The following is a 57,671-nucleotide window of genomic DNA, read 5'->3' on the forward strand; positions in this document are numbered from 1 at the left end:
GGTCGTGGTCCGCTCCAGCGGGGGCACGGGTGCGGCGGGGCGTCCCGCCGACGGGTACGACGAGGAGCGTCTCACCGTCCACGGCCCCTACGACCGTCGCTCCGGGTACGACGCCACCCTCGAACTCCTGCGCCGCGAACCGGAGGTGACGGCGATCGTCGCGGCCAACGACACGGTGGCGCTGGGCGCGTGCGCGGCCGTCCGGGACCGGGGGCTGCGCATCCCCGAGGACATCTCGGTGGCAGGCTTCGACGACCTGCCGTTCTCGGTGGACGCGGTCCCGGCGCTGACGACCGTACGGCTGCCGCTCTTCGAGGCGGGCGCCCGCGCGGGCCGGCTCGCGATGGGCAAGGAGAGCCCGCCGCCCGGGGGCATCGCGACGATCGCGGCGGAGCTGATGGTGCGGGGGTCGACGGCACCGCCCCGGACCTGATCAGCAGCCCGTGCGCCGGGCCCGGGCGGGGGTACGCCGGGCCCGTTCTGCCCGCCCGGCGAGGGTGCGCCAGGGCCCGTTCCCCCCTCCGGAGGGGGGTGGGCCGAACCCGTACCGCCCGTGGCGGGGATGCGCCGAGTCCGTTCCGCACCCCGGACAGGGGCGTGCCGAACCCGTACCGCCCGCCCGGCGGGGATGCGCCGAGTCCGTTCCGCCCTCCGGACGCGGGTGCGCCGGGGCCCGTTCGGCCTGCCCGGCAGGGAGTTCACCGGGCCCGTACCGCCCTCCGGACGGGGTTCGCCAGGCCCCTGCCGCCCACCCGGCGGGGGCGAGCCGGGGCCCGTTCCGGTTCCTGTTCGGGATCGTGGGCAGAAAGATGGGGGCGTTGCCCCCATGTCCGCCGGAGGCATCGCCGGAAGTATGGGGCGTGGCGGACCGGTGGTGCCGGCGCCGGACCGAGGAGGTGCGATGGCGGAGATCCATGCGGGTGGCGGCGGACGGCTGGGCGTCTCTTCCGCGTCACGCCCGGCTGCGGCAGCGGGTTCCTCCGCCGATGCGGTCGGCCTGCTGGAGACCGGCCGGCCGACGGCGGACGCGGCTTCCCGTGCCGCTGGTCCGTGGTGGCGTCCGGCGCTGACCGGCGAGGCACCGGCCGGTGGGGCGATGCGCGGCGATGCGTTGCGCGGTGCTGCGCCGACCGGTGATGCGCCGACCGGTGACGCGCTTGCCGAACACGCCCCGGACTGGGCGGTGTTCGTCCAGGACGCGATTGCCGAAGCGCCCGAGCGGGCGGCGATCGACGACCGGGAGGACCTGCCGGGGCTGCGTGGATTCGAGCGGGTTCTCGCCCCGTTCACCGGCTGCGCGGCGCGGCGGATGCGGGACGGTCTGCCGGGCCGGCTGAGCCGGTACGTCGATCTGGATGCCGTGCAGGACGACTTCGAGCGGCATCTGTCCCGGCGGCTCGCACGGCTCGCCGCCCGGACCCTGGTCCTGGAGCTGCACACCGCGCGACGGGACGGGCGGCTGGCCGGAGACGGTCCAGAGAGCCGGTTCACCGACTTCCTGCGGCTGACCGGCGCCCGGTCCGGACTGGCCGCGCTCTGCACCACGTACCCCGTACTGGCCCGGATCCTGGCACGTACCGCGCTCGACGCCGCCGCCGCGCTGGCCGAGATGCTGGTCCGGTTCGCCGCGGACCGACCGGTACTGCCCGGCCTCCACAAGTCCTGGGACGAAGAGGCCGCAGACGACGAAGCCCGGGGCGAAGAGGCACGGGGCGAAGAGGCCGGGGACGACGAAGTCCGAGGCGACGAAGCCCGGGACGAACAGGCCCGAGGCGGTCTGCTGGTGGGGGTCGAGCCCGGTGCCGGGGACGGACACCGGGGCGGGCGGACCGTGATGCTGCTCCGGTTCGAGGACGGCACCCGGCTGGTCTACAAACCGCGCCCGCTCGCCGCGCACCAGCACTTCAACGAACTGGTCCAGTGGTTCAACGCGCTGCCCGGCACTCCAGGACTCCGTACGCTCGCCCTGCTGGACCGGGGGCCGTACGGCTGGGTGGAGTTCGTCGCGGAACGGCCCTGCCGCTCGGGCCGCCAGGTCGAGACCTTCTACCGGCGCCAGGGCGCGCTGCTGGCCCTGCTGCACGCGCTGGACGGCACCGACCTGCACCACGAGAACCTGATCGCGGACGGGGAGTACCCGGTACTCGTCGACGTGGAGACGCTGTTCCACCCGCCGCTGCCCACCGCGGGTTCGGACGATCCGGCGGCCCGTGCCCTGCACGACTCGGTGCACCGGGTGGGACTGCTGCCGCAGCTGCTCGTCGGGGACGAGTCGGCACTCGACATGTCCGGGATCGGCGGTGGGCAGGCGGCCGACTCCCCGGTGCGCGGCGTGGACTGGGCGGACGCGGGGACCGACCGGATGCGGCTGGTGCGCCGGGCGGCCCGGTTCGGCGGTTCGGCGAACCGGCCCCGGCTGACCGGAACGCCCGCCGACCCGTCCGCCTTCACCCGGGCACTGTGCGCCGGATTCCGCGCCGGCTACACCGCGATCAAGGAAGCCCGCACCGAACTCCTGCGTCCCGGCAGCCTGTTGGACCGGTTCGCACGCGCCGAGGTACGGGTCGTGGTGCGGCCCACCTGGATCTACGCCTCGCTCCTGGACGAGTCCACGCACCCGGACCTGATGAAGGACGCCGCCGAACGGCACGAGGTGCTCGCGCTGCTGGACACCGACACCCTGGGATCCGCCTCGCTGCCCGGCCTGCTGGACGAGGAGATCGCCCAGCTCTGGTCGGGCGACGTGCCGCTGTTCACCGCCCTGCCCGAACGCACCGACCTATGGAGCGGGACCGGCCGGATGCTGCCCGGCACGCTCGCCCGGACCGGGCTGTCCCTGGTCCGCGCGAAGCTGGCGGCCATGGGCGCGGTGGACCGCAAGGACCAGGAACGGATCATCCGCGCCGCGATGGCGACCACCTCGCGCGGGCCCGCCCACCAACCCCGGCCGGGCCCGCGCCGGGTCCGTACGGCCGCGACCGCGCCGGATCCGGACCAGCTGCTCGCGGCGGCCCGGTCGGTCGGCGACGCGCTGGTGTCCCAGGCCTACTCCGGGCCCACCCGGCTCAACTGGATCGGCCTGGAGCTGCTCGACGAACGCTACTGGCGGCTGGGCCCGATGGCCGCCGATCTGGCGGGCGGCTACACCGGTACGGCGTGCTTCCTCGCCCAGCTCGCCTCGCTCACCGGGGCGGACCGGTACGCCGCGGCCGCCCGCGACGCGCTGGTACCCCTCGCCGGGCTGCTGGACTCGCTGCACTCGCGCCCGGACGACCTGGGCCCGGTGGGCTCGGGTGCGTTCGCCGGGATCGGCGGGATCGCGTACGCGCTGACCCAGGTCGCGGACGCGCTGGACGACCCGCGCCTCGGTGGACTGGTGCTGCCCGCCCTGCGGTTGACCGGTGCGGCGGCCGTCGGCGAGAGCGAGTACGGGGTGCGCGGGGGTACGGCCGGCGGACTGGCCGGTCTGCTCGCCGGGTACCGGGTCACCGGGCGGGCCGATGTGTGGCGTACGGCGGAACGCTGCGCCGGGCTGCTGCGCGAGGCACCGCTGCCGGACACATCGGGGTTCGCCGACGGATCCGCCGGGATCGGCTGGGCGCTGCTGCGCTTCGCCGAGGCGGGTGGCGGCGAGCCGTACCGCGCCTCGGGGCTCGCCGCGCTGCGGGCCGCGACCGGCTCCGTGGACCGCGACATCTCCTGGTGCCGGGGCAGGACGGGCGTGGCACTGGCCGTGCTGGACAGCCCGGCGGCGCGGGCCGACCCGCTGCTGTCCGCCTGGGCGCACGAGGCGGCGGCGGACATCGCACAGGCCGAACCGCCGCCGGACGACAGCCTGTGCCACGGCGAGCTCGGCGTCCTCGAACTGCTGCGCCGGGGCGAGCCGCCAGGTGTCCGCACCCGCTGGGTGGAGCGGGCCGGGGCGCTGCTCGCGGCTGCCGACCGGGCGAAGCCGCGCTGCGGAACGCCCGGCCAGGTGTCGCATCCGGGGCTGCTGACCGGTCTCGCGGGGATCGGGCACGGGCTGCTGCGGGCCGGATTCCCCGACCGGGTGCCGTCGATGCTGCTGCTCGCCGGGCCCACCGTGTCGGCGGCGCCCGGCTGAGCGGTCACGGGACGGGGCGGACGGGGCCGGGGCCGTGGCGAAGGCGGGCGAACGCGCCCCGAGCCGGCGTCCACGCTCGGCTCACACCGCACCGCCCGCTCCGCACCGGACCCGCCCCCTCCCCGCACCTTCGTCTCCTGCATGCAACTCCCGTACCGAAGACCGCACTTCCTCACCTCTCAGGTACCACCGCATACGTACACAGCTCGTCGCTCGACTCACGCAATGACAACCTCCCACGAGAAGAGGCAGACCATGCAGACCACCGAGGCCACCGCCTTCCACGCCGCCGAGGCCACCGCCTTCCACGCCGCCGAGTTCGACGAGTTCGCGGAGTTCACTCGGTTCGCGGACGAGCACCCCGTCGGCAGGATCTCCCTGGGTGCGAGCGGCAGGCTGGGGCTGCGCAGCAGAATCCTCGGCGCCGCCGACAGCATCGGCGGCGACTGCACCGGAGACCTGCCGTGGACCACGATGACCTGGTCCTGAGTCAATTCCTTTCCGGATCAAGGGATTTGCTGCACTGACTGCTGGGTAGTGCCTCAAGTAGCCTGCGTCCATGCGTGCCACTTCGTCAGTGATTGTCGGGCGTGTCGCTGAGACCGGTCTGCTGAGCGATGCCCTGGACGCCGCGTCGCGGTGTTCGGGGCGTGCGGTCTTCTTCGTCGGCGACGCGGGCATCGGTAAATCCCGGCTGGCCGGTGAGTGCGCCTACCGGGCGTACGAGCGGGGCATGCCGGTGCTTCGCGGCAGGGCCACCTCGACCGGGCTCGTGGTGCCGTTCCGCCCGCTGATCGAGGCGCTGTCCTCGCGGTTCCGGGCGGCCGGTACGCCCACCGACCCGGAGCTGGACCCGTACCGTCCGGCGCTGGCCCGGCTGGTGCCGGAGTGGCGCCGGGGTTCCTCCCCCGGCTATCCGGAGACCGTGGTCGAGCTGGCCGAGGCGCTGCTGCGGCTGCTTTCGGTGCTCGGCCAGGAGCACGGCTGCGTGATCCTGCTGGAGGACCTGCACGACTCCGACACCGAGACGATCGCGGTGGTGGAGTACGTCATCGACAACGTGGCGGACCTGCCGGTGCTGCTGCTGGGAACGTTGCGCCCGGAGCCCGGTGTCGCACTCGACCTGGTGCGCTCGGCGGAACGGCGGCAGGTCGCCACGGTGCGCGAACTGGCGCCGCTCGGGGACGCGGACGTGCGGGAGATGACCGCCTCCTGCCTGGAGGCCGCCGCCCCGGACGAGGTGCCGCAGGCCACCCACGAACGGCTGGTCGGCCGGGCGGGCGGCAATCCGTACCTGGTCGAGGTACTGCTCGCCGATCTGCTCGACTCCGGCCAGCTGCGCCGGGCCGGCGGCCGCTGGGAGGAGCACGTCAACCCGGACGCGTCGGTGCCGACCGGGGTGGTGCGCAGCTGGTCGCGGCGGCTCGACCGGTTCGACGAGCCGGTGCGTGAACTGCTCCTGTGCGCGGCCACGCTGGGCAACCGGTTCTCGGTCACCGTGCTCCAGACGGTCACCGGGTTCGACGACCGTACGCTCTTCAGTCATCTGCGCTCCGCCGTGGAGGCGAACATCATCGCCCCCGACGGGGCGGACCCCGACCGCTACACCTTCCGGCACGCGCTGACCGCCGAGGCGCTGGTGGCCTCGCTGGCACCGGCGGAGCGGGCCGCGACGGCCCGCCGCGCGGCGCTCTCCCTGGCCGCCGCCGAACACCAACTGGGCGATGAGCAGCGGCAGTTGATGGCAACGCTGCAACTGGCCGGGGGCGACCGGCACGGCGCGGCCCGCCAGTTCGCCGACGTCGGCCGCCGGATGCTGGCCGCGGGCGCGTCCGGTTCGGCGGTCATCCTGCTGGAACGGGCCCGCTCGCTCGCCCACGAGCGCGATCTGCGGGGCATCACGGAGTCGCTCGCCGTCTCCCACGCCGAGGCCGGTGAGCTGGACACGGCGCTGGCGCTGACCGCGGAGCTCCCCCCGGTCCCGTCGCGCTCGGACGCCTCCGAGGAGCGCGGGGAGACCCATATCCGGATCGCCTGGGCGGCCGTGATGGCGGAGCGCGTGGACGAGGCGGCCGGGCAGATCCGGACCGCGCGGAACGTGCTCGGTACGGCCGTCCGACCCGAGCAGGAAGCGGCGCTCGACGTGGTGCACGGTCATCTGGCGCTGCTGCCCGGCCAGGAGGGCCACGGGCGGCAGGAGTCCGCGCAGGACGCCGCGCGCCGGGCCGCCGCCGTGGCGGAGGAACGCAATCTCCCCGTGGTCGCCTGCCAGGCCTGGCAGTTACTGGCGCTGCTCTCCCGGGAGCGTGGCTTCGACGAGGCCGACGCGTGCCTGGAACGGATGCTCGCGGTCTCCGAGCAGCACGCCCTGCCGGTGTGGCGGGTGGAGGCGCTGGTCCGGCTCGGCGCCAACACGTTCATGCGCACCGGTGACCCGGCCGGGCTGGAGACGGCGCGGACCGCCGCCCAGTCGCTGGGCGCGCTGGTGCCGACGCAGACCGTGGACGGGCTGCTGGCCATGAACGCGGTGATGCGCAGCGAGTGGGACGGGGCGCACGAGATCATCGAGCGGTCGCTGGCCGCCAGCGCGCGGGTCCGCAATCTGGGGGCGCACCGCTATCTGCTGCTGGCCTCGGCGACGCTCGCCGCGCACCGGGGCCGAAGACGGGACCTGGACCGGGCCATGGTCCGGTTCCGCCGGGCGGGCGGCGAGGAGTCCTTACTCGTCCCGCTGCAACTGGGGCTCTGCCGGGCCTTCGCGGCGCTGCTGGAGGAGGACCGCGAGGGCGCGCTGGCCGACCTGGACACCTCGCTGGTCTGGGAGCGCGAGCACCCCAGCTTCTTCTACCTGAGCGGGCGCTACGGTCTGCGTCCGCTGCTGCGGATACTCGACGGCCGGGACGGCCGGGCGGAGCTCGACGCGGTCCTGCAGAGCCCCGGCGCGGACCTGGCGTGGAACCAGTTGTTCCTGCGACTGGCCGATGCCGTGCTGCACGGCCGCGCGGGCGATGCGGACCGGGCCGCCCGGTCGGTCGGGGCGGCCGTCGCCGACGCCGCCGCCTTCCCGCTCGCCCGCCATCTGGGGCTGCGGCTGGTCGCCGGCGCGGCGCTCGCCGAGCAGTGGGGCGAGCCGGTGAGCTGGCTGCGGGCGTCGGAGGAGTACTTCTACGGGGCGGGCATCCAGCCGGTCGCCGCCGCGTGCCGGGCGGCGCTGCGGCAGGCGGGCGCCAGTGTCGGGCAGCACCGGGGCGGCTGGGACCGCATCCCGGCCCAGCTGCGGACGAGCGGGGTGACACCGCGTGAGTACGAGGTCTTCGTGCTGCTGACGGAGCGGCCGGGCAATCAGCAGATCGCCCGGCGGCTGTCCATATCGCCGCGCACGGTGGAGAAGCACATGGCGAGTCTGCTGAGCAAGACGGGGCGTGCGGACCGTGCGGCACTGTGCGAGTTCTCCGCCGAATGCGCGGCCGAACGCGACTGACCGGGGGGTGGGCACCCCCGTCCGGCCTCCGCCCCGTCGGCCCCGCGCGGTCTTCGGCGCCGGACCGGCGGGTTCGGCCCTCCCGCCCGCCGAGGAGGCCGACGAACCGGGCTTCCGGGCGGTCTCGGGCCGGGGCGAGAAGTTCCTGACGGCCGCCGGTTCCCGGCCGGTCGCGGGACGGCGGGCCGGGGAACCGGATCTGCTCGCCGCGTTCGCCCGGCAGACCGGCGCGGCGTCGCGGCGGGCGGCGTATGCCCCGCCCGGCGCCGGCGCACCGCGGACCGGGCGGCCGGCCGGCCCCGGCGGCGGGCGGGCGCGCCGAGGCTGCTGGATAGTCTGGGGCAGCCGCTCCGGGAGCCCTGCTGAGGCCGGGCCGGAAGGGCGGCCGGACGACGACGGAAGGACCACGCACGTGAAGCTCGCTTTCTCGACCCTCGGAGTCCCGGGGATGCCGGTCGCCGATGTCGTCCGGCTCGCCGCCGGGCACGGCTACCAGGGGGTGGAGCTGCGCGCCCATCCCGAGGAGCCGGTGCACCCGGGCCTCTCCGCGCCCGAACGGGCCGCGGTCGTCCAGGAGTTCAAGGCGGGCGGCGTCGAGATCCTGACCGTCGCCGGCTACGTCCGGGCCGCCGCCGAGGGCGACGACGCGCCGGTGCTGGACGAGCTGGCCGGGCTGGTGGACCTGGCGCACGACCTGGGCGCGCAGAACGTCCGGGTCTTCCCGGGCGGCGGCGGCCAGGACCCCGCCACGGCCGACGCGACCGCCGCCCGCCGACTGGCCGCCGCCGCCCCGCACGCCGCCGACCGGGGCGTGCGCATCCTGCTGGAGACCCACGACTCGCACCGGGCCGGTGCCGATGTGGCCCGGGTCGTCGGGACGGTCGGGCACCGGCAGATCGGCGCGCTCTGGGACATCATGCACACCTGGCTGGCGGGCGAGGACCCGGCCGCCAGCCATGCGGTGCTGGCCCCGCACCTGGGCTACGTACAGGTGAAGGACATCGCGTCGGCCGAGGACTCCGCGCCATTGGCCCTGGGCGCCGGGGTGCTGCCGCTGGGGGCCTGCCTGGACACGCTGGACCCGGACAGCTGGGTCTGCTGGGAGTACGAGAAGCGCTGGCACCCGGACGCACCGGAACTGCCGGGGCTGCTGGCCGCCGGGCGGGATCACCTGCTGCGGCTGGGGGCACGCGGACGGTAGGCGGCGCCCCCTGCCCGGAGGTGGCGCGGCCCGCGCGGTTCGGGCGGGCCGCGCCATCTCAGGAACGGGTTCGGGCGGCCCGCGCCATCTCAGGAACGGGTTCGGGCGGCCCGCGCCACCTCAGGACCGGGTTCAGCCGGTCCACGCCACCTCAGGACCGGGTTCAGCCGGTCCGTGCCACCTCCGGCCCGGGCTGCGGGGATTGCGGTGCCGCGGCGCGTGGCCGCCGCGCACCCGCCAGCGATGTGAGCGCCACTCCCCCGACCAGCAGCGCCGCAGCGCACCACCGCAGTGGGCTCACCGACTCGTCCAGCAGCAGGGCGGCCGAGGACATCCCGAAGACCGGGACGAGCAGGGTGAAGGGGGCCACCGAGGAGGCCGGGTGGTGGCGCAGCAGGAAGCCCCAGGCACCGAAGCCGAAGACGGTGGTGATCCAGGCGACGTAGACGATGATCCCGGCGCCGCTCCAGTCGAGCCCGGCCAGTGCCCGGGTGTCGCGGTCCCAGCCCTCGAAGAGGAGCGAGAGGCCGAGCAGCGGAAGTACGGGCACGGTCGAGACCCAGACCATGAAGTTGAGCGAGTCGGGCGGGGCGGCCTTGCGGGTCAGCACGTTGGACACGCCCCAGCAGGCCGCCGCCGCGATCACCAGGACGAAGGCGAGCACGGGCCCGCCCGCCCCTTCGTCGACCGCGGCGACCCCGATGCCCGCGAGCGCCACCGCCATCCCCAGCACCCGTGTCCTGCCGGGCCGTTCACCGAGCGCGAGGGCGGCGAACAGGGCGGTGAAGACCGCCTGGACCTGGAGCACGAGGGAGGAGAGACCGGCGGGCATCCCCCGGTCCATGCCGATGAAGAGCAGGCCGAACTTCGCCACCCCCAGGACCAGCCCGACGCCCACGATCCACTTCCAGGCGACCTTGGGCCGGCCGACGAAGAAGACCGCGGGCAGCGCGGCGACCAGGAAGCGCAGGGCCGAGAAGAGCAGCGGCGGGAAGTGTCCGAGGCCGATCTCGATGACGACGAAATTGACACCCCAGACGGCTGCCACCAGGGCGGCCAGGGCGATGTGGAGGGGACGCATCCACCGAGGATCACCCGCACCGACCATGTAGCACCAGCGCGGACTTCTTCATGGTGGAATTGAGTATCGCTAATGAATCACCCATGACGCACCCCTGAGGGGAACGGGAGGTCCGGTGCTCGATCTGGCCCGGCTGCGCGCCCTGCACGCCGTCTCCGTCCACGGCTCCGTCGCGGGCGCCGCCGCCGCGCTCGGCTACACCCCGTCGGCGGTCTCGCAGCAGATCACCAAGCTGGAGCGGGAGACCCGTACGACGCTGCTCGAACGGCGCGGGCGCGGGGTCGCGCTGACCGAGGAGGCGCTCCATCTGGCCGCGACGGCCCAGCAGCTGCTGGCGATCGTGGAGCGCGCGGAGACCACGCTGGAGGAGCGCAGAGGGCTGCCGACCGGGCGGCTGTCGATCGGCGCGTTCGCGTCCGCGGCGCGCGGGCTGCTGCCCGGGGTGCTGGCGGGGCTGGACCGGGAGCACCCGGCGCTGGAGGTCCGGATGACCGAGGTCGATCCGCATCTCTCGGTCGACCTGGTGGCCAAGGGGGTGATCGATCTGGCGGTGGCGCACGACTGGGACATCGCCCCGCTGCCCGCCCCGGAGGGCGTGGCGCAGGCGGTGATCGGGGACGACCGCTGCGATCTGCTGGTGCCCGAGGGGCACCGTCTCGCCGGGCGGGACGCGGTGCGGCGCGAGGAACTGGCGAAGGAGCGGTGGATCTGCCAGCCGCCGGGGACGGTCTGCCACGACTGGCTCGTGCGGACGCTGCGGGCGGCGGGTTACGAGCCGGACATCCGGCACCAGGCGGAGGAGAACCACACCCAGCTGGCCCTGCTCGCGGCCGGCCTCGGGGTCGCGATGATCCCGCGCCTGGGGCGGGGGGCGCTGCCGCCGGGAGTGGTGACCGTGCGGCTGGATCCCGTACCGGTGCGTCGGCTGTACGCGCTGTGGCGCACCGAGGCGGCCCGGCGGCCGGCGATCACGGCGGCGGTGTCCGCGTTGCGGGCCCACGGGGCAGCGGTGGGGCTGAGCTGAGCACGGCCCCCGCTCGCCGGGCGGGGAGGGTGTCCGCTGCCACGCCGCACGGGCTCAAATCGGTCCGGACCCTTGACCGGAAGTTATTTTCTGGATATCCGTGCTCCTTGGAAGTTTCTTTCACCAGTTCTCACCACCTCTCGTCCCCGAGTACGGCCGAAGGAGCTCACGTGCACCACCGCACCTCCAGACGCACCCTCCTCACCGCCACCGCCGCGACGGCAGTCGCCGCCGTCACGGGCGCGGGCCTCGCCCCCTGCGCCCTCGCCGCCCAGCGGTCCGCGAGCAGCGGACAGCACCAGTCAGCCGCCACGACCAGGCGCCTCAAGCGGATCATCTCCGGGATGTCCCTGGAGGAGAAGGTCGGGCAGCTCTTCGTGATGCGGGTGTACGGGCACTCCGCCACCGACCCCGACCAGGCCGACATCGACGCCAACCTGGCCGAGATCGGGGTCCGCAGTGCCGCCGAGATGATCGCCAAGTACCACGTCGGCGGGATCATCTACTTCACCTGGGCGCACAACACCCGCGACCCGCACCAGATCGCCGAACTCTCCAACGGCATCCAGCGCGCCGGCCTGGCCGGCCCCACTCCCCTGCCGCTCCTCGTCTCCACCGACCAGGAGCACGGCATCGTCTGCCGGGTCGGCGAGCCGGCCACCCTGATGCCGGGCGCGATGGCGCTGGGCGCGGGCGGTTCGCGCTCCGACGCCCGCCGGGCCGGGCAGATCGCGGGCGCCGAACTGGCCGCGATCGGCATCAACCAGAACTACGCCCCGGACGCGGACGTCAACGTCAACCCGGCCAACCCGGTGATCGGCGTACGCTCCTTCGGCTCCGACCCGCAGTCCGTGGCCGCCATGGTCGCCGCGCAGGTGAAGGGGTACCAGAGCAGCGGGATCGCCTCGACGGCCAAGCACTTCCCGGGCCACGGCGACACCAGCACCGACAGCCACACCGGACTGCCCGTCATCACCCACACCCGGGAGCAGTGGGCGGAGCTGGACGAGCCGCCGTTCCGGGCCGCGATCGCCGCAGGCATCGACTCGATCATGACCGCGCACATCGTGGTCCCGGCCCTGGACCCGGCCGAGGATCCGGCGACGCTGTCCCGCCCGATCCTCACCGGCATCCTGCGCGAGGAGCTGGGCTACGACGGTGTCGTGGTGACCGACTCGCTCGGCATGGAGGGGGTGCGGACGAAGTACGGCGACGAGCGCGTGCCGGTGCTCGCCCTCCAGGCAGGTGTCGACCAGCTGCTGAACCCGCCGGACCTGGACGTCTCCTGGAACGCCGTGCTGGAGGCCGTGAAGAGCGGTGAGATCAGCGAGGCCCGGATTGATGAATCGATCCTGCGCATTCTGCGGCTGAAGGCGAAGCTCGGGCTGTTCGACGACCCGTTCGTCAGCCGCTCGGGGGTGGACCGCACCGTCGGCACCCGCTCGCACCTCGCCACCGCCGACCGGATCGCCGAGCGCACCACCACGCTGCTCGCCAACGACGGCGCGCTGCTGCCGCTCTCCCGCCGCTCGCACCGCAACCTGCTGGTGGTCGGCGCCGATCCCGCCTCCCCGTCCGGCACCACCGGACCGCCGACCACCACCCTGGCCACGGCGTTCGGCGAACTCGGGTACGCGGCGACCGCGCTGTCCACCGGCACCGCCCCCACCGCGGCGAAGATCGCCGAGGCGGTGGCCGCCGCACAGGGCAAGGACGCGGTGGTGGTGGCGACGTACAACGTCTCGGCGACCGGCTCGCAGCGCACCCTGGTGAGCGCGCTGGCGGCGACCGGCGTCCCGGTGATCACGGTGGCGATCCGCAATCCGTACGACATCGCCCAGCTGGCCGGGACCGGGTTCGCGGCCAACCTGGCCACGTACTCCTGGACCGATGTCGAACTGCGTGCCGCCGCCCGGGTGATCGCGGGCCGTGCCGAACCGCGGGGCACCCTGCCGGTCCCGGTGCAGCGCGCGGACGACCCGGCCGTGGTGCTGCACCCGGTGGGTTACGGGCTGAGGTACTGACGGAACGGGGAGGGGCCGTGCCATTCGCCGGAGGCGCGATGCGCGGCCCCTCCCCGTCACGGGCGGCTGCCGGGCCCTACGGCCGCAGCCTGCGCTCGTTCATCACGTCCTGCCGGTCGAGCCGTGCGTCGAACTTCGCGAGCGGCTTCGCCTTCGACGGGTCGTCCCGCACGGCGGCCGGGGCGACGCCCGCCCAGCGCAGGATGGCCGCGGTGGCCTTCGCGCTGTCGTTCTCGGCGAGCCCGGCCACGCTGGCGCCGTGGTTGCCGCCGGGCTCCGTCATGACGTAGCTGTCACGGGAGCCCGCGCCGACCCGGAAGCGCTCCGCGCCCCAGGGGTCGTTCTCCCCGTACACGTACAGCATCCGGTCGGCGTGGTGCTTCACCCAGTTGTCGATGTCGCGCATCACCGACGGCTGGAACTTCATCGGGATGGAACGCGGCACGAAGGTGCGCGGCGGCTGGTACCCGTACCGGCTGAGACCGCCCACCCACGGCTGGCGGATGTCGGGCGAACCGAGCTGGGTGCCCGCCTGGTAGTAGTACGGGGTGTACCGCTCCAGGCTCTGGTCGGTGTAGGTGGAGAAGCCGGAGATCGAGTCGATGGAGTCCCAGATCTCCTGGTCGGTGGCGGATCCGGCGTCGGCCGGGACGGTGTCGCAGTCGGACAGCAGGCTGTACTGCCAGTACGCCCAGACGTAGTCCATGACGACGGCCTCGTACGCCTTGTCGAGCGAGCCGGTGGTGTCGAAGGTGTAGCCCTTCGCGGCGGCGTACTCCCGGTACTTCTTCTCCAGCGGCTCGCGGCGGACCAGTGCCTCGCGCTGGACACCGTTCACCCGGTCGCGGCACTCCTTGGTGCCGACGTTCTCGAAGAACCGGTCGTAGGCCGAGTCCTCCTTGTCCACCACGTCGTTGGGCGCGACGTACGCGACGACGCCGTCCATGTCCCCGGGGTGGAAGCGCTCGTAGTAGGTGGCCGTCATGCCGCCCTTGGAGGCGCCGGTGGTCAGCCACTTCTTGGGGTAGATCCGCTTCAGCGCGGTGAAGACCCGGTGCTGGTCGTCGGCGGCCTGCCGGATGTCGAGCTTGGACCAGTCGGCGGGGGCCGGCCGGGACGGGGTGAAGTAGCGGTACTCCAGGGAGACCTGGTTGCCGTCGACGATCCGGGTCGGCTCGGCGCGGCCGGGGCTCGTGGAGACGTTGTACCCGCTGGTGGAGAAGACCGTCGGACGGGAGGTGTCCTTGTGCAGCACGGTGATGCGCTGCTGGAAGGTGCCCCTGGACGGGTGCCGGTGGTCGATCGGCTGGGTGTAGTTGAGGACGAAGTAGCGGTAGCCCTCGTAGGGCTTCTCCTCGATGAGGCTCATCCCCGCAATGGCCAGGATGCGGTCCTTGATGTCCGTGCCGGTGCCGTCGTCCGCGGCGGGGCCGGTCCGGATCGCGGCCGGTTCCGCGGCGGTGGCCGCCCCGGCCGAGGCACCCGTCACGCCCACCGTGCCGATGAGCACCGCGAGCGACAGGAACCCTCTGAACGCCTTGCGCATACGCCCTCCCAGGAGTCACAGCAGTCGCCGTGAACCTAGCGGGGCAACACCCGTGCCGCCAGACCCGGTCGACACGGACGACCGCGGGTCGGGCACGGTCCGAACGGGAGGTCTCGGGTCAGCAGAGGATCCAGCCCGTGCTGCCCGACTTCCCCGAGATGGTGGCCGAGGCCCTGACGCACCGGTTCAGCGCGTGGACCGTCACCGGGCCGGCCTGCTTGGTGTACTGGCCCCGGTCGACGACGGGGCTGCCGCCGCGCGCCTGGAGCGTCACGGACATGGCGCGGCGCGGGCCGGACTTCTTGGCGACGGCGATCGCGCAGGCGTAGGAACGGCTTTTGTAGACGCGCAGCTCGCCGGTCTTGAACGAGACCGTCTTGGCGGGGCGACCGGCGCAGACCGACGCGGCGTCGGCGCGGCCGGCCGAGGGGCCGCCGAGCACCAGGCCGAGGGCGGCCACCAGCGGCAGGACCACCGAACACACCAGCATCCGACGGGTGCGAGCACTCCCGCCTGTGCCCCTGTCTGTGTCCCTGCCGGTGTCCCTGTCTCCGTCCCTGCCTCTACCTCTGCCGTGACCCTCGTCGGAAATTTCGACCTTTCCGGACTTTCGCGTCCCTCTGCGCACCAGCAACTCCATCACCGTTCGAACACCTACGCCCCTGCGCGGCGCATACGCATACATGCGTACGACGCAGCAGGCCATCCGGAGGTTGCGCACGGCGCGCTCCGCACTCCGGGCAACCGAACCGCCACAGCATGACTCCAACAGGACAGAGCCATACGAAAGGCAGGAACTGTCATGCTTCAGCTCCGCAACGCACAGGGCCCCCGCGCCCGGCGCCTCATCGGCCGAACGCTGCTCGCCTCCGCTCTCCTCACCGCCGTCGCCACTCTCCCGGCAGCGGCGGCGGTCCCGCAGACCGCCCCGGCCCCGGCACGCAACGCGACCGGCGCCCCCGCGCACCAGCAGGTCGCCCACTTCTACGGCGCCTACATCGATGCCGTCACGGCCGGGAACGGCGACAGGCTCGCCACCGACCTGCGGAACTTCTATCTGACCCGCCGGCTGCGCGAACAGCTGAGCGCCTGGGAGCAGCGCAACCACGCGGACGGTGTGCTCCGCGCCCAGAACACCCCGCTCGCCTTCCGGGTCACCCCGGGCGACAGCGCCGCCGGCCACACCTGGTCGACGGTCCGGCTCACCTGGAGCACCGGCAAGCACCCGACGTACTCGTACCTGACCGTCCGCTCGGACCTGCAGACCGGAAAGATCTCCGGCATCGGCGACTGACCCGGAGACCCGCCGGGGCGGGACGGGCCCGCCGCTCATACCTGTGCGGGCTCGTCCTCCCCGATGAACGTGCGCCACAGCACGGCGTAGTGCCCGTCCCTGGCCAGGAGCTCGTCGTGCGTGCCGTCCTCGACGACCCGGCCGTGATCCATCACCACGACCCGGTCGGCACGGGCCGCCGTGGTCAGCCGGTGGGCCACGACCAGGGTGGTGCGGCGGCCGGTGAGCCGGTCGGTCGCCTGGTTGACCAGGGCCTCACTGGCCAGGTCCAGCGAGGCGGTCGCCTCGTCGAGCAGCAGGACGTCCGGGTCGACGAGCTCGGCGCGGGCCAGTGCGATCAGCTGGCGCTGGCCGGCCGAGAGGTTGCGGCCCCGTTCGGCGACCTCGTGCAGATAGCCGCCGTCCAGGGTGGCGATCATGTCGTGGGCGCCGACCGCCCGCGCCGCCGACTCCACCTCGGCGTCGGTGGCCTCGGGCCGCCCGTAGGCGATGGCGTCCCGGACCGTGCCCTCGAAGAGGTACGCCTCCTGCGGCACGACGCCCAGCCGGTGCCGGTACGCGGTGAGGTCGAGGCGGCGCAGATCGGTGCCGTCCGCGGTGACCCGGCCGCCCGTGGGGTCGTAGAAGCGGGCGACGAGCTTGACGAGGGTGGACTTGCCCGCGCCGGTCTCGCCGACGAAGGCGACCGTCTGTCCGGCCGGTATCCGCAGGTCGACCCCGGCCAGCGCCTCCTCGGCGCCGTCGCCGGAGCCGTACGCGAAGGACACGTCCTCGAAGGCGATCTCGCCGCGCAGCGACAGCACGTCCAGCGGTTCGTCCGCGGCGTCGGTGGAGGTCGGCTCGCGCAGCAGCTCCTGGATGCGGCCGAGGGAGACGGTTGCCTGCTGGTAGCCGTCGAAGACCTGGGAGAGCTGCTGCACCGGGGCGAAGAACAGATCGATGTAGAGCAGGTACGCGACCAGCGCACCGGTGGTGAGCGTGCCGTTGTCGACCCGGCCCGCGCCGACGATCAGGACGGCGGCCGCGGCCACCGAGGACAGCAGCTGCACGAACGGGAAGTAGACCGAGATCAGCCACTGGCCCCGGACCCGGGCCTCGCGGTAGTGGTCGCTGCGCTCGGCGAACCGCTGCGCCCCGTCGTGCTCGCGGCGGAACGCCTGCACGATCCGCAGCCCGGAGACGGACTCCTGGAGGTCGGCGTTGACCACGCTGATGCGCTCGCGGGCCAGCTCGTAGGCCTTGACGCTCCTGCGGCGGAAGAAGAACGTGCCGACGACCAGCAGCGGCAGCGTCGCGAAGACCACGAGGGCCAGCTGCACATCGAGGACCAGCAGCGCGACCATGATGCCGAAGAAGGTGACGACGGAGACGAAGGCGGTGACCAGACCGGTCTGCAGGAACGTCGACAGCGCGTCCACGTCCGTCGTCATCCGGGTCATGATGCGGCCGGTCAGCTCGCGCTCGTAGTAGTCCAGGCCGAGCCGCTGGAGCTGCGCGAAGATCTTCAGCCGCAGTGAGTACAGCACCCGCTCACCGGTCCGGCCGGTCATCCGGGTCTCGCCGATCTGGGCGGCCCACTGCACGAGGACGACCACCAGGGCCAGCGCGGACGCCGCCCAGACCGCGCCGAGCGCGAGCTGTGAGACGCCCTGGTCGATGCCGTGCCGGATCAGCACCGGCAGCAGCAGACCGGCGCCCGCGTCGACCGCGACCAGCGCCAGGCTCACCAGCAGCGGCAGCCCGAAGCCGCGCAGCAGCCTGCGCAGCCCGTAGGAGTCCTCGGCGCGGACGGCCCGCGCCTCGTCGATGTCGGGGGTGTCGGTGGCGGGCGGCAGCGCCTCGACCTGGGCGAGCAGCTCGGGGGTGGCGGGCATGCCGGCCGCGTCGGTGCTGCGCGGTTCCTCCTTGCGCACCCACAGGTGGGGGCTGATCCCGCGCTCCGCGTCGAACTCGGCGTCCAGTTCCTCCTGGAGCGCGCGCTCGTCCTCGGGGGTGGGGTCGGCCGGGGCGGCGGCCGGCCGGTGTCCGGGCGAGGTGCCGCCCAGCTCGTCCGGGTCGGTGAGCAGCCGCCGGTAGAGCGGGGAGCGGCGCTCCAGCTCCTCGTGGGTGCCGATGTCGGCGAGCCTGCCGTCCTCCAGGACGGCGATCCGGTCGGCGAGGCCGAGGGTGGAGCGGCGGTGGGCGATCAGCAGGGTGGTGCGGCCGGCCATCACCTGGCGCAGCGCCTCGTGGATCTCGTGCTCGACCCGGGCGTCGACGGCGGAGGTGGCGTCGTCGAGGAGGAGCAGCCGGGGGTCGGCGAGGATGGCGCGGGCGAGCGCGACGCGCTGGCGCTGGCCGCCGGAGAGGGTGAGCCCGTGCTCGCCGACCTTGGTGTCGTAGCCCTCGGGCAGCTCCGCGATGAACCGGTCGGCCTGGGCGGCGCGGGCCGCCTCCTCGATCTGTTCCCGGGTGGCGTCGGGGAATCCGTAGGCGATGTTGGCGCGGACGGTGTCGGAGAACAGGAAGCTGTCCTCCGGTACGAGGCCGATGGCGGCGCGCAGCGATGCGTGGGTCAGTTCGCGGACGTCGTGGCCGCCGACCAGGACGGCGCCGTGCGTCACGTCGTAGAAGCGGGGCAGCAGCAGCGAGACGGTGGACTTGCCGCTGCCGGAGGCGCCGACGACGGCGACGGTCTCGCCGGGCTCGATGGTCAGCGAGAACCCGTCGAGGACGGGGCGCTCGGCGTCGTAGCCGAACCGTACGTCGTCGAACTCGACGCTCGCGGGGGCGTCCGTCGGGAGGTCCTTGGTGCCGTCCTTCATGGTCGGCTCGGTGTCGATCAGCTCCAGTACGCGCTCGACGCCGGCCCGGGCCTGCTGGCCGACGGTGAGGACCATGGCGAGCATCCGGACCGGCCCGACGAGCTGGGCGAGGTACGTGGAGAACGCCACGAACGTGCCGAGGGTGATCTCGCCCCGGGTGGCGAGCCAGCCGCCGAGCGCCAGCATCGCGACCTGGCCGAGCGCGGGGACGGCCTGGAGAGCGGGGGTGTAGCGGGAGTTCAGCCGGATGGTCCGCAGCCGCCCGGCGAACAGCCTGCGCCCCACCTCGCGCAGTTTGCCGGTCTCCTGCTCCTCCTGTCCGAACCCCTTGACAACCCGGACCCCGGAGACGGCCCCGTCGACCACTCCGGCGACGGCGGCGGCCTGCCCCTGGGCGTACCAGGTGGCGGGGAAGAGCCGGGCGCGGGAGCGCCGGGCGATGAACCAGAGGGCGGGGGCGACGGCGATCGCGACCAGGGTGAGCAGCGGCGAGAGCCACGCCATGATCACCAGGGAGATGAGGAAGAGCAGTACGTTCCCGATGGTCATCGGGAGCATGAACAGCAGCCCCTGGATCAGCTGGAGGTCGCTGGTGGCGCGCCCGACGACCTGGCCGGTGGACAGTTCGTCCTGCCGCTTCCCGTCGAGCCGGGTGATCGTCCCGTACATCTCGGTACGCAGGTCGTGCTGCACGTCGAGGGCGAGCCGGCCGCCGTAGTACCGGCGGATGTACGTGGCTATGTACACGAGCCCGGCGGCGGCTATGAGGAGCCCGGTCCAGACGGCGAGGGACCGGGTGTGGCCGACCACCACATCGTCGATGATCACCTTGGTGATCAGCGGGACGAGCGCCATCACCGCCATGCCGGCGAGCGACGAGCCGAGCGCCAGCAGCACATTGCGCCGGTAGCGCCATGCGTACCCGCACAGCCGCCGGGCCCACCCCGGGGCCCGCGCCGCGCCCTGTACGTCCCCTGCGTCCGTCACCGGTGCCTCCCCGTCCGACCTGCTCTACCGGAAGGCACCAACGCCGTGGGCAGCGGATTTCATCCCGCCGTTACACGGGCGGGGCCGAATACGGGGCCATTGACGTAGCGCGGGTGCGACGGTCGGCGTAGGACCGGCCCTCGACCGACTGCGTCATCACCCGGACTCCACGTTCGGCATGGAGCTGGACGGCGACACGATGCGGGTGGCCTTCACCGCGCACGCGGGCTCCGGGAGGTCGAAATCGGACGCGGGGACGGACGGCGGGGGCTGCCGGGGCCCGCGCCGCCCATGGCGGAGCGGGCCCCGAAGCCGGTCCCTACGGTCGCGGTGTCGCGGTGAGCATCCGTACGGCCGGGGCCTCGGGCACCGCGGGCACCGCCTCCTGCGGGGCGGCGGGCGGGGCGATGGTCGAGGTCGTCTTCGCGGCCACGGCCGGGTTGAGGTCCTTGTGCACGGCGCGGGCGACGGCCTGGATGGTGTTGATGCCGTCGTTCATCGTCTTGTTGTCCTGGGTGAGCACGGTGATCCCGTAGTCGTGCCCCTTACCGGTGAACGCGCCGATGCTGTGCACCCGCCAGCCGTGGGTGGCGCGCGGCAGCCAGCCGTTCTTGACCTGCACGGTCGTCCCGGACGGCGCCCCGGCGGGGGTGCCCCAGCGCTGCGAGGAGACGACCTTGCGCATCAGGCCCAGCTCGTAGGCGCGCGAGTTGTCGCTCAGCACGGAGTTCTTGGCGGTCAGCAGGGTCAGCAGCCGCAGCTCGTCCTGGGCGGTGATCTGGGTCAGCCCCCAGTAGCCGCCGGAGCCGGGCACGGTGTGCGTCATCCCGGCGGCCTTGAGGAACGCCTTGACCTTGGTCACCCCGAGCTGCTTCCACAGGCTGGTGGTCGCGTTGTTGTCGGACTTGGTGATCATGGCGGTGGCGAGGTTGATCTCGCGCTGGGTGAGGTAGCGGTTGTGCTTCTTGTTGTCCCAGAGCAGCGTCGCCAGCACGGTCGCCTTCACGACGCTGGCCGAGTCGTACTTCGTCGTCGCCCGCAGGGTGCAGTTGGTCTTGGTCTTGCGGTCGTAGAGCGCCACGGCCGTCGTCGACTTCCGGCCCTTGAGCGCGGCGGTGATGTCCTTCGTCAGCTGCGCGGCGAGCCCGGCCTTGCCGGACGTGCAGCTCACCGTGGGCGTCGCCGCCGCGGCGGGCGCGGCGCCGAGTGCCACGGGCGCGAGCACGCCCGCGGCGAGCGCGACGCAGAGCGCGGCCTTGGCGCGACGGGATATGCAGGGCTGTTCTTTCATGCGGCTGGTCCCCCATGAGTGGATCGGTACGGTGCGCCCCCGGCGCACCCGGGAGTAACGACTCGCCGGTGCGCCGGAAAGTTGCGCGATGCGGGCTGTGATTCGCCGCCCGTCGGGCGGGTATCGGTCACCGGGTGCGACCCGGAACATCGACCGAGGGAGAAACGTGACGAGCGCTCAGCCGGTCCGGCACGCCGAGGCATACCGCTGCGGCCGGCTCTTCGCGGCGGTCGCGGCCCTGCAGAGGCTCGCGCAGAACGAACACCACGGGCTGGGACAGCCGGGAGCCGCGGAGAAGGCCGCCGCGCGGCCGGAACCCGTTCTGCGGGAGCCCCTGCGGGAGATCGTCCACTACCTGGTGCAGGCCCGGATCCGTGGGCAGGGAGCGGCGGCGGACCCGGTCTTCCGGTCGCTGACCGACTTCCTGCCCCCGGCGAAGAGCGTCCCCACCAGCCTCCGTCCCGAAGAGCGGCCGGACTTCCACCGGGGCAGGGCGGAGCAGGCGGCGCTCATCGCGAAGGAGCATCCGTCCCTCACCTGAACGCACCACCCGCCTGCGGCCGAGCGGGCCGGCACCTACAGGTGCGTCGGCTCGAACATCCTCAGCAGGGCCGGAAGCACGACCACCGAGGGCCCGGGCGCCGCGAGGGACGCGGCCAGGTCGGCGGTGAGTGTCTCCGGGGTGGTGCGGGTCGCCGGGACGCCGAAGGACTCGGCGAGGGCCACGAAGTCGGGGCGGGCCAGCTCCGTCGCCGTTGCCTCGCCGAAGGCGCCCGTCATGTATTCGCGCAGGATGCCGTAGCCGCCGTCGTCGACGATCAGCCAGGTGACCGGTAGGTCGTACTGGCGGGCCGTGGCCAGTTCCGCGATCGAGTACATCGCGCCGCCGTCGCCGGAGACCGCGAGGACCGGCCGCGTACGGTCGGCCGCCGCCGCGCCGAGGGCGGCCGGGAAGCCGTAGCCGAGGCCGCCCGCGCCCTGCGCCGAGTGCATCGTGTTGGGGCGGCGGGCGTCGAAAGCGGACCAGGCCCAGTAGGCGAGGATCGTCATGTCCCAGAAGCTGGGGGACGTGTCGGGCAGCGCCTCGCGGACCGAGGCGATCAGCCGCTGTTCCAGGGTGAGTTCCTGGGCGGCGATCCTGCCCCGTACCGCGTCGAGGACCGTACGGACCCGGTCCGGCGCCGACGGGTCCTCGCGGCGGCCGACCGCTTCGAGGAGGTCGGACAGCGCCTCGCGGGCATCGGCGTGGATGCCGAGCGCGGGATGGTTGGACTCCAGCTTCCCGGCGTCCGCCTCGATCTGGATCACCCGGCCGCGCGGGGCGAACGTGTGGTAGTTCGAGGAGAGTTCACCGAGTCCGGAGCCGACGACCAGCAGCACGTCGGCGGACTCCAGGAACTCCGTCGTGTACCGGTCCTCCAGCCAGGACTGGAGCGAGAGCGGGTGCTCCCACGGGAAGGCGCCCTTGCCGCCGAAGGTGGTGACGACGGGGGCGTCGAGCTTCTCCGCGAGTGCCCGCAGCTTCCCGGACGCGTCGGACCGTACGACTCCGCCGCCCGCGATGATCGCCGGGCTCCCGGCCTTCGAGAGCAGGTCGGCCGCCACCGCGGTCAGTTCGGGGCGGGCGTGCAGCTCGCGCGGGGTGGCGTCCATCGCCGTGACGGCCGGAAGCGTGGTCTCGGCGAGGAGCACGTCCTGCGGGATCTCGATCCAGACCGGGCCGTGCGGGGCGGTCAGCGCGGACTCCCAGGCGGCGGCGATCGCCGACGGGATCTGGGAGGCGGTGCGGACGGTGTGGACGGACTTCACGACGTCGCGGAACGACGCCTTCTGGTCGCGCAGTTCGTGCAGATAGCCGTGGCGTCCGCCGCCCAGGCCCGCCGCCGGGATCTGGCTGGAGATGGCCAGCACGGGGGCGGAGGCGGCCGCCGCCTCCTGGAGCGCGGCGAGGGAGGTGAGGGCGCCCGGCCCGGTGGAGAGCAGCAGGGGCGCCACTTCCCCGGTGATCCGGCCGTACGCGTCCGCGGCGAAGCCCGCGTTGTTCTCGACGCGCAGCCCGATGTACGTCAGACAGGAGCGGCGCAGCGCGTCGAACATGCCGAGCGCGTGCTGGCCGGGCAGGCCGAAGACGGTGGTCGCGCCGAGGCCCTGGAGGGTCTCGACGACGAGGTCGCCGCCGTTGCGGCCGGCCGGGGGGTTCAGCGCGGCCGCGATCTGCTCGGGGCTGAGCCGCGGCCGCTCGTCGTGGTGGTCGTGGCTCACTTCGTGCGGGCCTCTGCGATCTGGCGGGACATGATCGTGGTCAGCTCGTACGCCGTGTGGGAGGCGGCGACGGAGGTGATCTCGGCGTGGTCGTACGCGGGGGCGACCTCGACCAGGTCGGCGGAGACCAGGTTGCAGGAGGACAGCCCGCGGACGATCTCCAGGAGCTCGCGGGAGGTCAGGCCGCCGGCCTCGGGGGTGCCGGTGCCGGGGGCGTGCGCCGGGTCCAGCACGTCGATGTCGATGGAGATGTACAGCGGCCGGTCGCCGATGCGCTGACGCAGCTGGTCGGCGACCTCGTCGACGCCGCGCCGCATCACGTCGGCGGAGGTGACGATGCCGAAGCCCATCTTCGCGTCGTCGTCCAGGTCCTGCTTGCCGTAGAGCGGGCCGCGGGTGCCGACGTGGGAGAGCGCGGAGGTGTCGAGGATGCCTTCCTCGACGGCGCGGCGGAACGGGGTGCCGTGGGTGTACTCGGCGCCGAAGTAGGTGTCCCAGGTGTCGAGGTGCGCGTCGAAGTGGAGCAGGGCGACCGGGCCGTGCTTCTTGGCGACCGAACGCAGCAGCGGCAGCGCGATGGTGTGGTCGCCGCCGAGCGTCATCATGCGGGCACCGGTGCCGAGCAGGTCGTCGGCGGCGGCCTCGATCGTCTCGACGGCCTCGTTGATGTTGAACGGGTTCGCGGCGATGTCACCGGCGTCGGCGACCTGTGCGAGTGCGAAGGGCGAGGCGTCCTGCGCCGGGTTGTACGGGCGCAGCAGGCGCGAGGCCTCACGGATCGCGTTGCCGCCGAAGCGGGCGCCGGGCCGGTAGGAGACACCGGTGTCGAAGGGCACGCCGACGACGGCGACATCGGCCGTGCCGACCTCGTCGAGGCGGGGCAGCCGGGCGAACGTCGCGGGCCCGGCGTACCGCGGGACGCGGGAGGAGTCGACGGGGCCGCGCGGCGTTTCGTTGCTGCTCATGTGGGGTGCCTTCCTTCGGGTTGCGTGCGTTGTCCAGTGTGCGGGGCGGGGCGGGAGGGACATGGCCGCCCCTCCCGGGGGTGCGGGAACGGTTACGTCGCGGCCGGTTCGCGCACCGGCTCCTCCGTCGTCGCGCCCCGTCCCGCCAGCCGCTCGCGCCAGGCCGCGAGTACGGCGGCGTCGGTCGGCTTCGTCGTCAGGGAGACGATCACGTACACCGCGAGCGAGGCCAACAGGCCGTAGTAGACCGGTTCGTTGGCGAGGATCCCGTATCCCGCCATCAGGCCGATCACCGCGAGGCCGCCGACCGACACCGCGGCCAGTGCGCCCGCCGCGGTGCCCCGGCGCCACAGCAGACCGCCGAGGATCGGCACCAGCAGGCCGCCGACGAGCAGGTTGTACGCGACGGTCAGGGCCTCGACGACGTTGTTGAGCGCGATGGCGATCATGATGACGGCGACGCCCATGACGAGGATGAAGACCCGGTTGCCCTTCACCTCGTCGTGCTCGCCCCCGGCGGCCTCGCCGCCCCGGGACACCACGCCCCGCAGCCGGGACCAGATGTCGTTGTTGGCGACGGTGGCACAGGCGATCAGCGCGCCGGAGGACGTGGACATCACTGCGGCCAGCGCGGCGGCCAGCACCAGCCCGCGCACACCGATCGGCAGCTCGTCCTTGACGATGGTCGCGAACGCGGCGTCGGCGCTGGGCAGCTTCGGGTACATGACCTTCGCGGCGGTGCCGATGACGGCACCGGCGACGGCGTAGATCAGACAGTAGGTACCGGCGACGGTGCCGCCGACGCGGGCGACCTTGTCGCTGCGGGCGGTGAACACCCGCTGCCAGATGTCCTGGCCGATCAGCATGCCGAAGGTGTAGATCAGCACATAGGTGAAGATCGTCTCGCCGCCGATGCCGAGCGGGTCGAAGTACTCGGTGGGCAGCTTCGCCTTCATCTCGCTGAAGCCGCCCGCCTTGATCACCGCGATGGGCAGCAGGAGCAGCAGCACTCCGATGGTCTTGACGACGAACTGCACCATGTCGGTGAGCGTGATCGACCACATGCCGCCGAGCGTGGAGTACGCCACGACGATGGCGCCGCCGAGGATGATCGCGACGGTCCGGTTCAGGTCGAAGAGGACGTCGAAGATGGTGGCGTACGCGATGGTCGAGGTGACCGCGAGCATCAGCGTGTACGCCCACATCACGACGCCGGAGATGATCCCGGCCCGGCCGCCGTAGCGCAGATCCAGCATCTCGGAGACGGTGTAGACCTTCAGCCGTGCGATGCGTGCGGAGAAGAAGACGGACAGGGCGAGCAGTCCGAGGCCGATGGTGACGACCATCCAGGCGCCGGAGAGGCCGTACTGGTAACCGAGTCCTACGCCGCCGATGGTGGAGGCACCGCCGAGGACGATGGCGGCCATCGTGCCGGAGTACATGCCGGGGCCGAGCCTGCGGCCCGCCACCAGGAACTCGCTCTTGGACTTGGCGCGGCGCATGCCCCACCAGCCCATGGCGAGCATGCCGGCCAGATAGATGATGATCACCGCGTAGTCGACGGCCATGGGCTTCCTCCACTTCGGTCACAAGTGCACATGCCTTACGTGAAGAAGACGGTAGGTGGCCCGCAAGCGACGCTGAAGAGTACGTTTCATCCATAATCGAAGTCCCTGATGGATGGACCGTCCATGCCGGAAGTCCCGGGCGGGCCGACCCCGACGCCCGCTCCCCCGCCCACCCCGCCGATCCCGCTCGCCGAGCTGCTGGCCCACGAGGAGCTCGGACTGCGCCGGATCGCGGGTCCGGCCGAGGCGGATCTGCTGTGGGTGCACACCTCGGAGATGGCCGACCCGTACCCCTATCTCCTCGGCGGTGAGCTGCTGCTGAGCGCCGGGGTGCTGCTGAAGGACCCGGACGCGTTCGTGGACCGGGTGGTGGAGGCGGGGGCGGCGGCGCTCGGTTTCGGGGTGACGCCGGTGTTCGACACGGTGCCGCAGGCGTTGATCGAGGCGTGCGACCGGCACGGTCTGCCGCTGCTGGAGGTGCCGCCCGAGACCCCGTTCACGGCGATCGCCCGGACGGTGTGGCGGCTGATGGCCGAGGCCCGCCACCGCGAGCTGCGCCGGGTGACGCGCGCCCAGCAGGCCCTGGCCTCGGCGGCGGCCCGGCCGGACCCGGTCCCGGCGGTGCTGCACCAGCTGGCGGCCCAGCTGGAGGGCCGGGCGGCGCTGCTCGCCGCGGACGGCGAGGAGCTGCACGCCTCGGGCCGCCGCCCGGCCCCCGACGTCGGAGCGGCGCTGACCAGACTCACCCGGGTGGTCGGCGCCGGGTCACGCCCCGCCCCGGCGTCCGCCACCGACACCCTGCGGGACACCCATCTGTCGGCCTACGCGCTGGGCGGCGGCCAGGGGCTGGTCCTGGCACTGGCGACGGACCGGCGCGAGGCGGGCGACCACACCATCGCCGGGATCGCGGTGGTCCTGCTCTCCCTGCTGGCCGCCCCGCACCAGGGCGCCGACGCCGCGGGCCGCTCGGCCGCGCTGGTGCGGATGCTGCTGGGCGCGGACCCGCAGGACGTGGCACCGCTGCTCGGGGGTGCCGAGCAGTGGACGGTGGTGCACGCGCGCCGCAGCGGCGACGGCCCGGTCGACCCGCTCACCACCGGCGCGCTGGGTGCCGCCCTCGGTTCGGCCCTGGTCGACGCGGGCCGGGGCGGCGACGCCGTACGGGTACTGGTCCCCGGCGGCGACCGGATCACCCCGCAGCCCGGCTGGACGCTCGGCGCGTCCGCCCCCGCCGCCATCACCGCCCTCGGCCTCGCCGACGACCAGGCCTCCCGCGCCCTGGGCCGCGCCGTCGCCACCCGCACCCCGCTGGCCCACCATCACAACGGCACCGGATCCGGCCTGTCCGCCCTGATCCCGCCCGACCGCGCCGAGGCGCACGCCCGCGCCCTCCTCGCCCCGCTCACCGAGCCGCTGACCGAGACCCTGCGCTGCTGGCTGAGCCTCCACGGCAGCTGGGACCGTACGGCCACGGCCCTGCGCATCCACCGCAACACGGTCCGCCAGCGCATCGCCCGCTGCGCGGCCCTGCTGGACGTGGACCTGGACGACATGGACGTACGGACGGAGCTGTGGTTCGCGCTGCGGGTGCGGTGAGCGGGGAGGATTCAGCCCTCGCGGGCTGAAGCAGCGAGCCGCTCGCCCCGGCTCCGGGCGGTCCGGTGCACATCGCGCGATGCCCCGGCCATGCGGGCCAGGACGTACCGGAGCTGCGCCGAAGTGACCTGGCCGTCGTCGAGCATGTCGTCGGCGTGGCCGAGCAGTTCGAGCGCCATGCCGAGCCGCACGCTCTCGATGTTGCCGGCCACGCGGGAGACGCGTCCGGTTCCGTCACCGACGACGTAGCAGGGCTTGCCCTCCGCGCTGGGCCACGGAAGATGATCAGGGAATTCGGCCTGAACTTCGTGCCCGGAATCCTCCGGACGGAGGGGTACGCGCGCGCGATTCCGGGCACCACTTTCCCCCCTCGGAGCGACGAGGAGCGTGACAGGCACGTCGTCACACGCCTTGAGCGCGCAAAGATCACTTCGACCGACCGGCCCCGTCCTCGGACGGGGCCGTCGCCGTGACACGGTCAAGGCCGGGGGTGCCGAGTGAGCCATTGCTGAAGTTCGCGGTGGCGGAACTGATAGCTGGGCCCGCTGTAGCGCAGGAGGCCGGCGGTGACGGCCCAGTCGAGGAAGACCGCGAGGCGGAAGGGCAGCTTGCCGCGCGAGCACAGCAGGAACACCCCGTACCTCCGCGCCGCACCCGCCAGTCCGCTCGCGAACCCGACCACGAGCCCGACAACAGCCACAACCACGGTCCCCATGGCTCCACCCCTGACCCACATCGTGAACCCGACCATGAGCCCGGCCATGAGCCCGGCAAGGGGCCCGATCACGAGTCCGTAGGCCATGTCGTCGCGGACAATCGCCCAAGGGTTGGCCACAGTGGTCGGCTCTTCCTTGAGTCCGTTCACGAAGCCGCCGATGAGCCCGCCCGCGAGCGCGAAGACGAGTCCGACGAAAAGTCCGAGTCTGAGTCCGCCCATGAGCCCGGACCCGAAATCCGAGGCCCCGAGTCCATACGCGAGCCCGAGTGCGAACCAGACCCTGAACCAGGTACTGAAACCGGTCGCGAACCCGCCCGTGAGCCCGGCCATGATTCCGCCGGTGCAGCCGACCACGAGCCCGACCTCGACACCCAGCTCGATCCCCGGGAACGCATTCGGGATATTGAGCTGGAGCTCGAAGAGTTCCGCGAGCGCGTACCACCCCCTGCCTTCCAAGGACACCAGCATCGCGACTCCGATCGCGAAGCCGACGGCGAACCAGATCTTCAATCCGGCCCAGAACCTGGCCTTGAATCCGCGCTGGAGCGTTCCCCGGGTGATGCGGAGCCGGTTGGGACTGGGTGTCGGACGGAAGGAGGCGATGCCGGCGAACGCTGCCAGCGCGGCGAAGAGGGTGGTCGGAAAAGGTTCGTCCTCGATGAGGCCCACGAAGGCGAAGGCAAGGACGGCAGCGACGGCGAGCGTGGTGAGGATGATGTCGGCGATGCGGACGCGGGTGGTGCCGGCCAGGGTCCAGAGTCGATGGAGGGTGAGGTCGGTGGACGGGGCGCCCGTGAGGTGGCCGGTGAGGTGGTGGAGCCAGCGATGGACGTCTTCGGGCCGGTAGCCGCGGGGGTTGGGCGTGTTGGCGACGGTGGCGGGGACGTAGCGGGTGAGGAGGTACTCGTCGAGGTCGTGCCCGTCGGTGTGGTGGAGGAGTTCTGAGGGATCGCCGTCGCGGTGGTAGACGGTGGCGGTCAGGCACAGCCGCCAGGGCGTGGACAAGGTGGTGGTCAGCGGGCCGGCGGGCTGGGTTTCGAGGTGGTCGATCAGGGGCTGCCAGCGGGGGGTGTCGATGGCCCGCGCGCGGAGATAGGTGACGGCGTGGTCGGCGTCGACGGGGGCGACGGCGATGCGTGCGGCGTCGATCAGACGGTCCGTGGGGGCGAGAGCGTCGTAGTGAGCGGTGCGGCAGGTCAGTACGAGGGAACCGGCGTTCCGGCCGTCCTGGTAGGTGTTGAGCGCTTCCAGAACGGCACGGGCGCGGGGCGCGTCGGGATCCGGGGTGCCGTCCGGGCGCAGCGGATCCATCTCGTCCAGCCCGTCCAGGACCGGCAGGACCATCCCGTGCTCGACCAGGCCGGCAGCCGTGCCGGCCGGCCAGCCGTACGCCTCGGCCAGACGCTGTGCCAGCACGTCGGTCAGGGGCTGGTCGGTGTCCCACTGGGCCAGCGAGATCCGGACCGGCACGGGATCGCCCTCGGCGCGGTCTTCGATGAGGGCAAGCATGAGTTCCAGGGCCAGGACGGTCTTTCCCGCCCCGGCAGCCCCGGTGACGACCAGACGCCGGGGCCGGGTGGAGCGGTAGTACTCCAGGACATCGGGCAAGGTGGCGGGACCGTCGGCGAACGTACGCCCGGCAGGCGGGGCCGTAGCGGCCCGTTCGCTCATCGAGTGCAAGACATAGGTGAGGTTGATGCGCTGGACGTCGGAACCGAGCAGCTGCCGCCGCACCCTGCTCTCGCCCTTCTTGACCTCCCCGGCGAGCTTTCCGGCACGGCCACGCGCGAGTTCGACGCCATTTCTCTCGACCGGCTTCCACAGCGTCACGACCGCGATCGCCAGACCGACCACACCGATCGGAACACCGAGAAGAGTCGCGATGTCGACGGGCTTGCGCTCCTTGTCGGCGACGATGTTCCATACGGCGAAAGTCACGCCTGCCGCGATCGACACCGCGCACACGACACGCACGACCCGCCAACTGCGCCGATGGCGGCGTTCCTCTAATCCGAGCATCCCCCGATCATGCCGCCCCAGCGGATACTCCCGGGGCGCAAACGTCAGTTGGTGGCCGAGCGACGCCCTGCGGAGTCGGTGATCGGCCCGGCGGCGCCCGCTACCGCAGCCCGAGGCAGGGCAGCCAGTCGCGCGAGGTGTCGTCGGTGGCGGTGAGCAGGGCGCTGAGTACGCCCGGGGCTCCGGTGAGCAGCGAGGTCCGGGGCCGGTCCGGGGCGAGGGCCGCCGGCAGCCGGGTGGTCAGGTGCTCGGCCAGCCGGGCGCCGAGCACGGCGGCGGCCGACAGCCGGGCCCAGCGGTGGAAGGCGTCCGCCACGACCAGCACGCCCGCCGCGCCGTGGCACAGCGCGAGCCGGTCCGTCAGCGGGTCGCCGAAGAGGTGGAAGTCCTCGTCGTAGCGCTCCGCGAGGGTGGCGAAGGCGCCCGCAGCCCAGTCGGCCGCCGCCCGGTCGCCCAGCACGTCGGCCGCGTCCCACAGCGCCCAGGTGATGCCGGGGGTGCCGTAGCACCAGGCCTGCCGGGCCCGCGCCCCGGCGGGCGGCGGGCCGTCGCGGCCCGCACCGTCCCAGCTCCGGACACCCCGGTCGTCCTCGAAGGACTGCTCCACCAGCCAGTGGGTGGCGCGGCGCAGGGCATCCGTCAGCCGTGGCCGTGGCCCGGTGCGGCGGACCGTGGCGGTGAGCGCGGCGACGAGTCCCGCCACTCCGTGGCCCATCCCGGTGTTCACCCGGCCCTGCATCCAGCCCAGCCGGGGGTGGTCCGCGTACTGGCCGATGTGCAGCCGGCGCAGGTCGTCGCTGTCGCACAGCGCCGCCAAGTGGGCGGCGAACGGCAGGAGTTGGCGTACGGACGGCTGTGGTTCCTGTGCACAGAGCGCGAGCAGGGTGCCGGCCGGTCCGCCGATGAGGTCGTAGTCGGGCAGGCCGACGCCCGTCGTCCGCCAGGGGTGCGCCGAGGCGCTGCTCAGCAGGTGGTCGCGCAGCCGGTCGGCGGCGCGGTGCAGCGGGGGGTGGATCCGGGCGGCCCGGCGCAGGCCGACATAGGTTCCGGCCAGGCCGCCGTCGAGCAGTCCGCCGTGGGAAAGGCCGCGGCCCACGGTCCGGGACCAGGCGGCGACCGCGCGCCGGGCGCTCGCCGCCGCGGCGGGGTCGCCCGCCCGGGCGGCCAGCGAGGCCAGTACCGGGACGCCCGGGTCGGAGGTGGTGTTCTCGGACTCGGGGTATCCGTCCAGGAACTGCCGGGAGAGATCGAGTGCCGAAGGATGCGGTCCGGGGCCGTGCGGTGGCATCGGGCCTCCTCGTCGGGGAGCCACCCGAACCGGTCCGGGTGGCTCCGTTCAACTCAGTGATGGACGCGTCGCGTCCGGTCGGACACGGTCAGCCGGTGGCCTCAGCCGCAGATGACCGAGTCGCAGACGATGATGGTGCACAGGGCGCTGTAGCTGTCCGTCATCGCGGGCAGCTCGGTGCCGGTGATGCGCTCGTCCAGCTCGTCGATGAGGGTGTCGAGGTCGGTGATATCCATGAGGGACATGGTGTTTCCTCCTGTTTCCTACTGTTTCCCTGGTGGGTTGCCGCCCCGGCATCCGTCCGCACCGGGTGCTGGCAGGCCGGGGACGTTCTGGGTGAGGGCGGCGGCGGCAGGCTCGGCCAGCTCCTCGGCGGTCCGGTCGAAGGGCAGCCTGAGCATCAGCTCGGCGGCGACCGGTGCGCCCTCGTGCAGTGCGTCGGACAGCGTCGGCCCGTGCGGTCCGGCCACCGGGCCGGGCAGCATCTCCTCGATGACCAGCTCGTCCCCTGCCAGCGCTGCGCAGGCTCGCTCGATGGCGTTCAGCGCGGTCAGTGCTTCGAGGTCGACCGGCACCGGCTTGGCCTCGAAGGCGGGCCGCACGAAGACGAACCGCGGCATCGCGGCGGACCGTACGAGCACGGCCAGCGTCCGTACCCGGTCGAACTCCCCGTCGCCGGGCCGCCACAGCCGGGCTCTGGGCACCCGCCAGGTGGCCGGGGAGACGACCAGGTCGGTACCGATCGTCACCCTCGGCGTACGGATGACGTCCGGATGCGCGGGGAAGGCCGCGGCGAGACCGTCGAGCCGGAGCATCGTGGCCGCCCACGGGTGCCCGGCCGACAGCAGCAACCGGAACAGCACGTCGTACGGGGGCATCGGGCTACGGGTGGCGTGATGGACGGGCACCACACGCTCCCCGTCCACCTCGGCGACGATCCGGCCGCCGGAGCGGCGCAGGGTGATGCGGTCGAGGGGGAGGTAGCGCGGGCCGGCCGCGACGCGGCTGCTGGGGGCACTGGGACCATCGGGACCACTGGGTCCGCCGGGACCACTGGAACCACCAGGGCTGCTGGGGCCGTTGAGAACATCGGGTCCACCGGGGCTCCCGGGACTTCCAGACCTTCCGGGGCTCCCGGAGCTCCCGGGACTTCCAGGGCCCCCCAGGCCGAAGTACGCGGCCGGGTTGGGGTCGCCCGTCCACCAGCGGGTGGTGACGGGGCGCCGGACGGCGTTGGCCGCGCGCTCCGACACCGGCGGTACGAGCAGTTCGACGAACCTCACCCCGGCTCGCCGCTCCACGGCGTCCAGGAAGTCGCGGTAGGCGTCTACGGCGCCGTAGCCGCCGTAGAGGTCCTGGAGCGCCCCGGCGAACCGGGCGTCGATGACTCCGGCGGGCGAGGCGGTCTCCAGCACCGCGACGGGCCCCGGGCCGGGCAGCGGGCGCACCAGACAGTCCAGCGGCCAGGGCGGCACCGCCGCTTCGGCCGGCGGTGCCCCGAACTCGTCCAGGAGGTCGTCGTCGATGTCGACCTGCGCCGCGTCGCGATGGGCGGCGAGGTGGCCGAGGAGCCGGGCGTATCCGGATTCCGGTCCGTGGGCCGGATGCCATCCCCCGTAGCGGCGCGGGGCCGGCCCGGGGGACGGCCGCTCACCCGACGACAGCAGCGCGGTCAGGATCTCGCCGACCGGGCGCGGACGCTCGTCCAACCGCTCGGTACCCGGCGTGGGAGCCGGTGCGCCGGAGCCCGCGTCCCGGTCGGCCCGGCGCAGGGCGGCCACGCGGTGGGCGGTCCGCAGGGCGCGCTGGACGCGGGCGGCGGCCCGGTCGGGCACGCGGGCGTCCAGACCTCGGTAGGAGTCGAGGAACCAGCCGTCCGGCCCGGGTCCTGCGGACCGGCTGCCCGGTCGGGGCAGCCGCCCGGATCCGGCCACCCGGGCGGCCGGGGACCAGTCGATGCGGCGATGGCGCGGGGCCGCGCAGATCTGGAGCACGCCCAGCCCCGTCAGGTGGGTGAGGAATCCGCGCAGTACGACGGGATCGGCGACCGGCAGCGCGCACTCCAGTTCCGCGAGGGTGCGCGGACCCTCGGCGAACAGGGTGAGCAGCAGGTCCAGCAGCGCGGTACGCCGCACGGCGACCTGCCTCAGCCGCCCGGGATCGCCCGGGTCGATCGCGTAACAGCGCAGCGTTTCCCCCGCCCCGCCCCCGTCGCCGCCGTCGGTGAGGGACAGCGGGGCGGGCGCGAGCGCGGTGGCCGGGTCGGCGCCCCGCAGGTCCCGCGCACCGGCGAGGGTGCGTACGACGTGAACGTTCTCCACGGCGGCGGCGGCAAGACCGGCCAGCTCGGCGCCGGGGGCGAGCAGTCCGAACCCCGCCCCGTCCGCGAAGCCGGAACCGCCGACCGGGACCGGAGCGACCTGTCCCACCCATCCCCGTGGCGTGGTCTTCGCCGCCGCCCGGCCAACGGCCCGCCACAGATACGCGGAACGTTTGCGCAGCCGCTTCCCGGTCCACGTCTCGCCGTCGGCCAGGCGTGCGGCCACGTCCCGCGCCGGCCCGGGGCCCGCTCCGTCGACGAACTCCCGCAGGACCGGGCTGGCGGACACCAGTGACCAGGCCAGCGCGCCCACCCGCTCGTGCTCGTCGCCGAGCGCGCGCTCCAGCTCCGCCCGGGTCGCGCGGGCCGAGACGGCGGCGCGGCAGAGCGCTCCGGCCTCCCGTGCGAGCCACTCGGGTACGGCGGTCACCGTCTCCAGGAATCGGCAGTCCGCCGGGCCCGGCGCCGAGCCGGAGTGCAGGCGCCGCCGCAGGGCCAGCACGGCACGGCGCTCGGCGTCCGTCAGGCGCCGGTCGGGGACGACGCCGCTCAGCGCCTCGGCGAGGCGCCGGGCCCGCGCGCTCTGCCGCTCGGCGGCATCGGCGTGCTCGACGACCCGGCCGAACAGCCCGGAACCGCCGGCGGCCGTCCACATCGAGACGGGGACGCCACAGGCGCGCACCAGGGCGGTGGCGCCGAGGAGCCGGCCGCCGCTCGTGCCGGGGCCGGCAGGTGCCGGCGAGGCCATGTGGAGTCCGGCCATGTCAGCCCACCGTCCCGTCGTCCGCCCCGTCGTCGAACAGCGCCTCGGCGATCAGGCTCTGGCGGGCGTGCGAGAGCCGCGCGCGGTTCCAGTGGAAGATCACGGCGTGGGCGGCGGCGCGGCGCGGGCCGCGTTGGGCGTAGCCGGACTCGAAGTAGCCGGTGCGCCAGCGGGCCGCGGCCAGGTGCACCGCCTCGCAGTGGCGCTCCTGGCCCGCGCGCCAGGTCTCGGACAGACCGGTGAGGAGCTGGGCACGAGGCTGTTCCCAGTACGCGCGGATGCCCTGCGCCGCCCGGCGGAGCGCGGCGTCCCGCAGGCCCTCGGGAAGGCGTCGTCCGGTGTCCGTGCGCACCGCGTCCCAGACGCCCCGGTGTTCCCAGCCGACGATGCCCAGGCCGTCGAACAGCTCACGGAGCAGGGCGAGCGAGAGCCGCCAGTCGGCCGCGGCGTGCCCGCCGCCGTCACCGGGCCGCCGGGTGTGGTGGTCGAGCCAGGCCAGGGAGTCGGCGGTGAACACGTCGTGCACCCACGGCATGGAGCCGGGGCCGCCGAAGAGGTAGGACTCCGGCTCGTACACCGCACACACCGGCGGCCCGGCCAGCCCGCCGAACTCCTTGATCCGGCCGAGGAGTTCGGCCTGCAACAGAATGGGGCCGGCCGACCTCGACGCCTGGAAGCGCACGCGCAGACCGGGTGCCTTGTGCATGAAGAAGAAGGCGCGTGCGGTGTGTTCGTCGAGGAGGTCGTGCGCGGTGCCGGCGAGCCATTGGTACAGGCGCGGCCATGAACGCGGCTGCGGGGCCAGATTCACCTGAACCCAGCTCGCCTCCGGGTGCTCCACCCCGAGCATGGGACCTCCGTGTGTCGTGTTTTCGGCATGACGGTGCATCTCGGGGATCGCCGGACGTGTCCGCGGAGTGGGCGCCGCGGGTCTCGCCCGGAGATCGCGAGAAGCCCTGTCGGGTGCTGTGTCGTCTACGGATTCGCGGACTCACGGGACGCTTCCGCGCGCCCTGGCCGCTTGCCGGCCGGACCGGATGCGCGCCCGGGCCGACCGGTCGGAACCGGAAGCCCTGTCCGTCTGCGCCGGACCGGCCAGGTCCGCCAACAGGTCGATTCCCTCGTCAACACCGAATGAAAGAAATATGGCAATTAGTCAGATCATGAACTGGTGTGCGCTTGGCGTGACCTGTGAGCCAGGAGCGCAGAAACCCACGCCGTCGCACGATCCGCGGCAACGGCGGACGCGAACCGCATCCGGGCTTCGAGCGCCCCTGTTTCCGCCTGTCTGCGCAGGTCACGGCCGTGCCACGCTGACGGTGACCGGGGCGGATCCCCGGTCACCGTCTGGAAAGAGGTCTCTGCCATGAACCGCTTCAGCGCGCTCGCCCTCACCTCTCTCGCCCTCGCCCTGGGGCTGGGCACCGGACCCGCCGCGACCGCGGCCACCGGGAACGCCGCCCCCGAGAACGCCAGGGCTTCGTTCAGCTGCAGCCCGGGCTACTTCTGTATCTACAGCGACTGGAACGGGGGTGGCACCCGCTGCCAGTGGTCCGACAAGCAGCGGGCGAATACCGCCGACGACTGCTCGTTCATCCAGCGGGGCCAGAACGTCCGCTCCGTGTGGAACGCGACCGGGCACCGCGTGCAGTACTACACCCAGACCAACTACAACGCCCGGGTCGGCTCCACCCCCGCCGGCAACGGCGGCAACCTCCAGGGGAACTACCAGATCCGCTCCTTCAAGCCCCAGTAGCACCGACGGCACCAGAGGTACGGAGGTCCTCCCCGGTCGGCGGCCGGGGAGGACCTCCGTATGTCCGCGTCCGGGCGTGCGGAGCATCACCCTGGACAGCTTCCATGACTGCCGGGTAACTTTTGAATGCATCTGAGCAAGCGCTTAGCCACGTCGGGCCGAATTGATCGAGGCGGACCCGAGACCGACCGCCGAGAGAACACCGACCGCGAACCGGCCGAGCCCACGCCGACCGAAGCTGATCTAGGAGGCACCCCGTGCGCCGTACGGTATTCAACGAGGACCACGAGGCGTTCCGGGAGACCATACGCGCCTTCATCGAGGCAGAGGTCGTCCCCCACTACGACGAGTGGTTCCAGCAGGGCATCGTGCCGCGCGAGCTCTACACCAAGCTCGCCGACCTCGGCCTGTTCGGCATCAACGTGCCCGAGGAGTTCGGCGGCGCCGGCCTGGAGACCCACAAGTTCGAGGCCATCCAGTACGAGGAGACCGCCCGCGCGGGCGTCAACTTCGGCGGCTCCGGCGTGCACGTCCTGCTCGCCCTGCCGTACATCAAGATGCTCGCCAACGACGAGCAGAAGAAGCGCTACCTGCCGAAGTTCGTCTCCGCCGAGGAGATGTGGGCGCTCGCGATGACCGAGCCGGGCACCGGCTCCGACCTCGCGGGCATGAAGACCACCGCCAAGCTCTCCGACGACGGCACGCACTACGTGCTCAACGGTTCGAAGACCTTCATCACCGGTGGCGTCCACGCCGACCGCGTCATCGTCTGCGCCCGTACCTCGGCGCCGACCGCCGAGGACCGCCGCTTCGGCATCTCCCTGTTCGCCGTCGACACCAAGTCCGAGGGCTACTCCCTGGGCCGCAAGCTCGACAAGCTCGGTCTGCGGACCTCCGACACCGCCGAGCTGGCCTTCTCCGACGTGAAGGTGCCGGTCGCGGACCTGCTCGGCGAGGAGAACAAGGGCTTCTACTACCTCGGCCAGAACCTGCCGTCCGAGCGCTGGGGCATCGCCTACGGCGCGTACGCGCAGGCCAGGGCCGCGGTCCGGTTCGCGCAGCAGTACGTGCAGGAGCGCACCGTCTTCGGCAAGACCGTCGCGTCCTTCCAGAACACCAAGTTCGAGCTGGCCGCCTGCCAGGCCGAGGTGGACGCCGCCGAGGCCGTCGCCGACCGCGCCCTGGAGGCCCTGGACGCCGGTGAGCTGACCGCTGCCGAGGCCGCCTCCGCGAAGCTGTTCTGCACCGAAGTCGCGCACCGAGTCATCGACCGCTGCCTCCAGCTGCACGGCGGCTACGGCTACATGAACGAGTACCCGATCGCCCGCCTCTACGCGGACAACCGGGTCAACCGCATCTACGGCGGCACCAACGAGGTCATGAAGTCGATCATCGCCAAGTCCATGGGCCTGTGAGAGCGGCTACGTTCCTCCCATGAGCGCAGCACTCGACTCCCTGCTCGATCTGCTCGACCTGGAGCAGATCGAGCGGGACATCTTCCGGGGTACGAGCCGTTCGGCGGTCGTCCCCCGTGTCTTCGGCGGCCAGGTCGCGGCCCAGGCCCTGGTCGCCGCGGGCCGTACCGTCCCCGCCGACCGGACCGCCCACTCCCTGCACTCCTACTTCCTCCGGATGGGCGACCCGGGCGCGCCGATCGTCTACAGCGTCGACCGCATCCGCGACGGCCGCTCCTTCACCACCCGCCGGGTCGTCGCCGTCCAGCACGGCCAGCCGATCTTCCACCTCTCGGCCTCGTTCCAGACCTACGAGGAGGGCCTGGAGCACCAGGCGGCCATGCCGTCCGCCCCGGACCCGGAGACACTGCCCACGGCGGCGCAGATGCTGCCCCGGTACGCGGACCGTTTCAGCGGGCCGGGCGTTGTGGACCGGCTGATCGAGGCGCGGGCCGCGGTCGACCTGCGGTACGTGGACGCGCCGCCCTTCGGCACGGTCGGCGAACCGCGGGAGCCCCGCTCCCAGGTGTGGTTCCGCACCAACGGCAAGCTCGCGGACGATCCGCTGCTCCATGTCTGCATGGCGACGTACGTCTCCGACATGACGCTGCTCGACTCGGTGCTCCTCGCCCACGGGCGCGGCGGCTGGGCGGTCGGTGACGTGGTCGGCGCGAGCCTCGACCACGCGATGTGGTTCCACCGGCCGTTCCGGGCCGACGAGTGGCTGCTGTACGACCAGGAGTCGCCGTCCGCGTCCGGCGGGCGCGGGCTCGGCCAGGCCCGGATCTACACCCAGGACGGCCGGCTGGCGATCACCGTCATCCAGGAGGGCGTGGTCCGCGTCCCCCGGGACTGACACGCTCCGGGACCGACGCACTCCGGTACTGACACGCCTCGCGCAGGCGGGCCATGGGTGGACGATTCGGACATACTCCCCACCATGAGCGACGAGACCACGAGTGGCGCGAAGACCGGTGGTGGGGAGTCCGTCTTCACCGTCATCGTCGCGGCGCTGGCCAATCTCGGCATCGCCGTGGCGAAGGCGGTCGCCGGGCTGATCAGCGGATCGAGCGCGATGCTCTCCGAGGCGGCGCACTCGCTCGCCGACACGGTCACCGAACTGATGCTGCTCACCGCGCTGAAGCGCAGCGAGAAGCCCGCAGACGAGGGACACCCGCTGGGCTACGGACCCGAGCGCTACATCTGGGCGATGCTCGCCTCCGTGGCCACGTTCGTCGGCGGTGCGGTCTTCTCCGTCTACGACGGCATCCACGCCCTCGCGGAGGGCGGGAAGCCCGGCGATCCGCTCATCTCGTACATCGTGCTCGCAGTGGCCTTCGTGCTGGAGTCCTTCTCGCTGCGCATCGGGGTCCGACAGGTCCGCCACGAGGCCGCCCGTCTGCGGGCACCCGTCAGGCGCTACTTCCGCCTCACCCCCGACACCGCGGTCAAGGCCGTGGTGATGGAGGACTCGGCGGCGCTGGCGGGTCTGCTGCTCGCCGCGGGCGGCCTGCTCGGCGGCCAGCTGACCGGTTCCGGGGTCTGGGACGGCATCGCGTCGGTCCTGATCGGTCTGCTGCTGGTGTACGTCGCCTGGGTACTGGGCCGTTCCAACGCGCAGCTGCTGATCGGCCGTCCGCTGCCGGAGTCGGTGCGGGCCGGCATCCGCGAAGAGCTGCTCTCCGTCCCGCACATCGTCGACGTACTGGAACTCACCACGCTCATCCAGGGCCCGGCGGAGTTCCTGATCGCCGCGAAGGTCGACTTCCGGGACGCCTCGACCGCCGACCAGATCGAGTGGGCCTGCGAGGAGGCGGAGGAACAGCTGCGGGAACGCTATCCGTCGGTGCGCCGGGTCTACCTGGACCCGACGCCGGGCCTGCGGCAGCAGCGGCGCCGGGCGGGCGGGGCGGGTGCCTGACCGGGCCTACGAGCGGGCCAGGTTCCGAAGCTCCTGGACGGACATGCTCCCGGCGCGGGCCGCGAGGTGGTCCTGGACGGTCTTGTGCAGGAAGGCGTACCCCTCCCCGGCGCGGCGCATGATCGCCCGGTCGGTCGCGTAGTCGAGGAACTTCCGCTGGAGGTGGTCCATCACCGGCGACCCCAGGAACGGCAGGGGCACCCGGTAGACGAAGATCATGCCCCGGTAGACCCGGTTCGGCCTGCTGGCGGGATTGCCGGCCTCGTACCCGCTCATCCGCCGCATGCCCCGCAGCATCCAGTACATCCACGACGGCAGGAGCCGCCTGGCCACGTCGTCCGGCGCCTGGAGAACGATGTGCGAGGGATCGTCCGGGTAGTACACCGTCGCGTGGACCAGGCTCAGGCTCTGGGCGAGCCGCAGCAGATCGGCCTGCACCTGGCCGGCGGGGCGTTGCGGCGTGATCGGCCGGCCGCGCAGGCTCCGGTCTCGGTGGATCATGCGCTCGATGTAGGCGTCGAAGATGCGCCCCCTGCGCTCCCCCGCGTCGCCGGAGGCCGCGACCTCGGTCTCGTCCACGCCCTCGTAGGCGAGGACGGCGACGCCCAGCATGAGCGGTGTGGTCAGCAGCCGGGCCAGCACCGGATCGGCGGCCGCCGCTGCCGCCAGACCGCGCAGCCGTCCACCCGCGCTGTTGAGCAGGGCGTGCACGGCGGCGACCTCAAGGGGCTGTACGCAGACCGCGCCGTTGACGGTGAGCCGTTGCGTCAGCTCGTCGTAGTCGGTCGAGCGGCAGGAGACGGCGATCGGGCACTGCGGGTGCTGCTCGGCGCAGAGCAGTGCGTTGATCGCCCGGACGCAGTCGCCGCGCAGGTCCGGGGCGACCTCGTCGAGCCCGTCCAGGACCAGGGCGATGCCGTTGTCCCGCAGCAGTGCGAGGCCGGTCGCCCGGGGCACCCGGTACCGGGTGTGCAGCTCGTCGAGGATCCATTGTGCGAACGGTTCGCCGTGCCAGTCGGTCAGCAGCAGGAAGGCCGGTACGGGCGCGGTGCCGTCCCGCTCGGCCGTCTCGATCAGCTTCTCGGTCAGTTCGAGCATCCGCGAGGTCTTGCCGGCGCCGGGGGCGCCCAGCACGAGGAGCTGGCCGCGGTGGCGGTCGAAGACCTGGTCGACCCGGGTGCCCGCGGGCAGCGGCACCCCGCTCCCCTGCCCGCCGGTGCTGAGCCGGGGCGCGCCCCAGGGGTCGTGCACGGCCGCCTGCTGCTCGGCCAGGCCCAGCTCGATCCGTACCGACCGCTCCCAGCTCCGGTCGGCGCCGTCCGTCCAGTTCCGGCGCACGGCGTGCAGCAGGGCGGCGCGCGCCAAGGCCCGTTCACCGGCGCCCGGCTCGGGGACCGCGTCCGGTGGCACCAGGCCGCGCAGATGCACGATGTAGAGGAGCAGGCCCACCAGCACGAAGGCGACGGTCGCGCCCACGACGAGCGTCCGGCGGTCGTCGCCCGCGAAACCCTTGTAGATGTCGGGCAGCAGTCCGGCGGCGAGTTCCTGGAGGATGAAGAGGGCGAGCAGGATGAGCAGCCCGGTGAGAACCGGTCTCGAACCGCTCCTGCGGGGCCGCTGCCCCGGTGCAAACATGCGCCCCCCCACACCCGACGTCCGATGCTCGTGGCGCAGAGTAGCAACTGCGCGGGCAGGCCGTGGAGTCACGGCCGCGGCTCCGGGCCGGGGACCGGGACCGGCCTCCCGCCCCGCCACCGGGATCGGCTCGGCGTCAGCCCCTCGTCAGGCCCGCCGCGTCCAGCAGGTACTCCGTCATCGGGTCGTAGAACCGCGGGTCCAGCACGTGGTCGTCCAGCGGAACGGCCACCTGGAGCGTCCCCTCCGCCTCGCCGAGGAAGAGTGCCGGGTCGTTGCAGTCCGCGTACCCCACCGCGTCCAGACCGCGCTGCGCCGCGCACCCGGCCCAGCCGTGATCGGCGACCACCAGGTCCGGCAGCGGGCGGCCCTGGCGCTCCAGGCCGTCCAGGATGGCGGCCATCGGGGCGGGCGAGTGCGTGTGCCAGAGGGTCGCGCCGCGCTCCTGCACCGCGACGTCCGCGAACTGGAACACCATGCCCTCGTCGGCGATCAGCCCCGAGGGAATCACCACGATCTCGCATCCGGCGGCCCGCAGTGCGGCGGCGGTCTGCCGGTGCACGTCGAGGAGGCCGCCCGGGTGCCCGGTCGCGAACAGCACCCGCTCCGCGCCCGCCACCGCCTTCCGCAGCCGCGCCGCCATCCGCTCCAGGGCGTCGACGGTCAGCTCCGGGTCGATGGTGTCCTGCCCGAACCGGTGCTCCGGGTCGTCGCTGACCCCGCAGCGCTCGGCCATCACCGCCAGCACGTCCTGCTCGTCGCGCCACCGGTCGCCCAGCTCCAGACCCAGCCAGTAGTGGCGGTCGCCGTTGGCGAGCTTGCGGTAGTGGGAGAGGTTGTTGTCGCGGGGTGTGGCGACGTCTCCGGCGATACGCGTACGGACGAGATGTTCGACGAGGGCGGCACGGCTGGGTATCGGCATGAACCCATTGTGCCGTCAGGTGTGCGCTGCGTGCCGGGTGTCTTGCGCGACGGGCGGACCGAACCCGGCCGCCGCTCAGGGCAGCCGGGTCGAGTGCGTGATCTTCTCCAGGTGGTAGTACTGGGCGACGCACTTCGCCGGCCATGCCCGCCGGCCGTGGTTGCCGAACGGCTCCAGCATCCTGCTGACCGACACCGGCGTGTAGGGGAGCACCTTGGCCCCGCGCGCCGCCCCCTCCCGCAGTGCACGGTCCTGACGGTCCCATCGCTGGGCACGCACCTCCATCTGCCGTTCCAGCCGGAACAGCGGGACGGCGAGGCCGACGCAGGCGGCGGCGCACATGACGGCGGCGACACCCGCCGTCGCCGTACGGATCCCCCACCGGCGGCCCCGCAGCCACCGCCCCAGCAGGCCGCCCGCGCCGACCAGGAGCACCAGGTACAGCAGGAGGAAGTCGCCCCAGATGCGCGACGCGGTCCCCGCACTCGCCCCGAAGGCGGGGTGGGCGATGACGACGCAGAGCCAGCCGGAGACCAGGAAGGCGAGGAATCCGGCGAGGACCAGGAGGAGGGGCCTGCGGCGCAGGGACCCGTCCGGCACACCCGTTCCTCGCCCGCCTCCGCGCACCAGCAGGCCCAGCAGCACACCGACGGCGACCGCTCCCAGGTACTGCCAGGTCGTGAAGACCGTCTCCAGGACATGTCCGAACGCCCGCAGCGACGCGGCCAGCGCCTCGGGCCCGAACATGGAGGTGCTGTCGGCGCCGAACCGTTCACGCCGGGCGCGTGCGCCGGGCGACAGGTACAGGATGGCGGTCCCGGCGGCGACCCCGGCGAAGGCGACCACGCACCAGATGCGCGTACGGGTCCGGCCGGTCCCGGGAAGGGCCCACCGGCTCATCAGCAGGACGGTGGCGAGCACGACGAACGCAACGATCGCCGTCTCCTCCGACAGAGTGCCGATGAAGATCCCCGCCAGGTACGCGACGACGAGCGCGAAGTCGCGTCCCCTCCGCGTCCGTGCGCGCAGCAGCGGGATCACGGCGGCGCAGGCCAGCACCGGTGCGACGGTGTGCGAGACGGAGTTGGCCGGCCAGTAGAACGCCTTGTACGGGTTGGGCGTCGCGAAGAAGAAGAGCACCGCCGTCATCGCGGCCACCAGCAGCGCAGACCCGCGTGGCGCGGTCAGCCCGGCTCTCTTGAGCGCGGAGCCGGTCAGCGCCCAGAGGATGCCCAGCATGAGCACCCCGCTGACCAGGGCGAACCATTGCTGACCCGGGACGCCGAAGGCTCCGTACCCGATGACGAGCAGCGCGTTGGCGACACGTCCGTTGTCGTGGAGGAAGAACTTCCCGATCATCCGGGAGGCGCCCCCGTCCCGTACGACCGGGAGGAAGCACCAGTCGTCCCCTCCCGGCCGGACCAGCCGGCCGATCCAGAAGGCCGCGCCCAGCAGGGCGAGCGGCAGCAGGGCGAGGCCCGACGTCCCGATCGCCGCCCACCGCCACGCGGGGCCCGAGCTGGTTCCGAGCCGGCGGATGCCCCGCCCCCGGACTGTGTGCCGGCGGATTTCCGACGTGCCCGTGGTCATGTGCACCGGTGCCCTTCGCACCTTGCTCGCGTCCGGCTCGCCAAGAGGCTCGGGCGTCGGTTTCACGGTGTGGCGCGCCCCACGCTCCCCCCGGCCGGGACGCCGCCCTGCCGGGCGAAGGAGGCACCGGAGTCGATCGCCCGGCGGGCGAGCAGGAACGAGAAGGGGGTGGCGAGGATCCCCGCGGCCACGGCGGCAATGTTCTTGTCCATGCCCAGCCTGCTCACGCCGAGGTAAAGCAGAATTCCGGCGAGTACGAGATTGACGATGCTCGACAGGGGATACCGGACGAAGGCGTGCCAGGTCGGCTTCGTTCGGCAGGTGATGCGGGAGTTGAGCAGGAATGATCCCACGACGCCGACCGTGTATCCAATGACGTGTGCGATCAGGTAGGAAATCCAGAGATTCAGTGAGGCGTATACCGCCAGATATACCGCCGTATTAATGATTCCGATCAGCCCGAATTCGACGAACTGGCGCAGGGTGCGCCTCCTCGATGTCCCGAGCGCGGACGCCCCGGTATGTCCCGACGACGCCTGTCCGCCTCCGGGGGCGGACGGACCCGAACGCACCCCTGCCGGGATGTCGACCGGGGGGACGTGCGGGGATTCGCTCGTCTCCCGTACCAGGTAGTGCGGGCGGCGTTTGGACTCCGAGTAGATCCGCCCCACGTATTCGCCGATGACGCCGAGCGTGGCGAGCTGGATTCCACCGAGCGCCACGACGGCGGCCAGCAGGGTGGTGTAGCCGGGGACGACGACACCGTGGAGCACGACGCCGACGATGATCCACACGGCGTATCCCAGTGCCGCCAGCGCGAGCGCGAGGCCGATGTGGATGGCCAGGCGCAGCGGATGGCTGTTGAAGGAGATCAGCCCGTCGATCCCGTAGTTGAACAGGCGCCTGCCACCCCACTTCGAACACCCCGCCGCGCGCTGCATGTTCCGGTAGGTGAAGGCGACGGTGTCGAAACCGATCCAGGAGAAGATCCCCTTGGAGAACCGGTTGGTCTCGGGGAGTGCGAGCACCGCATCCACGGCGGTGCGCGACAGCAGTCTGAAATCGCCTTCGCCGTCGACGACCGGCACGTCCATGCAGTGGCCCATGGCGCGGTAGTAGGCAGTGCTGAGCAGTGAGCGCAGGGCGCTCTCGCCGGTGCGGTCCCGTCGCGCGACGACCTGGTCGTACCCGCGCTGCCGCAGCTCCAGCATGCGGGGCACCAGCTCCGGCGGGTGCTGGAGGTCGGCGTCCATGAGGACGACGGCGTCGCCGCGGGCCATGCGCAGCCCGGCGAGCATGGCGGCCTCCTTGCCGAAGTTGCGGCTGAAGGAGGTGTAGCGGACCCGCCGGTCCGCGGTGGCGAGCGAACCGATCCGGGCTCTGGTGCGGTCGCTGCTGCCGTCGTCGACATAACAGATCTCGAACGTCCGCCGAGTCGTTTCGAGAACGGAGATCAGCGCACGGTGAAACGCCTCGATCACCTCGTCCTCATTGAAACAAGGGACAACGACAGAAACCTGACATGTTTTCATTTAAATTTCCCATCAGGCGTGGGCGAGACGACTCAAACCATATGCCTGTGGATCATCCCGACACCCCGACGGACGGAGCCGCACCGGGGAAATGAGGGAGAATTTTGGCACCCCTCACCCCTTTGCGCATCGATTCATATATTCGACGCGCCGCAGAGCATTCAAATCACGCGCGGGCCGCCGCCTCGAACGCCCCGCGCGCCAGCCGGTGCAGCAGTGCCGCCGTGTCCGCGCGGTCCGGGAGCGCGCCCGGCCGGCCCAGGTGCGGGGTCGAGTTCAGCAGGCCGAAGACGGCGTGGACGGCGGCGCGGGCCTCGTGCTCGGGCAGGTCCGGGTACATCTCGCGGACCACCTCCACCCACACCTCGACGTACTGCCGCTGGAGCTGGCGGACCCGCTTGCGGTCGGCGTCCCGGAGACGGTCCAGCTCGCGGTCGTGGAGGGTGATCAGGGGGCGGTCGTCGAGGGCGAAGTCGATGTGGCCCTCGATGAGCGCGTCGAGCAGCGCCTGCGGGGAGCCGTCCCGGCTGGCCGCGTCCTGCGACACCCGCAGCCGCCCGCCCGCCAGCAGCCGCTCGCTGATGCCGACCAGCAGCTCGGCGAGCATCGCGTCCTTGCCGGGGAAATGGCGGTAGAGCCCGGGTCCGCTGATGCCGACGGCAGCGCCTATCTCGTCGACACCGACGCCGTGGAAGCCGCGCTCGGCAAAGAGGCGGGCGGCCTCCTTGAGGATCTGCTCGCGGCGGGTGGGGGCGTCCGTCCTCGTGGTCATGGATTCGATTCTAGACAGTCGGGTTAGCGAACGTTAACCGATGCCGGGCCGCCTCCACAGCGTCACCGTGCGCAGCAGCCACTCCACCGGCCCGAACCGGTACCGGCGCATCAGCCACCCGCTCAGCGCGAGCTGGCCGGCGTACAGCACGATTCCCCCGCCGACCGCCGCCGCGGCGCCCGTACGGCCGTACAGCCCGAGCCCGTACCCGGAGAAGACGAGGGCCATGACGAGGGACTGGGTCAGGTAGTTGGTCAGCGCCATCCGCCCGGCGGGCGCGAGGACCCGGGCCGTCGCGGCGCCACCCGGTGTGGCGAACCACAGCAGCAGCCCAGCGGCATACGCGGCCGAGAGCGCCGGGGCCGCGACCATGCCGACCGCCAGGCCCAGCAGCACCCAGCGCTCCGACAGCGGCCCCACCATCGCCGCGGCGGAGAGGGCCGCCCCGGGGATCCCGACGGCGAGCCCCGTCAGGAGGATGCGGCGCAGCCGCGAGCGGTCGGCGAGGGCGGCCGCGCCGAGCCACTGCCGCCGTCCGGCCACGAACCCCATGAGGAAGGCGGCGGCGACGAACCCGCCCACCAGCACGACGGCCGCCGCCACCTCGGGCAGCGCCCGGAGGTTAGCGCCGACGACCTCCGCGAATCCGCCCCGGTAGGCGGCCGTCAGCTCGGCGTTCGCCGCGGCGGATCCGTCCGCCGGGGCCGGGTCGACCAGCGCGACCCCCAGGCCGATCAGGACCAGGAAGCCGCCGGCGGCGCCGAACACCCACAGCGCCGCGCGCCGGACCGCGGCGGGCCCGGCGTTCCTGACGGCAAGCAGGAGCAGCCCGAACAGGGCGTAGATCATCAGGATGTCGCCGGAGTACAGCAGCACCGCGTGGGCGAACCCGAGCACGAGGAGCGCGGCCAGCCGCCGCGACATCCGGGGCACGAAGCGCGCCCCGGCGCGGGCGGCCGAGTCCATCTGGAGGGTGAAGCTGTATCCGAACAGGAAGGAGAAGAGCAGGTAGAACTTCGACTGCGCGAGCAGCGCGACCAGCCACTGCACGGCTCCGTCCGCCGGGTGCACCTCCGCGAGGAGGTCCCTGGCGCCCGGCGGCCCGGCGGTCGTCATGAGGTTCACGACCAGGATCCCGGCGAGCGCGAACCCGCGCAGCGCGTCCACTTCGAGGATGCGCGGCCTCCCGCCCGCGCCCACGTCCCGCATCGTCTGCGCCTGCGCCTGGGATTGCTGCGTCATTCGCCCTTTTCCCCCATTTCCCCACCCCGAAGGCCGTCACAGGTCGACGACCGGCCCCGCTCCGGGTCAGGGAGCGGCGCGGGTCATTATCCCGACCGGACCGACCGGACCGACCGGACCGACCGCCGGACCGACCGGACCGACCGGAATCGGCGCAGACGCGGACCGGGTGCGGACCGAGTGCCCTGGACAAGGCTGTTAGCGCTCGTTAACCTGAAGTCGGACGTTAACGGTCACTAACTACTGCGGTACGGGCAAGGGGGCTCGACACGATGCAGCAGGCACCGGTGCTGGCGAGCGCGGCCGATCCCGCCTCCGAGGCCTGGAAGGCCAACGAGGCGGCGCATCACGCACTCGCCGACGAGCTGCGTGAGCGGCTCGACACAGCCAGGCTCGGCGGGGGTGAGAGGGCCCGCGCCCGGCATGTGGCGCGCGGCAAGCTGCTGCCCAGGGACCGGGTGGACACCCTGCTCGACCCGGGTTCCCCGTTCCTGGAGCTGGCCCCGCTGGCGGCCGAGGGGTTGTACGGGGGCGCCGCCCCGGCGGCCGGCGTGATCGCCGGGATCGGCCGGGTCAGCGGCCGGGAGTGCGTGATCGTCGCCAATGACGCGACCGTCAAGGGCGGCACGTACTACCCGATGACGGTGAAGAAGCACCTCCGCGCCCAGGAAGTGGCGCTGGAGAACCGCCTCCCCTGTCTGTACCTGGTCGACTCGGGCGGCGCGTTCCTGCCGATGCAGGACGAGGTCTTCCCGGACCGCGAGCACTTCGGGCGGATCTTCTACAACCAGGCGCGGATGTCGGGGGCGGGCATCCCGCAGATCGCCGCCGTGCTGGGTTCGTGCACGGCGGGCGGGGCGTACGTCCCCGCGATGAGCGACGAGGCCGTGATCGTCCGCAACCAGGGCACGATCTTCCTGGGCGGTCCCCCGCTGGTGAAGGCCGCGACCGGCGAGGTCGTGACGGCCGAGGAACTGGGCGGCGGCGAGGTGCACTCCCGTACGTCGGGGGTGACCGACCATCTCGCCGAGGACGACGCGCACGCGCTGCGGATCGTGCGGAACATCGTGGCCACGCTGCCGGACCGGGGCGCGCTGCCGTGGTCCGTGCGGCCCGTCGAGGAGCCGCAGGTCGATCCCGCGGGCCTGTACGGCGCGGTCCCCGTCGACTCCCGTACCCCGTACGACGTGCGCGAGGTGATCGCCCGCGTCGTCGACGGCTCGCGGTTCGCCGAGTTCAAGGCCGAGTACGGGACGACGCTGATCACCGGTTTCGCCCGGATCCACGGCCACCCGGTCGGGATCGTCGCCAACAACGGCATCCTGTTCTCCGAGTCCGCCCAGAAGGGCGCCCACTTCATCGAACTGTGCGACCAGCGCGGCATCCCGCTGGTCTTCCTGCAGAACATCTCCGGCTTCATGGTCGGCCGGGACTACGAGGCCGGCGGCATCGCCAAGCACGGCGCCAAGATGGTCACGGCGGTGGCCTGCACCCGCGTCCCGAAGCTGACGGTGGTCGTCGGCGGTTCGTACGGCGCGGGCAACTACTCCATGTGCGGCCGGGCCTACTCCCCCCGCTTCCTGTGGATGTGGCCCAACGCGAAGATCTCCGTCATGGGCGGCGAGCAGGCCGCGTCCGTCCTCGCGACGGTCAAGCGCGACCAACTGGGCGACGACTGGAGCGCGGCCGACGAGGAGGCCTTCAAGGCCCCGATCCGCGAGCAGTACGAGACCCAGGGCAACGCCTACTACGCCACGGCCCGGCTCTGGGACGACGGTGTGATCGACCCGATGGATACCCGGCAGGTGCTGGGGCTGGCCCTGACCGCGTGCGCCAACGCCCCACTTCCCCAGAGGGACTACACAGCGCCCGGCTTCGGCGTCTTCCGGATGTGAGGAACAGATGACGATGTTCGACACGGTTCTGGTCGCCAACCGCGGCGAGATCGCGGTACGCGTCATCCGCACGCTGCGGGAGCTGGGCGTCCGCTCGGTCGCCGTCTTCAGCGACGCGGACGCGGACGCCCGGCACGTCCGGGAGGCCGACACGGCGGTACGGATCGGGCCCGCCCCGGCCGCGATGAGCTACCTGAGCGTGCCCGCGCTGCTGGACGCCGCCCGCCGCTCCGGCGCGCAGGCCGTCCACCCGGGATACGGATTCCTCGCCGAGAACGCGGGTTTCGCGCGGGCGTGCGCCGAGGCGGGGCTGGTCTTCATCGGCCCGCCCGCCTCCGCGATCACGCTGATGGGCGACAAGATCCGGGCCAAGGAGACGGTCGCGGCGGCCGGGGTGCCCGTGGTGCCCGGCTCGTCCGGGAGCGGGCTCACCGATGCCCAACTGGTCGACGCGGCCCGCGCGATCGGGATGCCGGTGCTGCTGAAGCCCTCGGCGGGCGGCGGCGGCAAGGGCATGCGGCTGGTGCGCGACGAGGCGCTGCTCGGGGACGAGATCGCGGCCGCCCGGCGTGAGGCGCGGTCCTCGTTCGGCGACGACACCCTGCTGGTGGAGCGGTGGATCGACCGGCCCCGGCACATCGAGATCCAGGTGCTGGCCGACGCCCACGGCAATGTGGTCCACCTCGGCGAGCGCGAATGCTCGCTCCAGCGCCGCCACCAGAAGATCATCGAGGAGGCGCCCTCGGTCCTGCTCGACGAGGAGACCCGGGCGGCGATGGGCGAGGCGGCCGTCCAGGCGGCCCGCTCCTGCGGCTACGTCGGCGCGGGCACGGTGGAGTTCATCGTCCCGGGCAACGACCCCGCCTCGTACTACTTCATGGAGATGAACACCCGCCTCCAGGTCGAGCACCCGGTCACCGAGCTGATCACCGGCCTGGACCTGGTGGAGTGGCAGCTGCGGGTGGCGGCGGGCGAAGAGCTCCCCCACCGGCAGGAGGACATCACCCTCACCGGCCACGCGATCGAGGCCCGGATCTGCGCGGAGGACCCGGCCCGCGGCTTCCTGCCCTCCGGCGGCACGGTCCTCGCCCTGCACGAGCCGCAGGGCGGCGGCGTGCGGACGGACTCCGGCCTGGCCACGGGCGGCGAGGTCGGCAGCCTGTACGACCCGATGCTGTCGAAGGTCATCGCGTACGGCCCCGACCGGCCCACCGCCCTGCGCCGGCTGCGTGCGGCGCTCGCGGACACGGTGATCCTCGGCGTCCCGACCAACGCCGGATTCCTGCGCCGGCTGCTCGCCCACCCGGCGGTGGTGGCGGGCGATCTGGACACGGGTCTGGTGGAGCGCGAGGCGTCCGGCCTGGTCCCGGAGGGCGTCCCCGAAGAGGTGTACGCGGCAGCCGCCCTGCTGCGCCACTCCAAGGCCCCCGCCGCCGACGCCTCCGGCTGGGTCGACCCGTTCTCGGTGGCCGACGGCTGGCGGCTCGGCGGCGCCCCGGCCCGTACGGTGCTCGACTTCCGGCTGCCGGGCCGCGACCCGGTGCAGGTCTCGCTGCGCTCCTGCCCGGCCGGTACGGAGCTGACGTTCGGCCATGTCGGGGAGGGCGCCGAGCCGCCGCAGCCGGTGACGGGTGCCTGCGGTCCGCTGGCGCCGCTGCCCGGCGGCCGGGAGACGGCCCGACCGGTCAAGGTATCCGGCCCCCGCGTCACCCTCGAACTCGCCGGTGTCACCCACACGTTCAGCCATGTCCGCTCCCCGGAGGGCGTATGGCTCGGCCGGGGCGGCGACAGCTGGCACGTACAGGATCACGACCCGGTGGAGGCGTCGCTGGCCGGCGCCGGCCGTTCCGGGGCGGACACCCTCGCCGCGCCGATGCCGGGGACGGTCACCGTGGTGAAGGTGGCGGTCGGCGACGAGGTCGTGGCCGGCCAGAGCCTGCTGGTGGTGGAGGCGATGAAGATGGAGCACGTCATCTCCGCCCCGCACGCCGGGACCGTGACCGAGCTGGACGTCGGCGCCGGCGCCACGGTCGCCATGGACCAGATCCTGGCCGTGGTCGCACCCGTGGAGGCTCCCATGGCTCCCGGGGAGGAAGCATGACGACGTCTCGCCCCCTCCCGATGACCGTGCCGGCCCCGGATCTGCCCGCCCGGGTCCGCATCCACGAGGTCGGTGCCCGTGACGGGCTGCAGAACGAGAAGGCCGTCGTACCGACCGAGGTGAAGGCGGAGTTCATCCACCGGCTGGCCGCTTCGGGCCTGACCACCGTCGAGGCGACCAGCTTCGTGCACCCCAAGTGGGTGCCCCAACTGGCCGATGCCGAGGACCTGTTCCCCCGGCTGGCCGACATCGGGGGCGTCGCCCTGCCGGTCCTGGTCCCGAACGAACGCGGCCTGGACCGGGCGCTGGCGCTCGGTGCCCGCAGGATCGCGGTGTTCGGCTCGGCGACCGAGACGTTCGCCGCCCGCAATCTCAACCGCACCGTCGACGAGTCGCTCGCCATGTTCGAGCCGGTCGTCGCCCGCGCCAAGGCCGACAAGGTGCATGTGCGCGGCTATCTGTCGATGTGCTTCGGCGACCCGTGGGAGGGGCCCGTCCCCGTCCACCAGGTCGTCCGGGTCGCCAAGGCGCTGATGGACCTCGGCTGCGACGAGCTCTCCCTCGGTGACACCATCGGCGTGGCCACGCCCGGCCACGTGCAGACCCTGCTCTCGGAGCTGAACGAGGAGGGCGTGCCCACCGACACCATCGGCGTGCACTTCCACGACACCTACGGCCAGGCCCTCTCCAACACCCTCGCCGCGCTCCAGCACGGGGTGACCACGGTGGACGCCTCCGCGGGCGGCCTCGGCGGCTGCCCGTACGCGAAGAGCGCGACCGGAAATCTCGCCACCGAGGACCTCGTGTGGATGCTCCAGGGCCTCGGCATCGAAACCGGGGTCGATCTCGACGCGCTCACCGCCACCAGCGTGTGGCTCGCCGAACGACTGGGCCGACCCAGCCCGTCCCGTACCGTCCGCGCGCTCTCGGTGCGATAGACACCCGTTCCCACAAGGAGTGACCCCTGCCATGTCCCTGGACCACCGGCTGACCGCCGAACACGAGGAACTGCGGCGCACCGTCGAGGAGTTCGCGCACGACGTGGTCGCGCCGAAGATCGGCGACCTGTACGAACGGCACGAGTTCCCGTACGAGATCGTGCGGGAGATGGGGCGGATGGGCCTGTTCGGGCTGCCGTTCCCGGAGGAGTACGGCGGCATGGGCGGCGACTACCTCGCCCTCGGGATCGCCCTGGAGGAGCTGGCCCGGGTCGATTCCTCCGTGGCGATCACCCTGGAGGCCGGGGTCTCGCTCGGCGCGATGCCGGTCTACCACTTCGGCACCGAGGAGCAGAAGCAGCGGTGGCTGCCGAGGCTCTGCTCGGGCGAGGCGCTCGGCGCGTTCGGGCTGACCGAGCCGGACGGCGGCTCGGACGCGGGCGGCACCCGGACGACGGCGGTGCGCGACGAGGCGACCGGCGAGTGGGTGATCAACGGCTCCAAGTGCTTCATCACCAACTCCGGTACGGACATCACCGAGCTGGTCACGGTGACGGCGGTGACCGGCCGCAAGGAGAACGGCGCCCCGCGCATCTCCTCCATCATCGTGCCGTCCGGCACCCCCGGCTTCACGGTCGCCGCCCCGTACTCCAAGGTCGGCTGGAACTCCTCGGACACCCGCGAGCTGTCCTTCTCCGACGTCCGCGTCCCGCTGGCCAACCTGCTGGGCGAGGAGGGCCGCGGCTACGCCCAGTTCCTGCGCATCCTGGACGAGGGCCGGATCGCCATCTCCGCCCTGTCCACGGGCCTGGCGCAGGGCTGCGTGGACGAGTCGGTGAAGTACGCCGCCGAGCGCCACGCGTTCGGCCGCCCGATCGGCGCCAACCAGGCGATCCAGTTCAAGATCGCGGACATGGAGATGCGCGCCCACATGGCCCGCGTCGGCTGGCGCGACGCGGCCTCGCGCATGGTCGCGGGCGAGCCCTTCAAGAAAGAGGCCGCGATCGCGAAGCTGTACTCCTCGACGGTGGCGGTGGACAACGCCCGCGACGCCACCCAGATCCACGGCGGCTACGGCTTCATGAACGAGTACCCGGTCGCCAGGATGTGGCGCGACTCCAAGATCCTGGAGATCGGCGAGGGCACGAGCGAGGTCCAGCGCATGCTGATCGCCCGCGAGCTGGGCCTGCCGTCCTGACGTACGGGTGACGAGGCGGGACGGCCCTGCCCGCCGGCCGCCCGGCCCGGAGGCACTCTCCGAGCCGGGCGCTCACCCGCGACATGCCCGTCGGTGCGCTGCAACACCTGTGTCCCGACCCGGGGCTTCATGGTCGCCGATCCCGTCCCCGGTGAGGTGACGGCGGCGTACGAGCGGCCGTGCCGGGCGGGGTGCACGGGTCGGCCGGTGGCGGAGGACGTGGGCGCCCGCCGGTGCGGCCGGTCGGTCAGTAGCGGTGGTCGGGCCAGTACGGGTCCTCCCAGCGGGCGGGGCCGGTGAGGCCGACCAGACGTATGCGGTGGAGCAGTTCGTCGGGGGCGCCGTGGGCAATGAGACGGGGCCGGGCGTGGTCCAGCAGCCAGGCCGTCAGCTCGGCGCGCATCTCGCCCCCGTCGTCCTCGCTGTCCCAGGCTTCCCAGGGGAGTTCGTCACCGAGGAGGTGGTACTCCCAGTGGGCGGCGGCCTCGGTGAGGTGCTGGGTGGCCGGGACGCCGGTCTGCGCCTCCCAGCGAGTGAGCCACGGGGTGAGCGTGCCGGACGCCTCGACGACCACGGCCAGGAGTTCGTGGGCCGGGACGGCCGGGGCCGGGTCGGTGAGGGTGCGGGTCCACCAGGCGTGCAGGAACTCCCCTACCGCGGCGGCCTGTCCGTCCGGCCACCGCTGCCAGCGCCCCCGGTGGAACGAGCGGCCGATCTCCTCCGGGCCGAGGAAGGGTTCGACGCGGCCCGCGACGAGGGACCGCGCGAACTGAGGGAGGATCCGGCGCAGCACCGCCGCGTGGTCGATCCAGTCGGAGGCCCGCCAGGTGCGTTGCAGGAGATCGTGGTCCAGCTCGATGTCCGGGACCTTGAGCCGGGCGAGCTCCTCGGCGCCGCCCCAGTGGCACTCGCAGTTGTTCTCGTCGGGGCGGGCGGTCATGCCGCGGAAGGTGACCGCGAGGTTGTCCAGCGCGGCGTCGAGGCGGCGGCGGGCGAGGTGCGCGGCCAAGGGGCGCGAGGAGGTCATGGGCGTGATCGCCTTCAGGGCTCCGGGGGCTGACGCCGTCCGAAGGGCGCGACACTACCAAAACCAAAACCGCCGCCGCCCGTCCCCCGCGGACGCGGAGGACGGGCGGCGGAAGGACGCGACTCGCAGGTACGTGAATCGCGGGTGCGTGAATCGCAGGTACGTGAGTCGCGGGTGCGTGAATCGCGGATCAGACCTTGGCCGGGGCCGGTTCCGGCACGGCGTCGGCGCCTTCCCCCGCGCGGCGCGCGGCCGGGATGGCGGCGGCGATCACCGCCGCGACCAGGGCGACGCCGCAGCCGACCATGAGGCCGGTACGGAAGCCGTTCTCGGAGGTGAGGTCGTAGCCGCCCATGGCGACGGTCATCTGGGAGAGGACCACACCGACCACCGCGGCGCCGATCGACGTACCGAGTGAGCGCATGAGCGTGTTGAAGCCGTTGGCGGCGGCGGTCTCGGACAGCGGGACCGAGCCCATGATCAGCGCCGGCATCGCACCGTACGCCAGGCCGACACCGCTGCTGGTCACCATGCCCACCACCATCAGGCCCCACGCGGAGCCCATGAGCACCAGCGCCAGGCCGTAGCCGACCGCGATGACCAGGACGCCGCACACCAGGGTGAACTTCGGGCCCCGGGCGTCGATGAGCTTTCCGCCGAGCGGGGAGATGAGCATCATCATGATGCCGCCGGGCGCCAGCCAGAGGCCCGCCGCGAGCATCGACTGGCCCAGGCCGTAGCCGGTGGCGGAGGGAAGCTGGAGCAGCTGCGGCGAGATCAGCATGCTGGCGTACATGCCGAAGCCGACGAAGACCGAGGCGAGGTTGGTCATCAGCACCCGGGGACGTGCGGTGGTGCGCAGGTCGACCAGCGGGTCGCGGGTACGCAGCTCCCACAGGCCCCAGGCGAGCAGCACGACGACGGCGGCGGCGAACAGGCCGAGCGTGGTGGCCGAGCCCCAGCCCCAGTCGGCGCCCTTGGAGACCGCGAGCAGCAGGCAGACCAGGCCCGCCCCCAGGCCGAGCGCACCGAGCACGTCGAACCGCTGGCCCTTGGCGCCGGCCGGCACATCGGGGATCAGGAACCAGATCAGCGCCGCGACCACGGCGGCCAGGCCGGCCGAGCCCCAGAACAGCACCCGCCAGTTCGTGTACTGGGCGACCGCCGCGGCGATCGGCAGGCCGAGTGCGCCGCCGATGCCCATGGAGGCGCTGACCAGCGCGATGGAGGAGCTGAGCTTCTCCGCCGGGACCACGTCACGCAGCAGGGCGATGCCGAGCGGCAGCACACCCATGCCCATGCCCTGCAGGCCGCGGCCGACGATCATGGGAACGACGGACGAGGAGAGCGCGCACACCACCGAGCCGGCGATCAGCGGCACCGAGCACACCAGCAGCATCCGGCGCTTGCCGACCATGTCGCCCAGACGTCCGGAGACGGGCACGCAGACGGCGGACACCAGCAGGGTGACGGTGATCACCCACGTCGCGTTCGAGGGGGTGGTGCTCAGGATCTGCGGCAGCTCCGCGATGAGCGGGGTGACCAGGGTCTGCATGATCGCCGCCGTGGTGCCGGCGATGGCCAGCGTGGCGACTACGCCGCCGGTGCGGGTTGATGGCTGGGACGCGCCCATCCGGGACTCCTCGGGTTATGCACGGAAAGAAGACTATGCATCGTACACACTTCATGCATCAAGCACGTTATATGTATGTTGCATAGACCTGTGGGAGAATGAGGCCGGCATCCGGAAGCACGCCGGGACGCCCGGACGACAACAGGAGGCGGCAGGCGCATGACCAGGCCCACACACGAGGTCGAGTACGAGCAGATGCTCCTCAGCCGCCACGGCCTCCTGCAGAACAAGGGCGGGCGGCGCAAGGACGGCCTGATGGACCGCAGCGCCTACATCCTGCTCAGCCGCGTCCGCGTCCAGGGGCCGATGTCGATCGGCGAGCTCAGCGACGCCTTCGGGCTCGACGCCTCCACCCTCAACCGGCAGACCGCGGCGGCCATGCGCGCCGGACTCGTGGAACGCATCCCGGACCCCGAGGGCGGCATGGCCCGCAAGTTCCGGATCACCGACGAGGGCGCCCGCATGCTCGACGCGGAACGCGAGGGCCTCGTCGAATCCCTGGAGCGGGTCATGACCAACTGGTCGGACGAGGACATCTCCGGCTTCGCCGCCTACCTGCGGCGCTTCAACACCGACATCGAACGCCTGGGCGGCCGCCCCTGGCCGCGCCCCTGACCGTTCGCGGGCCGCCCGGGGTACCGGACGGGATGCGACGGAATCCGTTCGACAGCGCGCCGCACCGCGCGGCAGAGTCCGTCCATGAAGCCACAGCACTGGCCCCTGTACGGGCTCCGCCTCCGCACGCCCCGCCTGGAACTCCGCCTCCCGGACCTGGAGTTGCTGGACGGCCTCTCCTCGGTGGCCGCCGACGGGGTGCACGCGCCGGGCGAGATGCCGTTCACGGTCCCGTGGACCGACGCACCACCCGAGGAGCGCGGCAGGGCGGTGTTCCAGCACGTGCTGTCCACCGTCGCCGACTGGTCGGTACGGGACTGGGCGCTGAGCCTCGCCGTGCTGCACGAGGGCCGGGTGGTCGGGCGGCAGGACCTGATGGCGAAGGACTTCGCCGTGACCGGCCAGGTCAGTACCGGCTCGTGGCTGGGCCTCGCCCACCAGGGCCGGGGCATCGGCACCGAGATGCGGGCCGCCGCCCTGCATCTCGCCTTCGCCGGCCTCGGGGCCCGGACCGCCGTGTCGGACGCGCTGACCGACAACCCGCGCTCGCTGGGCGTCTCGCACCGGCTCGGCTATCTGCCGGACGGCATCACCGTCGCCGCCGTACAGGGAGTGCCGGTCACCCTTCAGCGGCTGCGGATGGACCGGGCACGTTGGGAGGAGTGCCGGAGCGTCGAGGTCACCGTCGAGGGACTCGACGGCTGCCGGGCGGAGTTCGGGGCATGACACTGCTGGTGCACACCTTCGTCCACGACGGGCCGGGGAAGCTGCGGCTGCTCGACGACCCCGGGGACGGCGGCGACATGGCCGGGTTCGAGAGCAGCCGGACCAGACTCTGGGGCTCGGAACCCGCCCGCGCGCTCGGGGCCCGGTTCCTGCCCCGGCTGGCCGACGACGACCTCTGCGTACAGCCGGAGGACATCGAGGAGTTCCTCGCCGAGTGCGAACTGCTGCGCGGCCACACGGCGGAGCTCGGTGCGCACAGCGGCTACCGGGAGGACTACGTGGCGGACCGGCTCGCCAACATCACCCGGGCCGCGCTGCGGGCCCGGTCGGTGGGCGGCGGGGTCCTGGTCTGGTGACCAGATGCAACGGCCGGGGCG

43 protein-coding genes and 1 pseudogene are annotated in these 57,671 nt (G+C 72.6%); 22 read left to right on the forward strand and 22 right to left on the reverse strand.

Going from position 1 to position 57,671, the window contains the following annotated elements:
- The 5 genes from AADR41_RS12660 to AADR41_RS12680 all read left to right on the forward strand — a co-directional run.
- Positions 1-433, forward strand: a 433-nt coding sequence (locus AADR41_RS12660) for a LacI family DNA-binding transcriptional regulator (RefSeq protein WP_342281464.1), incomplete at its 5' end; no start/stop codon positions are given.
- Between the two features lie 468 nt (positions 434-901).
- Positions 902-4,105, forward strand: a complete 3,204-nt coding sequence (locus tag AADR41_RS12665) for a type 2 lanthipeptide synthetase LanM family protein (RefSeq protein WP_342281465.1) — start codon at positions 902-904, stop codon at positions 4,103-4,105.
- Between the two features lie 225 nt (positions 4,106-4,330).
- Positions 4,331-4,594: a hypothetical protein gene (locus AADR41_RS12670; RefSeq protein WP_342281466.1), complete on the forward strand. Its 264-nt coding sequence runs from the start codon at positions 4,331-4,333 to the stop codon at positions 4,592-4,594.
- 70 nt (positions 4,595-4,664) lie between these two features.
- A complete protein-coding gene (locus AADR41_RS12675) occupies positions 4,665-7,586 on the forward strand; it encodes an ATP-binding protein (protein ID WP_342281467.1) in 2,922 nt (973 codons plus the stop codon).
- Between the two features lie 412 nt (positions 7,587-7,998).
- A complete protein-coding gene (locus AADR41_RS12680) occupies positions 7,999-8,787 on the forward strand; it encodes a sugar phosphate isomerase/epimerase family protein (RefSeq protein WP_342281514.1) in 789 nt (262 codons plus the stop codon).
- Positions 8,788-8,950: 163 nt separating this feature from the next.
- On the opposite strand, the gene AADR41_RS12685 is transcribed toward AADR41_RS12680, so the two are convergent.
- Positions 8,951-9,868 carry an EamA family transporter gene (locus AADR41_RS12685; protein WP_342281468.1) on the reverse strand — a complete coding sequence of 306 codons (918 nt, stop codon included), beginning with the start codon at positions 9,866-9,868 and terminating at the stop codon, positions 8,951-8,953.
- Positions 9,869-9,983: 115 nt separating this feature from the next.
- Here AADR41_RS12685 and AADR41_RS12690 point away from each other — a divergent pair, with 115 nt between their 5' ends.
- A complete protein-coding gene (locus AADR41_RS12690; RefSeq protein ID WP_342281469.1) occupies positions 9,984-10,892 on the forward strand; it encodes a LysR family transcriptional regulator in 909 nt (302 codons plus the stop codon).
- A 170-nt stretch (positions 10,893-11,062) separates the two neighbouring features.
- Complete coding sequence (locus AADR41_RS12695) at positions 11,063-12,916, forward strand: glycoside hydrolase family 3 protein (RefSeq protein WP_342281470.1); 1,854 nt, start codon at positions 11,063-11,065, stop codon at positions 12,914-12,916.
- 76 nt (positions 12,917-12,992) lie between these two features.
- Here AADR41_RS12695 and AADR41_RS12700 read toward each other — a convergent pair whose 3' ends face one another.
- Complete coding sequence (locus AADR41_RS12700) at positions 12,993-14,462, reverse strand: aminopeptidase (protein WP_342281471.1); 1,470 nt, start codon at positions 14,460-14,462, stop codon at positions 12,993-12,995.
- Between the two features lie 118 nt (positions 14,463-14,580).
- Entirely contained in the window at positions 14,581-14,952 is a 372-nt protein-coding gene (locus AADR41_RS12705) for a hypothetical protein (protein ID WP_342281472.1), read from the reverse strand.
- Positions 14,953-15,264: 312 nt separating this feature from the next.
- On the opposite strand from AADR41_RS12705, the gene AADR41_RS12710 reads away from it, so the two are divergent.
- Positions 15,265-15,756, forward strand: a complete 492-nt coding sequence (locus AADR41_RS12710; protein WP_342281473.1) for a hypothetical protein — start codon at positions 15,265-15,267, stop codon at positions 15,754-15,756.
- 35 nt (positions 15,757-15,791) lie between these two features.
- On the opposite strand, the gene AADR41_RS12715 is transcribed toward AADR41_RS12710, so the two are convergent.
- Both AADR41_RS12715 and AADR41_RS12720 read right to left on the reverse strand, forming a co-directional pair.
- The gene (locus tag AADR41_RS12715; protein WP_342281474.1) at positions 15,792-19,547 is read right to left on the reverse strand and encodes an ABC transporter ATP-binding protein; all 3,756 of its coding nucleotides are present in this window, start codon (positions 19,545-19,547) and stop codon (positions 15,792-15,794) included.
- Between the two features lie 319 nt (positions 19,548-19,866).
- Complete coding sequence (locus AADR41_RS12720) at positions 19,867-20,838, reverse strand: serine hydrolase (RefSeq protein WP_342281475.1); 972 nt, start codon at positions 20,836-20,838, stop codon at positions 19,867-19,869.
- 166 nt (positions 20,839-21,004) lie between these two features.
- Between AADR41_RS12720 and AADR41_RS12725 the strand changes: the two genes are divergently transcribed.
- Positions 21,005-21,379, forward strand: a complete 375-nt coding sequence (locus AADR41_RS12725) for a hypothetical protein (protein ID WP_342281476.1) — start codon at positions 21,005-21,007, stop codon at positions 21,377-21,379.
- Positions 21,380-21,414: 35 nt separating this feature from the next.
- Here the strand turns inward: AADR41_RS12725 and AADR41_RS12730 are convergent, their stop codons facing one another.
- The 3 genes from AADR41_RS12730 to AADR41_RS12740 all read right to left on the reverse strand — a co-directional run bounded on the left by AADR41_RS12730 (position 21,415) and on the right by AADR41_RS12740 (position 25,633).
- A complete protein-coding gene (locus AADR41_RS12730; RefSeq protein WP_342281477.1) occupies positions 21,415-23,100 on the reverse strand; it encodes a thiamine pyrophosphate-binding protein in 1,686 nt (561 codons plus the stop codon).
- Positions 23,097-24,065, reverse strand: coding sequence for an agmatinase (gene speB, locus AADR41_RS12735; RefSeq protein WP_124717598.1), 969 nt, complete (start codon positions 24,063-24,065; stop codon positions 23,097-23,099). Before speB ends, AADR41_RS12730 begins: the two co-directional genes overlap by 4 nt.
- Before the next feature lie 92 nt (positions 24,066-24,157).
- On the reverse strand, positions 24,158-25,633 hold the full coding sequence (locus AADR41_RS12740; protein WP_342281478.1) for a sodium:solute symporter: 1,476 nt from the start codon (positions 25,631-25,633) through the stop codon (positions 24,158-24,160).
- A 108-nt stretch (positions 25,634-25,741) separates the two neighbouring features.
- On the opposite strand from AADR41_RS12740, the gene AADR41_RS12745 reads away from it, so the two are divergent.
- On the forward strand, positions 25,742-27,229 hold the full coding sequence (locus AADR41_RS12745; protein ID WP_342281479.1) for a PucR family transcriptional regulator: 1,488 nt from the start codon (positions 25,742-25,744) through the stop codon (positions 27,227-27,229).
- A gap of 11 nt (positions 27,230-27,240) precedes the next feature.
- On the opposite strand, the pseudogene AADR41_RS12750 reads toward AADR41_RS12745, so the two are convergent.
- Positions 27,241-27,510 (reverse strand): annotated as a pseudogene (locus tag AADR41_RS12750) (hypothetical protein); the annotation flags it as partial.
- Between AADR41_RS12750 and AADR41_RS12755 the strand changes: the two are divergent.
- A complete protein-coding gene (locus AADR41_RS12755) occupies positions 27,511-27,702 on the forward strand; it encodes a Scr1 family TA system antitoxin-like transcriptional regulator (protein ID WP_446751024.1) in 192 nt (63 codons plus the stop codon).
- A 5-nt stretch (positions 27,703-27,707) separates the two neighbouring features.
- On the opposite strand, the gene AADR41_RS12760 is transcribed toward AADR41_RS12755, so the two are convergent.
- The 5 genes from AADR41_RS12760 to AADR41_RS12780 form a co-directional block, all read right to left on the reverse strand.
- Positions 27,708-29,885, reverse strand: a complete 2,178-nt coding sequence (locus tag AADR41_RS12760; RefSeq protein ID WP_342281480.1) for an NACHT domain-containing protein — start codon at positions 29,883-29,885, stop codon at positions 27,708-27,710.
- A gap of 181 nt (positions 29,886-30,066) precedes the next feature.
- Positions 30,067-31,254 (reverse strand): lanthionine synthetase LanC family protein, encoded by a 1,188-nt coding sequence (locus tag AADR41_RS12765; RefSeq protein ID WP_342281481.1) that lies wholly within the window; start codon positions 31,252-31,254, stop codon positions 30,067-30,069.
- Between the two features lie 101 nt (positions 31,255-31,355).
- Entirely contained in the window at positions 31,356-31,499 is a 144-nt protein-coding gene (locus AADR41_RS12770) for a hypothetical protein (protein WP_342281482.1), read from the reverse strand.
- An 18-nt stretch (positions 31,500-31,517) separates the two neighbouring features.
- The gene (locus AADR41_RS12775) at positions 31,518-34,337 is read right to left on the reverse strand and encodes a lantibiotic dehydratase (protein WP_342281483.1); all 2,820 of its coding nucleotides are present in this window, start codon (positions 34,335-34,337) and stop codon (positions 31,518-31,520) included.
- 1 nt (position 34,338) lies between these two features.
- Entirely contained in the window at positions 34,339-35,187 is an 849-nt protein-coding gene (locus AADR41_RS12780; protein WP_342281484.1) for a thiopeptide-type bacteriocin biosynthesis protein, read from the reverse strand.
- Positions 35,188-35,703: 516 nt separating this feature from the next.
- Between AADR41_RS12780 and AADR41_RS12785 the strand changes: the two genes are divergently transcribed.
- From AADR41_RS12785 to AADR41_RS12800, 4 genes are all read left to right on the forward strand, one after another.
- Positions 35,704-36,093: a peptidase inhibitor family I36 protein gene (locus tag AADR41_RS12785; protein ID WP_342281485.1), complete on the forward strand. Its 390-nt coding sequence runs from the start codon at positions 35,704-35,706 to the stop codon at positions 36,091-36,093.
- A 257-nt stretch (positions 36,094-36,350) separates the two neighbouring features.
- A complete protein-coding gene (locus tag AADR41_RS12790) occupies positions 36,351-37,508 on the forward strand; it encodes an acyl-CoA dehydrogenase family protein (protein ID WP_342281486.1) in 1,158 nt (385 codons plus the stop codon).
- A 19-nt stretch (positions 37,509-37,527) separates the two neighbouring features.
- On the forward strand, positions 37,528-38,403 hold the full coding sequence (locus tag AADR41_RS12795; RefSeq protein WP_259935169.1) for an acyl-CoA thioesterase: 876 nt from the start codon (positions 37,528-37,530) through the stop codon (positions 38,401-38,403).
- Between the two features lie 84 nt (positions 38,404-38,487).
- A complete protein-coding gene (locus tag AADR41_RS12800) occupies positions 38,488-39,468 on the forward strand; it encodes a cation diffusion facilitator family transporter (protein ID WP_342281487.1) in 981 nt (326 codons plus the stop codon).
- Positions 39,469-39,474: 6 nt separating this feature from the next.
- On the opposite strand, the gene AADR41_RS12805 is transcribed toward AADR41_RS12800, so the two are convergent.
- The 6 genes from AADR41_RS12805 to AADR41_RS12830 all read right to left on the reverse strand — a co-directional run bounded on the left by AADR41_RS12805 (position 39,475) and on the right by AADR41_RS12830 (position 47,161).
- The gene (locus AADR41_RS12805; protein WP_342281488.1) at positions 39,475-41,103 is read right to left on the reverse strand and encodes an NACHT domain-containing protein; all 1,629 of its coding nucleotides are present in this window, start codon (positions 41,101-41,103) and stop codon (positions 39,475-39,477) included.
- 136 nt (positions 41,104-41,239) lie between these two features.
- Positions 41,240-42,025 carry a phosphatase gene (locus AADR41_RS12810; RefSeq protein WP_342281489.1) on the reverse strand — a complete coding sequence of 262 codons (786 nt, stop codon included), beginning with the start codon at positions 42,023-42,025 and terminating at the stop codon, positions 41,240-41,242.
- 75 nt (positions 42,026-42,100) lie between these two features.
- Entirely contained in the window at positions 42,101-43,615 is a 1,515-nt protein-coding gene (locus tag AADR41_RS12815; RefSeq protein WP_342281490.1) for a DUF6056 family protein, read from the reverse strand.
- A gap of 62 nt (positions 43,616-43,677) precedes the next feature.
- Complete coding sequence (locus tag AADR41_RS12820; protein ID WP_342281491.1) at positions 43,678-45,147, reverse strand: glycosyltransferase; 1,470 nt, start codon at positions 45,145-45,147, stop codon at positions 43,678-43,680.
- 166 nt (positions 45,148-45,313) lie between these two features.
- On the reverse strand, positions 45,314-45,919 hold the full coding sequence (locus tag AADR41_RS12825; protein ID WP_342281492.1) for an SACE_7040 family transcriptional regulator: 606 nt from the start codon (positions 45,917-45,919) through the stop codon (positions 45,314-45,316).
- 33 nt (positions 45,920-45,952) lie between these two features.
- Complete coding sequence (locus AADR41_RS12830; protein WP_342281493.1) at positions 45,953-47,161, reverse strand: DUF418 domain-containing protein; 1,209 nt, start codon at positions 47,159-47,161, stop codon at positions 45,953-45,955.
- A 272-nt stretch (positions 47,162-47,433) separates the two neighbouring features.
- Between AADR41_RS12830 and AADR41_RS12835 the strand changes: the two genes are divergently transcribed.
- The 4 genes from AADR41_RS12835 to AADR41_RS12850 are packed head-to-tail and all read left to right on the forward strand — an operon-like array spanning position 47,434 to position 53,293.
- On the forward strand, positions 47,434-49,056 hold the full coding sequence (locus tag AADR41_RS12835) for a carboxyl transferase domain-containing protein (protein WP_342281494.1): 1,623 nt from the start codon (positions 47,434-47,436) through the stop codon (positions 49,054-49,056).
- A gap of 13 nt (positions 49,057-49,069) precedes the next feature.
- Positions 49,070-51,157, forward strand: coding sequence for an acetyl/propionyl/methylcrotonyl-CoA carboxylase subunit alpha (locus tag AADR41_RS12840; protein WP_342281495.1), 2,088 nt, complete (start codon positions 49,070-49,072; stop codon positions 51,155-51,157).
- Entirely contained in the window at positions 51,154-52,095 is a 942-nt protein-coding gene (locus AADR41_RS12845) for a hydroxymethylglutaryl-CoA lyase (protein ID WP_342281496.1), read from the forward strand. Before AADR41_RS12840 ends, AADR41_RS12845 begins: the two co-directional genes overlap by 4 nt.
- 31 nt (positions 52,096-52,126) lie before the next feature.
- Positions 52,127-53,293, forward strand: a complete 1,167-nt coding sequence (locus tag AADR41_RS12850; protein WP_342281497.1) for an acyl-CoA dehydrogenase family protein — start codon at positions 52,127-52,129, stop codon at positions 53,291-53,293.
- Between the two features lie 247 nt (positions 53,294-53,540).
- On the opposite strand, the gene AADR41_RS12855 is transcribed toward AADR41_RS12850, so the two are convergent.
- Both AADR41_RS12855 and AADR41_RS12860 read right to left on the reverse strand, forming a co-directional pair.
- The gene (locus AADR41_RS12855; protein WP_342281498.1) at positions 53,541-54,320 is read right to left on the reverse strand and encodes a hypothetical protein; all 780 of its coding nucleotides are present in this window, start codon (positions 54,318-54,320) and stop codon (positions 53,541-53,543) included.
- Positions 54,321-54,510: 190 nt separating this feature from the next.
- A complete protein-coding gene (locus AADR41_RS12860) occupies positions 54,511-55,953 on the reverse strand; it encodes an MFS transporter (RefSeq protein WP_342281499.1) in 1,443 nt (480 codons plus the stop codon).
- Between the two features lie 159 nt (positions 55,954-56,112).
- Here AADR41_RS12860 and AADR41_RS12865 point away from each other — a divergent pair, with 159 nt between their 5' ends.
- From AADR41_RS12865 to AADR41_RS12875, 3 genes are all read left to right on the forward strand, one after another.
- Positions 56,113-56,568 carry a MarR family winged helix-turn-helix transcriptional regulator gene (locus AADR41_RS12865; protein WP_342281500.1) on the forward strand — a complete coding sequence of 152 codons (456 nt, stop codon included), beginning with the start codon at positions 56,113-56,115 and terminating at the stop codon, positions 56,566-56,568.
- An 84-nt stretch (positions 56,569-56,652) separates the two neighbouring features.
- On the forward strand, positions 56,653-57,294 hold the full coding sequence (locus AADR41_RS12870; protein WP_342281501.1) for a GNAT family N-acetyltransferase: 642 nt from the start codon (positions 56,653-56,655) through the stop codon (positions 57,292-57,294).
- Positions 57,291-57,650 (forward strand): hypothetical protein, encoded by a 360-nt coding sequence (locus tag AADR41_RS12875; protein ID WP_342281502.1) that lies wholly within the window; start codon positions 57,291-57,293, stop codon positions 57,648-57,650. Before AADR41_RS12870 ends, AADR41_RS12875 begins: the two co-directional genes overlap by 4 nt.
- Positions 57,651-57,671: the final 21 nt, after the last annotated feature.

The organism is Streptomyces sp. CLV115, assembly GCF_038448545.1.
GTDB lineage: Bacteria > Actinomycetota > Actinomycetes > Streptomycetales > Streptomycetaceae > Streptomyces > Streptomyces sanglieri.

Excerpts from the sequence above, each read along its gene's own strand:
- AADR41_RS12845 (WP_342281496.1), top strand. The coding sequence starts at position 51,154 with ATGACGACGTCTCGCCCCCTCCCGATGACCGTGCCGGCCCCGGATCTG.
- AADR41_RS12745 (WP_342281479.1), top strand. The coding sequence starts at position 25,742 with ATGGATGGACCGTCCATGCCGGAAGTCCCGGGCGGGCCGACCCCGACG.
- AADR41_RS12870 (WP_342281501.1), top strand. The coding sequence starts at position 56,653 with ATGAAGCCACAGCACTGGCCCCTGTACGGGCTCCGCCTCCGCACGCCC.
- AADR41_RS12875 (WP_342281502.1), top strand. The coding sequence starts at position 57,291 with ATGACACTGCTGGTGCACACCTTCGTCCACGACGGGCCGGGGAAGCTG.
- AADR41_RS12805 (WP_342281488.1), bottom strand. The coding sequence starts at position 41,103 with ATGTTTGCACCGGGGCAGCGGCCCCGCAGGAGCGGTTCGAGACCGGTT.
- AADR41_RS12835 (WP_342281494.1), top strand. The coding sequence starts at position 47,434 with ATGCAGCAGGCACCGGTGCTGGCGAGCGCGGCCGATCCCGCCTCCGAG.
- AADR41_RS12685 (WP_342281468.1), bottom strand. The coding sequence starts at position 9,868 with ATGCGTCCCCTCCACATCGCCCTGGCCGCCCTGGTGGCAGCCGTCTGG.
- AADR41_RS12700 (WP_342281471.1), bottom strand. The coding sequence starts at position 14,462 with ATGCGCAAGGCGTTCAGAGGGTTCCTGTCGCTCGCGGTGCTCATCGGC.
- AADR41_RS12855 (WP_342281498.1), bottom strand. The coding sequence starts at position 54,320 with ATGACCTCCTCGCGCCCCTTGGCCGCGCACCTCGCCCGCCGCCGCCTC.
- AADR41_RS12865 (WP_342281500.1), top strand. The coding sequence starts at position 56,113 with ATGACCAGGCCCACACACGAGGTCGAGTACGAGCAGATGCTCCTCAGC.
- AADR41_RS12670 (WP_342281466.1), top strand. The coding sequence starts at position 4,331 with ATGACAACCTCCCACGAGAAGAGGCAGACCATGCAGACCACCGAGGCC.
- AADR41_RS12740 (WP_342281478.1), bottom strand. The coding sequence starts at position 25,633 with ATGGCCGTCGACTACGCGGTGATCATCATCTATCTGGCCGGCATGCTC.
- AADR41_RS12820 (WP_342281491.1), bottom strand. The coding sequence starts at position 45,147 with ATGAAAACATGTCAGGTTTCTGTCGTTGTCCCTTGTTTCAATGAGGAC.
- AADR41_RS12815 (WP_342281490.1), bottom strand. The coding sequence starts at position 43,615 with ATGACCACGGGCACGTCGGAAATCCGCCGGCACACAGTCCGGGGGCGG.
- AADR41_RS12810 (WP_342281489.1), bottom strand. The coding sequence starts at position 42,025 with ATGCCGATACCCAGCCGTGCCGCCCTCGTCGAACATCTCGTCCGTACG.
- AADR41_RS12775 (WP_342281483.1), bottom strand. The coding sequence starts at position 34,337 with ATGGCCGGACTCCACATGGCCTCGCCGGCACCTGCCGGCCCCGGCACG.
- AADR41_RS12675 (WP_342281467.1), top strand. The coding sequence starts at position 4,665 with ATGCGTGCCACTTCGTCAGTGATTGTCGGGCGTGTCGCTGAGACCGGT.
- AADR41_RS12705 (WP_342281472.1), bottom strand. The coding sequence starts at position 14,952 with ATGCTGGTGTGTTCGGTGGTCCTGCCGCTGGTGGCCGCCCTCGGCCTG.
- AADR41_RS12770 (WP_342281482.1), bottom strand. The coding sequence starts at position 31,499 with ATGTCCCTCATGGATATCACCGACCTCGACACCCTCATCGACGAGCTG.
- AADR41_RS12780 (WP_342281484.1), bottom strand. The coding sequence starts at position 35,187 with ATGCTCGGGGTGGAGCACCCGGAGGCGAGCTGGGTTCAGGTGAATCTG.
- AADR41_RS12795 (WP_259935169.1), top strand. The coding sequence starts at position 37,528 with ATGAGCGCAGCACTCGACTCCCTGCTCGATCTGCTCGACCTGGAGCAG.
- AADR41_RS12860 (WP_342281499.1), bottom strand. The coding sequence starts at position 55,953 with ATGGGCGCGTCCCAGCCATCAACCCGCACCGGCGGCGTAGTCGCCACG.
- AADR41_RS12825 (WP_342281492.1), bottom strand. The coding sequence starts at position 45,919 with ATGACCACGAGGACGGACGCCCCCACCCGCCGCGAGCAGATCCTCAAG.
- AADR41_RS12765 (WP_342281481.1), bottom strand. The coding sequence starts at position 31,254 with ATGCCACCGCACGGCCCCGGACCGCATCCTTCGGCACTCGATCTCTCC.
- AADR41_RS12850 (WP_342281497.1), top strand. The coding sequence starts at position 52,127 with ATGTCCCTGGACCACCGGCTGACCGCCGAACACGAGGAACTGCGGCGC.
- AADR41_RS12785 (WP_342281485.1), top strand. The coding sequence starts at position 35,704 with ATGAACCGCTTCAGCGCGCTCGCCCTCACCTCTCTCGCCCTCGCCCTG.
- AADR41_RS12710 (WP_342281473.1), top strand. The coding sequence starts at position 15,265 with ATGCTTCAGCTCCGCAACGCACAGGGCCCCCGCGCCCGGCGCCTCATC.
- AADR41_RS12755 (WP_446751024.1), top strand. The coding sequence starts at position 27,511 with ATGATCAGGGAATTCGGCCTGAACTTCGTGCCCGGAATCCTCCGGACG.
- speB (WP_124717598.1), bottom strand. The coding sequence starts at position 24,065 with ATGAGCAGCAACGAAACGCCGCGCGGCCCCGTCGACTCCTCCCGCGTC.
- AADR41_RS12830 (WP_342281493.1), bottom strand. The coding sequence starts at position 47,161 with ATGACGCAGCAATCCCAGGCGCAGGCGCAGACGATGCGGGACGTGGGC.
- AADR41_RS12720 (WP_342281475.1), bottom strand. The coding sequence starts at position 20,838 with ATGAAAGAACAGCCCTGCATATCCCGTCGCGCCAAGGCCGCGCTCTGC.
- AADR41_RS12800 (WP_342281487.1), top strand. The coding sequence starts at position 38,488 with ATGAGCGACGAGACCACGAGTGGCGCGAAGACCGGTGGTGGGGAGTCC.
- AADR41_RS12665 (WP_342281465.1), top strand. The coding sequence starts at position 902 with ATGGCGGAGATCCATGCGGGTGGCGGCGGACGGCTGGGCGTCTCTTCC.
- AADR41_RS12840 (WP_342281495.1), top strand. The coding sequence starts at position 49,070 with ATGTTCGACACGGTTCTGGTCGCCAACCGCGGCGAGATCGCGGTACGC.